Raw genomic sequence first — 57,487 nt, forward strand, 5'->3', positions numbered from 1 at the left:
ACATCACTACAATCACCACCGGCCCCACTCAGCAATCGGCGGCCTACCACCCATCACCAGGTTGACCAACGTCCCTGGACAGCACACCTAGGCCGGCGGCATGCGCTCTTTGGACGGCCGGGACGTCGATGCCGCCGTGGCCGAGATGGTGCGGGTGCTCAGCCCGTACACATCGATGGACTGGCAGTGCCGGGCCGGAACCCTCGAATGGAGCTGCTGGACGACGGCCGCCCATGTCGCCCACGACCTGCTGGCCTACGCCGGGCAGGTCGCGAGCCGGCCGGACGACTCCTACCTGCCCTTCGACCTCGTGATCCGGGACGGCACCGCACCCCGTGACGTGCTGCGGACGGTTACGGCGTGCGGGCGCCTGCTCAGCGACGCGGTGGCCGCGGCGGATCCGGCGGCCCGGGCGTGGCACTGGGGACCGACCGATCCGAGCGGCTTCGCGGCGCTGGGCGTGAACGAGACGCTTCTGCACACCCACGACATCGCCCGAGGCCTCGGAATCGACTGGCGTCCACCCGGGTCGCTCTGCGCGGCAGTGCTGGAGCGCCTCTTCCCGGACGCGACGGCGGGTGATCCGGTCCGGGTGCTGCTCTGGTCGACCGGGCGTGCCGACCTCGACGGCCGGCCTCGGGTCACCTCGTGGGTCATGAAGGCCGCGACCGGATGAGGCGCCCCGGCGGCCGTGCGCGCTAGTGGGCGACCCGGAACCGTACCGATTGGCCCAGGTAGTCGATCCGGTACAGCACCCGGTACGGCATGCCGTCCGGTACGCCGGTGGCCAGCACCGTCCGGCGGCCGGGCGAGCACGCCTCCACCGGGTCGGTGTAGGTGGTCTCGCCCTCGGCGGGCAGGAACTGCACCAGGAACGTCTGGCACCGGTCGGCGGGGTTCGCCAAGTCGCGGATGTTCAGCACACTGATCGTGGTGCACCGGCCGTTGTCCGGCACGATGAGCAGCTCGGAGGCGACGGTGCCGGCCTCGTAGTAGCCGGGCCCGGGACGGACGACGTCGCATCGGTGCGCCGTCGCGGCGTTCGCCTGCGCCGGGGCGACGGTAAATGCCGCGGCGAACGCGGCGAGGGGTAACAGGAGCTTCTGCATGGTGACACCCTTCGGGTCGGAAAGCTGAGCGCGCTGAGACCACAGTGTGGCACCAGTCCGCTACTCAGGGTGATCATGAGGGGTCAGGCCGGTGCGGGCGCGGGCCTGGTCCGGCTGCCCGGCGGCGCGCAGAGTCTCGCCGAGGCCGTTCAGTGCCGCACTCTCGCCGGCACGATTCCCGATCCTCCGGTAGAGGTCGACGGCGCGCCGGTGGTGATCGGCCGCGGCGGCGAACCGGTTCTGCTGCCGGTGGACGAGACCCAGCTCGTTCAGGACGTCGGCCTCGCCGAGGCGGTTGCCGATCTCCCGGTCCAGGCGGAGGGCCTGCTGGAGATGGTCGAGGGCCTGCTCGTGGTGACCCTGCCGCCCGTGGATCCCGCCCAGTCGCTCGATCTGCATCGCCTCGCCGAGCGGGTCACCGACCTCGCGATAGCGGCGGAGAGCCTCGCGACAGTGGTCCATGGCCTCCTCGTACCGGCCCTGTCGAAGGTGGACGATGCCGAGCGTGTCCAGGGCGTCGGCCTGGGCGAGGCGGTTGCCGGTCTCCCGGAGGATGGCGAGTCCTTGCCGCGTGTGGTCGACGGCCTGCTCGTAGTGGCCCCACCGGCAGTAGACGTAGCCGAGGTTGTTCAGGGCGCGGGCCTCGCCGGCCCGGTGCCCGATCGCGCGGCAGAGGTGGAGCGCCTGATGCAGGTGAGTGGCGGCCTCGGCGTGCCGGCTCAGTCCCTCCAGGCTGGTGCCGAGGTTGATCATCGCGTACGCCTCGGCGGGCCAGTCGCCGCAGCGGGCGGCGGCTTCACGGGCGCGGGCGTGGACGGTCAGCGCGTCGGCGAAGTGGCCACCGAAGTCCAGGTAGAGGGCGAGGGTGGCGGAGAGGCGGCGCGCGTGGCCCGGCCGGCCGTGGTCGGCGGCGTGAAGACAGGAGGCGACCAGGTTGGGGCGTTCGGCGTCCAGCCAGGCGCGGGCTGTGGGCGTACCGGAGACCGGCGGGGACGGCGAGCCCGTGGGAGGCATGCGGGGGCGCTGGAACATCCCGGCGGGGAACAGCGTGTCCATCGCGGCGGCGGCGGTGGTCAGATAGTGGTCGTACAGGCCGTTCAGGGCCCTACGGCGGGTGTCGTCGGAGTCGTGGGCGGCGGCCAGGTGGGCGGCGTAGGCCCGCATCAGGTCGTGGAACCCGTACCGGCCCGGGACGGCCTGGCTCAGCAGGTGGGCGTCGAGGAGGTGTTCGAGGACCCGGCCGGCCCGCGCCAGGGGAAGGCCGGTCAGCGCGGCCGCGGCGTACGAGTCGGTGTCGGTGCCCGGGTGCAGACCCAGCAGCCGGAACGTGCGCTGCTGCTCATCCGTGAGGTCCTGATAGGACAGCGTGAAGGCCAGGGCGACGCCCCGGTCGCCGTCGTCGAGCTCCCCGAGCCGGGTGTGCTGGTCGGTCAGCCGGTCGGCCAGGTGTGCGGCGGTCCAGGCCGGGCGGGCCCGCAGCCGCGCGGCGGCGACGCGGACGGCCAGCGGGAGCCGCCCGCAGAGTGCGACGACCTGTTCGACCGCGCCGGGGGATTCGGTGCTGCTCCGGGGCCCGGCGATGCGGGTGAACAGGGCGACCGCGTCAGCAAGGGGCAGCAGGTCGAGGGACAGGGTCAAGGCCTCGTCCAGGGTGGTCAGCCGCCGCCGGCTGGTGACTATCACCAGGGAGCCGGGGGCGGCCGGCAGGAGTGGACGGACCTGCTCGGCGGACCGGGCGTTGTCGAGCAGGATGAGGACGCGGCGCCCGGCCAGGCGGCTGCGGTAGAGCGCGGCCTGGTCCTCGGGCTCGGCCGGGATCTGCTCCCCTGGTACGCCCAGGGCACGCAGCAGCCGTGGCAGCGCCTGTCCGGGGTCGACCGGGGCGATGGCGTGGGTGTATCCGTGCAGGTCCAGGAAGAGACACCCGTCGGGATACCGGTCGGCGAGGCGATGGGCCGCGTGCACCGCGAGGGTGGTCTTGCCGATGCCGCCCATGCCGTCCACGGCACAGATCGCCACCACTCCCGGCGGTTCCGTGCCGGAGCCGGGGACGACGCGGAGCAGTTCGGCGAGTTCGTCGTGGCGGCCGGTGAAGGCGGTGGTGTCGGCGGGGAGCTGTGCGGGCCGGACCGGGTCCACCGGCGGCGCCGGCTCGGGCGGCCGGTCGTGCAGGACGCCGCGGTAGGCCTCCTCGAGGACGGCGGTGGGATCCACTCCGAGGTGGCCGGTCAGGTGCGCGCGGGTGCGCTGGTAGACGGCCACCGCGTCGTCGCGGCGGCCGGTGGCGTGCAGGACCCGGACGAGCATCGCGGCCAGCCGTTCCCGGCCCGGATGTCCCGCGGCCAGGTCGGTGAGCAGGTCGACCATCCCGGCGCCGTCGCCGCGGGCGAGCGCGCAGGCGGCGAGGTCCTCGGCGGCGACCAGTCTCAGGTCGGCCATGCGGGTGCGCAGCGGGTCCAGCGATCCGCTGACGAGATCCGCCAGGGCCGGCCCCTGCCACACCTTCAGGGCGCGGCGCAGCAGGTCGGCCCCGTCGTCCCCGGCGCCGGCCAGCCGGGCCGCCCGGGCCTGGCCCACCAGGCCGCGGAACCGGTGCCAGTCCACCGCGGCGGTGTCCACCTCGAGCAGGTACCCGGGCGGCCGGGTCAGCAGGCGCGCCTGTGCACCCACCCCTGCCTGGCGGAACGCGGTCCGCAGCCGGGAGACGTAGTCGGTGACCAGCCGGTCGATGGTCGGCGGGGGCCCGTTCGCGGCATCGCCCCAGGCCAGCCTGATCAGGTCCGGCCGGCTCACCACGCGGTTGGCGTGGAAGGCCAGCACTGCGAGGACCGCGCGCTGCTGTGCTGACAGCCCGATCGGCCGGCCGCCGTACCAGGCGCCGACGTCGCCCAGCAGCCGCAGTTCGAACACGATCACTCCCGCGGAGGGCAGCCTCCCGGTGCACAAGGCTACGGGATTGCTACGGTCCGCTTCGGACCCTGTGCCCCGACGCTCGGGCGATGACCACGTACTACGACCGCGGCACCGTACGGATCACTGATCGGTGGCTGCTCGTCGGCTCCGACCGGTACCGGATCGAGCATCTGCACAACCTCCGCCGGGCGCGGGGTCCGGCCGATCGCCTCGCCCGGAGGGCCGGTCGCACGGCCGTCCTGTCGGTGGCGGCGCTCGCCGCGACCGGCCCGCTCCTGCCGCTCGCCGCCGGGCTGATCCTCGCCGGGATCCTCGTCGTCCTGCCGGCCACCGTGGCCGGCGTACGGGCCCGGTGGCACCGGGCCGCATACCAGCTCTGGGCCGACTATCGGGGCGCTCCGGTACGGCTCTACCAGACCCGGGACGACATCGAGTTCGGCCGGGTCAGCCGTGCGCTGGTGCGCGCGTCTGCCCTATCCGAGTGCCGGTCGCGCCGCTAATCTGAGCCGAACTCATCTTTCGAGGAGGTCGTAGCGTGGCTGCCCTTCCGAGTTTTCCGCCCGGCTTTCTGTGGGGCGTCTCCACCGCGGCGTACCAGATCGAGGGTGCCGTGCGCGAGGACGGCCGCGGGCCCTCCATCTGGGACACCTTCAGCCATACCCCGGGCCGGATCCGCGACGGCGACACCGGCGACGTGGCCTGCGACCACTACCACCGCTGGGCGCAGGACGTGGAGCTCCTCGCCGAGCTGGGCGTCTCGGCGTACCGTTTCTCGATCGCCTGGCCGAGGGTGCAGCCCGCCGGCGCCGGCCCGGTCAACGGCGCCGGCCTGGATTTCTATGACCGGCTCGTAGACGCGCTGCTGGCGCGCGGCATCGCCCCGGTGCCGACGCTCTTCCACTGGGACCTGCCGCAGGCGCTCGAGGACGCCGGCGGCTGGCTGTCGCGGGACACCAGTCACCGGTTCGCCGACTACGCGGCTGTGGTGGCGGATCGGATCGGGGACCGGGTTTCGCGCTGGATCACCCTCAACGAGCCGGTCGTGCACATGGCCCAGGGGTACGCGTTCGGGACCCACGCGCCCGGCCGCATGCTGATGATGGACGCCCTGCCCGTGGCGCACCACCAGTTGCTCGGGCACGGGCTGGCGGTGCGGGCGCTGCGGGCCCGGGGCGGCGCCGAGGTGATGATCACGAACAACTGCACGCCGGTGTGGCCGGCCGGGGACGATCTCGATGCCGCCGAGGTCTACGACGCCTTCCACAACAGGCTGTTCCTGGATCCCGTCCTGCGCGGCGAGTATCCGTCGTTCGCCGCCGAGGCGGGTTTCGTGCAGGACGGCGACATGGATGTCATCGCGACGCCGATGGACGCGCTGGGCATCAACTACTACAACCCCACCCGGGTCAAGGCAGCGCCGGAGGGGGCGCCGCTGCCGTTCGAGACCGTCGACATCGAGGGCGTGCCGAAGACGGCGTTCGGCTGGCCGGTGGTCCCGGACGGCCTCCGCGAGCTGCTCGTCGGCCTGCGGGAGCGGTACGACGAGCTGCTGCCGCCGGTCTACGTCACCGAGAACGGCTGTTCCACCGACGGCTCGGTGCACGACGGCGATCGCATCGACTACCTCGACGGCCACCTGCGCGCCCTGCACGCCGCGATCGAGGCCGGTGCCGACGTACGGGGGTACTTCGTCTGGTCGCTGCTGGACAACTTCGAGTGGGCGGAGGGGTACAGCCAGCGGTTCGGGCTGGTCCACGTCGACTACGAGACCCAGCGGCGTACGCCCAGGGACTCCTTCGCCTGGATGCGCGCCGCCCTCGCCGAGCAGCGGTGACCGCGTACGCAGGCCCGGCCGACCCGCCCCGGGTAGGCAGCCGCTGGATCGGGTTGCTGGCGCTGGCGAACCTGGGGCTCTGGGTGGGCTACTACGGCCCGCTGCAGGTGTTGCTGCCGAACCAGGTCGAAGACGTGGCCGGTGCGGACAAGACCACCGTCCTCGGCATCATCACCGGCGCGGGTGCGCTCGTGGCGGTCGTCGCCGGGCCGGTCGCCGGCGCGCTCTCCGACGCCACGACGGCCCGGACCGGGCGGCGGCACACCTGGACGGCGATCGGCGCCGTGACCGGCCTCGCGGGGCTGACCCTGCTGGCCGGCCAGCGCACTGTGCTCGGGCTGGCGCTGTGCTGGTGCCTGGCGCAGGCCGGGCTCAACATGCTCCAGGCGGGGATCACGGCGATCGTCCCGGACCGTACGCCGGTGCGCCAGCGCGGGCTGGTGTCCGGCTGGGTGGGACTGGCCCAGTCGTTCGGGGTGGTGCTGGGCGTCGTCCTGGTCACCGCCGTGGTCACCGGAAGCACCGGCGGCTACCTGCTGACCGGGGTCGTCGTGGTGCTCGCCGCCGCCCCCTTCGTCCTGTTCACCCGGGACCCGGCGGTCGGGCCGGACGATGCGCCGCGGTTCTCCTTACGCTCGGTGCCGGACGCGTTCCGGCTGCGCCACCGCGAGGCGCCCGACTTCGCCTGGGCGTGGGCCACCCGGTTCCTGGTGCAGCTCGGCAACGCGATGGCGACGCTGTACCTGCTCTACTTCCTGCGCGACCGGGTCCACCATCCCGACGCCGAGCAGGGGCTGCTGGTGCTGGTCCTGGTGAACACGGCCGCGACGCTGCTCACGGTGGTGGCCGGGGGAGTAATCTCGGACCGTACCGGCCGGCGCAAGCCGTCGGTCATCGTGTCCGGCTACGTGATGGCGGCCGCAGCCGCGCTGCTGGCGCTCTGGCCGACGTGGACCGGGGCGCTCGTCGCGGCCGCCGTGCTGGGCCTGGGCTTCGGCGTCTACCTCTCGGTCGATCAGGCGCTGATCACCCAGGTCCTGCCGGCCGAGCGGGACCGGGCGCGGGACCTGGGGATCATCAACATCGCCAACTCCGCGCCGCAGGTGCTCGGCCCGGCGCTGGCCTTCCCGATCGTCTCCTGTCTCGGCGGCTATCCGGCGCTGTACCTCGCTGTTGCCGCCGTCACGGTGCTCGGCTCGGTGCTGGTGACCCGGATCCGCTCGGTGCCCTGAGATCAGTGCGCGTAGAGCTCCACCTCGTAGGCCGAGATTCCGTACGGGGTGCCCCTGGTCTCGCCGGTCAGCCGCACGAAGCGCGCCTCGGTCCGGGGGAAGGCCACGGTGTCCACGCCGCCGTTCCCGCCGGTCACGGCCGCGACCCTGGTCCAGGTCGTGCCGTCCGGTGAGGTCTCTATCCGGTACGCGGACGCGTACGCGGTCTCCCAGCGGATCACCATGCGGGCCACCGGCCGGCCGGCACCCAGATCGATGCGCAGCCACTGACCGTCCGCCCAGGAGCTCGCCCAGCGCGTGCCCAGGTCGCCGTCCACGGCGTGCGAGGCGGGATGCCCCCACTGCGTGCTCGACGCGGTCGCCGGCCGTCCCGCCGCCAGGTTGCTCAGGTCGTCGCCGCGCTTCGCCGGGAAGGAGACGACCTGCTGGTAGGTGGGCCGGTTCTGCCAGCTGATGAGGTCGTGGGTGATGCCGCCGAGCGGTGACTGCAGGATCGCGTCGGCGCACCACTGGTCGCCCGCGGCGCAGTGCGAGTCGCCGGGGTAGGTGGTGGTGGCCGGCTGTGCCAGCGCCGCGCCGAGACTGCTCAGCAACGCGGTACGGCAGGCGGCCACGTCACCGCCGCCGCAGTACGTGCGCGGCCAGTTCGCCACGGCGTCGCCGAGCACCGCGCGCAGGTCCTTGTCGACGTAGCCCCACCAGCCGGTCTGGAAGGACGAGCCCTTGTGCGCCTGCCCGGCAGACGGCGACTCGTCGATCGGCAGCGTGCTCGCCAGGGCCCGGTACAGGTCGTCGCCGAGCGGGGCCTGGAACTCCGCCGCGACCATCATCGGCCACCAGGCGTCGAAGACGCGGATGGCCTCGGCGTCCTGGTAGACCTTGCTGCCCTCGGCGGACTCGACCCGGTGCGCGCCGCGCTGCCGCCACGCGCGCAGTTCGGCCACGGCAGCGGCCTGCGCGGGGTCGGTGACCGTCGCGGTGTCGATGACGCGCAGCAGCTCGTCGAGGACCTCGGCGCCGCGCAGGTCGGTGGTCCCGGCGGACTCGACGACGCTGACGAGCCCGGCCCGGTCGAACCTGCGGCCCGCGGCCAGCGCCGCCTTGATCGGCTTGTCCAGCAGGTCGCCGCGGTGCACCGAGCCGAAGCTGAAGTTGCCGTCCGCGGCGGAGAAACCGGCCGCCTGCTTGTTGTTCCAACTGACGAAGTAGTCCTGGTTCACCGCCTGCGGATGCGCGGCGGCCGGGTACGAGCCGGTCCACTCGTACGCGGGCCGCCCCCACGTCGGCAGGTTCGGGTCGGCACCGGACGGCCGGACCGGGTTCGTGCCCGAGTTGAAGTACGCCGTGTCGGTGGAGTTGACGTAGAACCAGTTGAACGCGAACGCGATCTGCGAGGCCGAGGCGGTGAACGCGGCGGGCGTACCCATCTGATCGGGTTCGTTGAACATCTGGAAGCCGAGCGCCGAGTCGGCCTCGTGCCGATACGTCGACCGCAGGCTCGTGAACGCGACCGGCTTGCCGCCGACCAGGCCCCGCCACGACACCAGGCCGTAGTTCGTGCGCAGCATGGTGAGCCGGTACGAGCCCGCCGGCGTGGGGTCGGCGGTGGTGGGTTTCCACGCGTTGGTCTTCGTCAGCGCCTCCATCGCGAGGCACTGGCCGTGGTAGAGGTAGTGGGTCGACGCGGTGGTGGGGGTGCGGCCGTCGGGTTCACAAAGCTCGGCCGCGTACGTGTCGGTGATGTCCTGGCCCGCCGACGTGGCGCTCCACGCGTAGTCCGGCCCGCGGCCGAGAAGCGTGTAGAGGTTCAGCCCGGCGAAGGCGGCGCCCCGGCTGCTGATCCCCGGTCCCTGCAGCTCCTGGAGCATGAGCAGTTGCGGGGCGAAGTAGCCGGTCTGCGGCCCGAAGACGGCGACCGGGTGGCCGGTCGCCGAGTGCGGCGCCGAGATCACGGCGGCGTTGGACATGCCCCGGTGGTTGGTGCCGAGGGTGAGCTTGCCCAGCGACTCGGCGATGGCGCTCTTCCCCGTGGCCTTCCGGGACGCCGCCGATCCGGACTTGTCGTAGACGAGGGGCTCGGGCGCCGCCGTACCGGGGTCGGGCATGGCGACCCCCGGGGCGTTGCGGTTGTCCGCCCCGTACGGGAAGACCTGTCCGTCGTGGACCGTCAGCACCGCCTCGGGATCGTTCTGGGAGCGGAAGGTCGTCCAGACCGCGTCCCCGGCGGCGTCGCCGTACTTCGCCCGCGCGGCGATCCGCACCAGCGCCGACTGCATCTCGCCGCCGCCGCCCCCGCCGAACAGCCCGCCGATGACCCCGGCGGTGGCGATGAGGTCGGTGAGCCCGAAGTTCCCCGGGCCGCCCTTGTTGGTGATCGCGTCCAGGTGGCCGGTGAGCACGTACTCGCCGGGGCAGTCCCGGGCCGCCATGCAGTCCGCGATGTACTCGTTGATCCCGGCGACGTAGGCCTGCACGTCGGCGTAGAGCTGGGCGCCGCGCGGGCCAGAGGCCTTCAGCGTGTCGATCTGCGCCTGCAGGTCCGCCTCGGTGTACGGGGAGTTGCGCCAGACGCTCTGCTCCAGCGCCTGGTTCCCCTCGGCGCCGCCGGCGAACGGGGTCAGCTCGCCGCGCGCCACGTGCCGCATCAGGTCCATCAGGAAGAGGCGGTCCTCGGCGCCCGCGTACCCGGCCCCGAACATGGTGCCGGCCCGGGTCGTGCCGGTGACGTGCGGGATGCCCAGGGCCTTGTCTCGGACGACGGTGACGTCCGGGCGGGGCTGGTAGCTGCGCGCCACGTCGCCGGGAGCGACGCCGAACGAGCCGTCGTTGAAGAAGGTGGAGATCTGCTGGTCGGTCAGGCCGGTGTAGTGCTGCACGAGCCCGGCGTAGCGACCCAGCTGGTCGTCCGAGTGCGGGGGCATGGTGCCCAAGGTCTGGTGGGCGATGATCTGCAGCAGGTCCGCGTCGCCGTTCTCACCCGGCGGCAGGATGTCGGAGCACTCGCCGAGGCAGTAGTCGTTGCCGGCGTAGGCGGCGCTCGCCGGGACGGCGGTGAGCGGGTTGACGGAGACGGCGACGGTCAGCAGGAGGGAGATGGTCAGGGCCGCGGTGAGGCGGGGGAGGCGTCGGTGCATGGGCGGAGTCCCTTCCGGGGCGCACGAACGCGAGAAGGATTCATAATGCTAACCACCGGTGAACGCCCAGGGCCAGAGCGTGACGAGTATCGATGGGAACGACCTTCCGCCCGTAAGGTCGAATGATGACCGAGCCAGACCGGTACGCCAGCGTTCGCTACCTCGTCGACGACGTCCAGGCCGCCGTCGACTTCTACACCAGCCACCTGGGCTTCTCCCTGCTCACCAGCGCCGCTCCGGCCTTCGCCGACGTTGTCCGCGGCTCGCTGCGGCTGCTGCTGTCCGGGCCCGCGAGCTCGGGCGCCCGCGCCACCCCCGCCGACGCCGCCGGGCCGGGCCACAACCGGATCCATCTCGTCGTCGGCGACCTCGGCGCCGAGATCGAGCGGCTCCGGACCGAGGGCGTGCCGTTCCGCAGCGAACTGATCTCCGGTCCGGGCGGCCGGCAGATCCTTCTCGCCGATCCCGCCCGCAAGAACTAACGCACCGACCAGCGCTGGGCGCCCGTGCCGTTGCACTCGTAGAGCTGCACGAGGGTCCCGTTCGCCGTGCCGCCCGCGGTCACGTCGACGCACTTGCCCGAGTTCGCCCCGGCGATGGTGCCGTCGGCGCGGAAGGTGAACCGCTGGGCCGTCGTACCGTTGCAGGTCCAGATCTGGATCCTGGTGCCGTCGGCGGTCGCGTTGCCGCTGACGTCCAGGCAGCGGTCGCCGTAGACCCGCAGCTCGCCGGCGGCGGTGCGGGTCCAGGTCTGGATGGTGCTGCCCAGACAGTCGTAGATGTGCAGCTGGGTGCCGTCCGCCGTGGCCGTCCCGGGTACGTCGAGACACTTGCCCGACTGCGGGTTGGCCACCATGACGGCGGCGCCGACCGGGGGCAGGACGGTGGCCTCGAGGCTCGCCGGCGCCGACCGGAGGGCGCTGAACCACTGCGCGGCCATCTTGTCGTAGCCGGCCGCGGTGGGATGGGTGCCGTCGGCCAGGTCCGCCACGGCGACGACCGGGTGCATGTCGACGAGATGGGTGAGCGGGCCCTTGCCGGCGACGATGCCGGGGATCTGCGCGTTGAGGGCCTGGATCCTGGACTCCAGCACCGGATCCGACTCCGGGATGAGCGTGGAGACGAACAGCTCCACCGTCGGCGCGTTCGCCCGGATCTTGTCGATCAGCGCCGACAGCCGCGCGGGGGCGTGGGGGAGGTCGTAGTTCTGGTTCACGTCGTTGGTGCCGACGTGCAGCAGGATGGTGCGGGGCGCGTACGTGCGCAGCCACCCCGCGATGGAGGCGTCGATCTGGTCGATGCGCCATCCACTGTGGCCCTCGTGGTCGTGGTCGCCGAGCGAGGCGGGGCCGTTGGAGCCGGAGCCGACGAAGTCCACGCGGTAGCCGGCACCGGTGAACAGCTCCCACATCTTGATGCGGTAACCACCGGGCACGTTGTAGCCGTCGGTGATGGACGCGCCGAGCGGCATGATGCGGACGCCGCCGTTGGACTCGGCCGCCTCGGCCGGTGCGCCACCGGAAAGGGCCGAGCCGACGGCAAGCAGGACGCCCACGAGGGCGGCCACCCCTCTACGCATGTGCGGTCCCTCCGACTCGGCATGACAACGTTGTCGTCATGCCGAGTCAATAATGAGGACCGTCGATGTGTCAAACGAGCGCGAGCGGCGTCCGCCAGATGCCGCGCCCGTGAGTCGCGGCGTAGAGGAACCCGTCCTGGCTCACGTGCAGGTCGAACGCGGCCGTGAGCGGCAGCGACCAGGGCTTGGCTCCGGGTGGCGGCCCGACCCGCCGCCACTTGACGGTCGCCGCGGTGGCGCGGCGATCGGCGACCAGGACGCCGAGATCGGTGCTGACCACGAGCCGGTTGCCGACGACGACCACATCGGTGGCCGGCACGTCCGGGAAGCCGACGGACAGGTCCGTCCAGCTCACCGACACGCCGCTCGCGGTCTTGCGGAGCTTGCCGCGGTAGACGTGCTTCACGCCCGCGCCGGGGCCCTCGATGAAGCGCCGGTTGAACCCGTTGAAGACCAGGTAGATCGTCGAGTTCGTGCGGTCGTACGGGTCGAGGACGACGTTGTTGGGGAAGCGGTCGGGCAGGCCGGTGAGGTCGAGCTCGGTCCACGTACCGCCCCAGTTGGTGGCGACGCCGCGGGTGAAGCCGGCACTGTTGCAGTTGGTCTGGCCGCACCAGGAGGCGATGTAGGTGTCGCGGGCCGGGTCCGCCGGCGCGGCGGGATCGGCGACCGCGTCCATACCGACGATCAGGCGCAGGCCGGTGGCGTCCAGGGTGTACTGCGGCTTCCAGCCCCGGCTCGGGTCCGCCGCGGCCTGCGCGGGCGTGTAGCTGAACCCGTAGTCGTGCCGCCAGAACGAGTTTCCGCCGGCGACCCACCGCTCGCTCGCGCCGTCGCCGATGTTGCGCGAGCCGCGGACGACCCGGAACGGCGCGGTGAAGCGGGCGTTGACGTCGGGCACGGTGACATCGAAGATCGCGCTTGTCGTGCCGTCGCTGACGCCGCAGTTCTTGGTCAGCCACAGGATCAGGTACGTGTACTCGTTGAGGATCTGGCAGCCGTTGCGCGGGTTGACGATGATGTCCCCGCCGTCGCCGCCGAACGGGCTGACCTGCTTGCGGGCTCCCGCGCGCAGCAGCGAGCCGCCGTTGTCCTGCAGGCCGCCGGCGACCGTGTACCCCCGGCGGTCCGGGTCGCGCCCGGTGCCCACCGAGTAGTACTGGAGGGTGCGCAGGCCGGCGTTCTGGTTGGTCCAGTCGGTGGCGTGCCCGGCCGCGTCCTCCGAACTGCGGGCCGGGGCCAGCGGTCGGGTGTAGACGCCGCCGTCGTCGCCGACGAGCAGCTTGCCGCCGGAGACGGCGATCGAGTGCTGGTCGGGGTGGGTGGTGGCCGGGCAACCGCCGTCGGGCAGTGCCGGGTCGTAGCAGTCGAACCCGAAGTTCCAGTACGGCCCGATGGTCTTCCAGGTGGCGCCGCCGTCCTCGGTCTCGTAGACCTCCTCGAGGCCGACGTAGAAGTGCCGCGCATCGGACGGATCGACCTCGATGAAGTTGTTGTACCAGGCCTGCACGCCGACCGGATAGTCCTGGTCGGCGCCGATCGCCGAGCCCGAGCGCTCCAGCTCCGGCGAGTCGGCGACCAGCGTCCACGGGCCCCGGACGTCGGTGGCGGTGAAGACGCCCTTGAGCGCGCTGACCCCGGCCGCGAGCCCGGCCGGACTCTCCTGCACCAGATAGAAGTGGCCGCCGTCGCGGGAGACCGCGAACTCGGCGTTGCCGACATCGGCGTCGTCAAGCCCGGTCAGCGGCGTACGGGCGAAGGTCCCGGGTGCTCCGCCGGCGGTCGACAGGTAGTAGCCGTTGTACGCGGCGCCCGAGCGCCAGGCGGCGTTGGCGAGCACGGTACGGCCGCGATCGCGGGGCGGGATCAGGACGTCGTTGACGATGTTGTCGTACGGCTTGGTGACGTCGCTGTCCGAGGCGGGATTGGGCATGAGCACGAGCTGCCACGGCTGACGGTGCCGTGCGGGATCGGTGGAGTGGCGCCAGAGGCCGCGGGTGGTGGCCGCGTACACCATGCCGCGCCCGTCGAACTTCAGCTGGTTGATGCTGCGGGACTCGAGTTCGTCCCCGCCGACCCGGTCGGCGTCGGTGAAGCTCCCGGTACGGGGGTGGCGGAGCCGATAGACGCCGGCGCCGGTGTACGTCGTCCCGCCGGTGTTGGCCTCGCCGGTGGCGTACCAGAGGGTGTCGGCGTGTCCGTCGTAGACGAGGTCTCCGGTGGACAGGGCGAGGATCCGGTCGGAGATCGGCTTCCAGGTGGCGTGCCCCGAGGTCAGGCTCTTGCGGAAGACGCCGCCGTCCGCCCCGCCGGCCCAGACGTAGCCGCGGCCGGCGGCCAGCCCGGTGACGCGTCCGGCGACGTTGCCCCATCCGCCGCCCGAGTTCGAGTACACCGGATCGCGGTACCTGGGGTCGTCGGCGTCGTACGGCTGGTTCGTCACCTCCTGCCAGGGACTCGCGGTGCCGGGCAGCCCCCGGAGGTCGGCGAGCGCGTCCGAGTACTCACCCGGGGCGACCGAGCCGTACGGCGCCATCCGGGCCTGGCTGAGCTGGGCGGCGAAGGTCTTCACGCCGCCGGTGTCCTCGGGTTCGTCGGGTTCGTCGGCCGACGAACGGGTTTCCCCGACGAGGCGGTCGGCGGGTTTGACCGGGCGGTTGGCGTGGGCCGGCGTGCTCACCGCGGCGAGGGTCGCCAGCGCGGTCAGTCCGGCAAGGACGGCGCGCGGCCCCGCGCGCCGGGTAGAGAGGACAGAGGTCATCATCGCTCCTCCCGCAATGGGCCATCATGCGGCCCCGCCGTTGGAGCCGCTGCCCAACTCCGGAAGGTATCCATCTGATCGACGCAGGGATACCAGCCGAGTGGGCAGCGGTCATCGATGATCGTCGAGGGTCAGTCCCCGGCCTCACCCTCCTCGAGGCCGCTGACGTGCTGCTCGGTGCTGGCACCGGCGATGTCGTCGCCGGCTGGTGGCCGTTCGCTGCCGCTCATCGGGTGTCCCTCTCTCGTCGTCGGAGCAGGTGAGTACCCACTACCGCACGGCTGATACCGGGCGAGCCGGGCCGTACGTGGTGCCGGCGCGGTCGCGTTCCAGCCAGCCGGTGTCGACGAGCATCCGGCGCACGGCGGCCACGTCGTCGGTGACCTCGGCCAGCCGGTGGTTGATCTCGTCCTCGGAATAGAGCCCGTCCAGCGCCAGGAACCGGACGAGCAGCTCACCGAGCAGCTGGTAGCGCTCGCTCAGAGTCGGCGGCAGGGCGGTCAGCCGCCCGTGCGAGAAGTTGCCGCGCAGCTGCGGATACTCACCGAGAAGCCGGGAGATGGGCTGCTGCTGGTCCACCGCCACGGCGGCCTCGCGCAGCCCCTCGAGGCGGGCCCGGTAGTAGCCGTCGCCGGAGCCGGTGGCCACGCCCAGGGCGACGAGCCGGGCGCACGCATCCCCGACCTTGGCCAGCGGCAGGTCCAGGGCCCATCGGAGCTCGCCGACGCTGGCCCCTTCGCGGCCGCGGCGTACCAGCTCCGCCAGGGTGAGCAGGCGGACCTCCCCGGAGAGCTGGGTCAGGACATCGGCGGCGCGGGCTGCTTCGACGGACATCCCGCCACCGTAGGAACCTTGTCCCGTGGCCGCATCCGGTTTTCCGGAGCCGGACCGGCGTCAAGCGCATTGACGACACCCGAGTGCAATGTGGCCGATCATTCAGAGCCGGTGGTACGAAGGGGCAACGATCTCGTCGATCTCGATCCGCCGGAGCGCGTCCTCCGTGTCCCCCGATTGTGGACGGCAGGTCCCTGCCGCACAAAACGGAGGAGATCGAAATGCTCAGCACGTCGCGTTCCCGCATCCGTGCACTCGCGGCCGTCGGCATGGCCGGCGTCGTGGCGGCAGTCGGGGCGGTGTCCTTCCACGCGTCCGCCGCGGAGGTGGCCGCACCCGCCGCGAGCGGTCCCGATGCCCGGCAGGTCGCCATCCCCGGCATCCCCGACGCGATCAAGCCGCCCGCGGGCGCGCGGCCGCTGGGCGCGTACCTGGTCACGACCGGAACGCAGACCTACAAATGCACCGGCGGGATCTTCACCGGCGCGTCGACGCCGGAGGCGCAGCTGATCGGTACCGGCGGGAAGATTCACCACTTCGCGGGCCCCAGCTGGCAGTCGGAGCGGGACGGCTCGCTGGTCACGGCGACGAAGACGGCCGACAGCCCGCGGTCGGGCACGATCCCCGAGCTGCTGCTCACCGTGAACAGCCACTCCGGCAAGGGCATCCTGAGCAAGGCCGCCTACATCAACCGGCTCTACACCTCGGGCGGCGTCGCCCCGGCGGGCTCGTGCACGGACGGTTCCACGACCGCGGTGCCCTACGGCGCCGTCTACGTGTTCTGGGCGAAGTAGCGCCCGGTCATTCGGCCACCACCAGCGCTTGGGGGGCCGCCTGCTTCATTCTGGTACGCACCCACGCCAGCTGGACGGCGGTCTCCCCCTCGCACGCGCGCACCACGTCCATCAGCTCCCGGTCCCGGACGCCCTGCGCGGCCTGACCGATGACCGTCCAGCAGATGTCGCACTCGGTGGCCATCAGATACAGGTCCTGCAGGTCACGCAGGAGCCCGATGCCCCCGGTACGCGTGCCCCGGAACAGGTCGGAGTGCAGCCGGTCGGGCTCCTCGGGGGCCTCCTCGGCGTACCGCTGCGCGAACGGGTGCAGCCGCGCGGCGTGCTCGTCGCACAGTTTCGCCTGCTGCCGGCACAGGTGGAGGATGTCGGGCTCGTCCCCGTGCGCGCTTGCGACCTCCCGGAACGCCTCCGCGAGGTTGAGCTGCGCCTTGTGCAGCAGCCCGAGGTAGTGGGCGAGGTGCATGGTCAGTCCATTCGAGCGACGCGGACGGCGGCGACCTTGAACAGCGGCTGCTTCGAGACCGGATCCCAGGCGGTGAGCGTCAGCTCGTTGGCGGCGCGCGGGGTCCGGTCCCCGGGGCTGACGTCGAAGTAGCCGTAGTGGAACGGCACGAAGACGACGCCGGGGCGGATGCCGGTGATCCGGGCGCGGGCCTCGATCCCGCCGCGCCGCGAGGCGATACCGACGAGATCTCCCTCCGCGATGTCCAGCCGGGCGGCGTCCTCGGGATGAAGTTCGACCCACACGTCCGGCGCGGCGGCGTCGAGCTGCGGCGCGCGGGCGGTCTTCGTCCGGGTGTGGAAGTGGTACACGGTACGGCCCGTGGTCAGCAGCAGCGGGTAGTCCTCATCGGGCACCTCGGGGGAGGGCCGGTAGTCGGTGATGTGCAGGAACGCCCGGCCGCCCGGCTGCTTGGCGCGGTAGTCGCTCTCCGTGAACTCCGCGCCGGTGTTCAGGTCGTGGCCGTACGTCTCGCAGTAGTCCGGGTCCGTCGGAAACGTCGCGTCGGTGTAGAGGCGCTCGGTGCCTTCCGGGGCGTCCTCGGTGCACGGCCACTGGATGCCGCTGCCGCCGCGAAGCTTGCCGTACGTGATACCCGTGTAGTCGCAGGGGCGGCCGGCGGAGCACTTCTTCCACGCCTCGAAGACCTCCTCGGGGCCGGTCCACGGGATCAGCAGCGCGCCGTCACGGTCGCGGAAGTCCATCCGGCGCGCGTAGTCGAGGAAGATCTCGAGGTCGGCGCGGGCCTCCCCGGGCGGCTCGACGGCCTTCTCGCTCAGGTGCACGGTCCGGTCGGCGTTGGTGAACGTGCCCAGCTTCTCGCCCCAGGTCGCGCCCGGCAGGACCACGTCGGCCAGTTCGGCGGTCTCGGTCAGGTAGAGATCCTGCACCACGACGAACAGGTTTTCCTGGGCGAGGATCCGCCGGATGCGCGCCAGGTCGGGCAGCGACACCGCCGGGTTCGTCGCCGAGATCCACAGCAGCTTGATCGAGCCCTGTTCGGCGTACCGCCAGATCTGCATGGCGTGGGTCGGCGGCGCCCAGTGCGGGATGGTCGTCCCGTCGACGTTCCACAGCTCGGCGAGCTCGCGGATGTGCTCGGCGTTGTCCCAGTTGCGGAAGCCGGGCAGGTCCCCGTCGGCGCCGGCCTCGCGGGTGTTCTCCGCGGTCGGCTGGCCGTTCATCTGCAGGACCCCGGCGCCCGGCCGGCCGATCATGCCGCGGATCAGGTGGATGTCGTTCACCCCGCACGCCGCGGCGGTGGCCTGGTTCGACTGGTAGAAGCCCTGCAGGACGGTGGAGAACAATCGCTCGGAGGTGCCGAGCAGCTCCGCCGCGCGGGCCACGTCGGCGGCCTTGACGTCACAGATCCCGGCCACCCGGTCGAGGGGATAGGCGTCGACGGTGCGCTCCAGCTCCTCGAAGCCCAGCGTGTGGGCGCCGACGTACGCCTCGTCGTACCAGCCGCGGTGGATGAGCTCGCGCAGCAGCCCGTTGACCAGGGCCAGGTTGGTGCCCGCGCGGACGGCCAGGTGCACGTCCGCCTCCCGGGCGACCGGTGTCGTGCGCGGGTCGACGGCGAGCAGGGCGGGCGGGTTCGGCCCGCGCCGCCGGTCGAGCATCCGCATCCACAGCACGGTCTGCGTCTCGGCGACGTTGTGGCCCCACAGCGCGAGGGCGTCGCAGTGGTCGACGTCGGCGTACGACCCCGGCTGCCCGTCCGTGCCGAAGTTCGCCTTCAGCGCCGCGGCGGCGGTGGCGGTGCACAGCCGGGTGTTGCCGTCCATGTGGGGCGTGCCGATGCCGGCCTTGCCGATGACCCCGAGGGCGTAGTACTCCTCCAGGAACAGCTGGCCGCTGGTGTAGAAGCCGAAGTGACCCCAGCCGCCGGGGCCTTCCAGCAGCTCCCGCGACCGGGCCACGATCCGGCCCATCGCCGTGTCCCAGTCCGTCTCGACCAGACGGCCCTCCTGCCGGACCAGCGGCCGGGTGAGCCGGTCCGGGCTGGCGTTGGCCTGCCAGCCGTACAGGTCCTTGGGGTCGAGCCGGCCCCGGTTCACCCGGTCCGCCGCGCGGCCGCGGACGCCGACGATGCGCCCGTCCGCGACGGCGATGTCCATCGCGTCGCCGTTCGAGTGCAGCAGCGACGCCGACTGCACCCATCGGTCGGCATGCGGCGCCTCGACGTGCTCGTCGACGCGTACAGGCCACTGCTCGCCCGGCCCGTACGGCGTGCGAGCGCCCCACGGGTCGGCGATCCGGTCAGCCATGCCGAAGGTATTACCCGGCGGTGATCGCCGTACTCCGGCACTTTACTAATTGATGTTGACCGATTTTAATGATCGCGTGGAGGGACTGATGCCGGCCGAGTCGCTGGTTGAACACGTCACGGGGCAGCTGCTCCGCCTCTGCCGGGTCACCGGGACGGACGCCGCGGAGCCCGCCCGACTGGTCGCCGACCTGCTCGGCGAGGCGGGCCGTAGGGCGCTCGCGGCCGGGCCCGCCTGGTCCTCCGACGTCGCCGACGACCACAGCCCGGTCGAGTTCTCGGTCGCGTTCGACCGGGGCGGCCCACCCGCGCTGCGCCTGCTCGCCGAGGCCGCGGTCGCCGACCCGGCCGTGCCGGCGGATCTGACGCCCGCCCTGGCGTTCCTGCACCGGCAGGCCGGCCGGCACAGGCTCGACCTGGCGCGCCTCGAGCAGGTGCGTGACCTCTTCACCACCGACCGGCCGCAGGGCCTGTTCGGCATGTGGCACTCGCTGATCCTGCGCGACGTGCCCGAGTTCAAGGTGTACCTCAACCCGGAGATCCACGGCGTCGCCCGCTCCGGCCCGCTGGTCCGGGAAGCCCTCGGCCGGCTCGGCGCCGGACCGGCGTACCGCGGCGTCCGGGAACGGGCCCTGCGGCCGGCCGACCGCCTGACCTTCTTCGCCCTGGACCTGACCGACTGCGACACGGCCCGGATCAAGCTGTACGTGTCGCAGCACGACGCCGGCCTCGACGACGTGGCCCGGGCCGCCGCGGTCGTGCCGGGCGTCGACCCTGCCGAGGTGACCGCCTTCTGCGAGCTGGCCACCGGTTCCGCCGGCCCGTACGACCGCCGGCCGATCATCGCCAGCTACACCTTCGCGCCCGGGGCGGCAGCACCCATCGGCTACAGCGTGTACGTGCCGATCCGCAGCTACGTCGCCGACGACCGGGAGGCGCACGACCGGGCCGGTGCCCTGCTGGTGCGGCACGGCTTCGACCCGGGCGCGCTCGAGGCCGCCGTGTCCGCCGTGTCCCGGCGGCCGCTCGGGGACGGCGCCGGGCTGATCGCGCACGTGTCGTTGCGGGTCGGGCCGCCCCGGCCGGGCCTCAGCGTCTACCTGTCGTCCGAGGCGTATAGCGTGGGCGCCCCGCAGCCACTGCGGATCCCCGCTGCCTCCTAGGAGAGAGTCGTGCCCGTGGATTCGTATGCGTTGCTGCCCCCGTACCGGATCAAGGTCGTGGAACCGATTCCCTTCCTGGATGCCGGGCAGCGCCGCAAGGCCTACGCGGCCGCGGGATGCAACCCGTTCGAGCTGCGCGCCGACCAGATCACGGTCGACCTGCTCAGCGACTCGGGCACCGGCGCGACGTCGTCCGCACAGGAGGCCGGCGCGGCCCGCGGCGACGAGTCGTACGCCGGCGCCCGCTCCTGGTTCCGCTTCCGCGACGAGGTCCGCGACCTGACCGGATTCGACCACGTCCTGCCGGTGCACCAGGGGCGGGCCGCCGAGCGCATCGTCTTCTCCACGCTGCTGCGCCCGGGACAGATCTGCCTGAGCAACACCCACTTCGACACCACCCACGCCAACGTGGAGCTCGCCGGCGCGGAGGCCCGCGACCTGCCCTGCGCGCAGGCGCTGGACCTGGACAGCGACGAGCCGTTCAAGGGCGACATCGACCTGGGCGAGCTGGAGCGCACGCTGACCGGCCCCGAGGGGGACCGGGTCGGCATGGTGCTGATGACGATCACCAATAACGGGCTCGGCGCGCAACCGGTGTCGATGGCCAACCTCACCGCGGTGGCCGCGCTCTGCGAGCAGCACGGAGTGCCGTTCTGGCTGGACGCCGCCCGCTTCGCCGAGAACGCCTGGCTGGTCCGCGAGCGCGAGCCCGGGTACGGCGACTGGACCCCGCGACAGATCGCCAACCACGCCTTCCAGCTGGCCGACGGCTGCATGATCAGCCTCAAGAAGGACGGGCTCGCCCCGGTCGGCGGCCTCATCGCCGTGCGCGACCCCGGGGTGTACACCGCCTGCGAGGCGAACCTGATCGCGACGGAGGGCTTCTCCACGTACGGGGGCCTGGCCGGGCACGACCTCGAGCGGATCGCCCAGGGCCTGCGCGAGGTGGTCGACCCCGCCTACCTGCGCTCCCGGGCGGCCGCCACCGAGCGGCTGGCCCGGCTGATCAACGAGGCCGGGGTGGACACCGTGCAACCGGCCGGCGTCCACGCGCTCTACCTCAACGCCGGCCGCCTGCTGACCCATCTCGAGCCGGCGCTGTTCCCCGGCCACGCCCTGGCGAGCGAGCTGTACCTGCGCGGCGGGATCCGCTGCGCCGAGCTGGGCTCGCTGTACCTGGGGGAGCTCGACGACGAGCAGCGGCTGGTCCGCCCGGCGCCGTTCGAGCTGGTGCGGCTGGCGATCCCGCGCCGGGTCTACACCGACGCGCACCTCGACCACGTGGCCGCGACGCTGGCGCGGATCGCGAAGGAACCCGGCCGGGTCCCCGGCTACCGGATCCTCTCGGCGCCGAAGCTGCTCCGGCATTTCAAGGTACGGCTCGAGCCGGCGGTGTAGCGGGCAACCCGGCCAGGACGTGCCGCAGGAGACGGATCAGCACCTCCACGGCCGAGCTTCGCCGGCGCGCATCGCAGCGGACGAGCGGCACGTCCGGTCCCAGCTGCAGCGCCGAGCGGATCTCGTGGTCGGGATAGGCGCACTCGCCGAAGAACGCGTTCACCGCCACGACGAACGGGATGCCACGCCGCTCGAAGTAGTCCACCGCGGCGAAGCTGGCGGGCAGCCGGCGTGTGTCGACCAGCACGACCGCGCCGAGCGCACCCTGCGCCAGCTCGTCCCACATGAACCAGAACCGGTCCTGCCCCGGCGTGCCGAACAGGTAGAGGATCACCTCGCGGCTGATGGTGATCCGGCCGAAGTCCAGGGCGACCGTGGTGCGCGTCTTCTCGTCCAGCCCGGCGAGGTCGTCCACGCCCACGCTGGCCTCCGTCATGACCTCCTCGGTGGTCAGCGGGGGGATCTCGCTGACGGAGCCGACCAGGGTGGTCTTGCCGGCACCGAAGCCGCCTGCGATGACCACCTTGGCGGATGTGCGTTTCATGTGTCTCTCAGTTCTCGGTCAGAGCTGCTGGAGGCCGCCGAGCAGCGACTCCAGCAGCGCGCGGTCGTAGACGGTGCGCTGGGCGGCGGAGCCGAGGGTGACGTAGCGCTGCTCGAGCAGGATGTCGACCAGCACCTTGACCACGGTCAGCGGCCTGCGCAGGTACGCGGAGATCTCCGCGATGGACATCCAGTCCTCGCACTGCCGCAGGATCTCCCTGTATTCGGGCTCCAGCGCGGTCGTGTCGGCCGGCAGCGCGACCACCTGCGTGGCCAGGTCCAGCGCCGCGTTGCGCGGCGTGGTGCGCCCGTTCACCAGGACATAGAGGGGTACGAGCTGACCGGGCTCGTCGAAGTCCATCCTCAGAGCCCGGCATGCCCGTTGACCGAGGGTTTCAGGATGTGGGGGTCCGCCCCGTTCGTGGCGGTACGCCGCTGCGCGCCGAGGTACTGGCCGATGCGGGTGACGAGCCGGCCCATCTCGTACGCGACCGTGCCCATGTCCACGTCCTGGTCGCCGATGACCGCGAGCCGTGCGTTCTCGCCCGCGGAGGCGATGAAGAGGGTGCGGTCGTGGAACTCGACGACGATCTGGTCGACCGGCCCGCCGTCGAACCGGCGTCCCACGCCGGCGCCGACGCTGTACAACGAGGACGCGGCGGCGGCCAGCAACTCGGCCGCGTCCTGCGCCAGCGACCTCGACTTCTGCACGACGAGGCCGTCGATGGACAGCACGAGCGCGTGCAGCACCTGGTCCACGGCGGTCAGCTCGTCGAGCATCCAGGTGAGATCGTTGTGCGCGGTCGGTTCCATGGCTGTTCCCGTCTCTGTCGGTTGCGGTGGGGGCGTGATCATTCGCTGTGGCCGGGCAGGTCGTCGCCGGCCGCCGGGGCCGGCGGGCGGATCTCGCCGCTGCGGTGGCCCGGCGGGGTGACGTCGCCCGTGCGGTGGCCCGGCGGGGTGATGCTGCCGCTGCGGTGGCCGGGCGGGGTGATGTCGCCGGTGCGACCGGCGCGCCAGCCGTGCTGGTAGCCGGCGAGGCGGTTGCGGGCCGTCTCCGGGGTGTGCGCCGGCCCGGCGGCCTGGGCCGGCGTGCCGGACTCCTCCTTGAGCTGGTGCGCCAAGTGCTCCTGCGGGCGGCGCTGGGGCAGCGGCGGCCGGGCGGTCGCCACCGCGCTGCCGGTCGCCGGGGCCGGCGGCGACGCAGCGGGGGAGATCTCCGGCAGGGGCCAGGTCGGCTGCTGGAGGGCCGGGACCGGGGTCGCCGGGCGCCGCGCGGGCGGCCTGCCGGCCCCGGGCTGCGACCGTTCGTGGTCGTCGCCCGGCTCGGTCGCCGCCGGGCGCGGTTCCTCGCCGGGCGCCAGCGCGCTCGCCGGCAGCAGTACCACGGCCAGCACCCCTCCGTACGCCGAGGGGCGGAGCGTGACCTGCATGTTCCCGCGCTTGGCGAGCTCCGCGACGACCCAGAGGCCGATCTGGGCGCCGCCCCTGAGCCCGCTCAGATCGGGGACCGGGGCGGTGGCCAGCAGCGTGTTCGCCCGGTCCATGGCCTCCGGCGTCATCCCGACGCCCGCGTCCTCGATCTCGATCACGACGCCGTTGTGCGCCTGCGTGCAGCTCAGCCACACCTCGGACTCCGGCGGGGAGAAGACCAGGGCGTTGTCCAGCAGCTCGGCCAGCAGGTGCGTGATGCCGGCGATGGCGGGGCCGCTGATCGCGACCTCCGGGGCCCGGCGCAGGGTGACGCGCTGGTACTGCCTCGTCTCGGCGACCGCACCCAGCAGCACCCGGCGGATCGGGACCGGGCGCGGGAACCGGCGTCCGGCCTGGCCGCCGGCGAGGATGATGAGGTTCTCCAGGAACCGGCGGGTCTGGGTGAGCTGGTGGTTGATGTCGAACAGCTCGCCGAGGATCTTCTCGTCGCCGATCCGGTTCTGCAGCTCCTCGATGACCTTGAGCCCGTGCTGCAGCGGGCGCTGGGGGCGCCGCGCCACGCCCATCAGCATCGCCATGCCGGCGGCCCGCGTGGTGGCCTCCTCGACGGCCGCGTCCACGGCGGCGCGCAGCGAGCGGTTCAGCACGGTGGCGAGGTGACCGATCTCGTCCCGGCCGTAGTCGCGATGGGGCAGCTCGAGCGCCACGTCCACTTTCTCCCGGCGGCGCAGCTTCTCGATGATGGACGGCAGGCGCTCGTCGACGACGGTCACCGCGTCCTGGCCCAGCTGCGCGAGGCGTACGGACAGCGCCCGGTTGACCAGGATCTGCGACTGCCGGACCGCCGAGACGATCGCGCCGACCGCGATGAGCAGGGCGACGGCGCTGCCGAGGGCCGCCGCGAGGAGCTGGTTGTTGCCGGTGTCCAGGGCGTCCTGGGAGACCCGGTCAGCCTGGGTGACGGTGAGTGCCACGAGCTGGTCGGCGATGGCGTTCGTGACGGTGTCCCACTGCTGCGCGTCCAGGGCGAGTTCGCCGGGCGGGCGGCTCTTCCACGGCCCCGCGGCGATCAGCGTGTTCTCCGCCGCGCTCAGCGAGCTCCACTCGGGCATGGCCATGATCCGGTCGTACTGCACCCGGGCGTCCGGGTGCAGGTGCGGCACCGCGGCGTCCAGTGTGGCGTGATAGGCGCCGACCATCTTCACGAACTGGAGGTGGTCCTGCCGGTTCAGCCCGTTGGAGCCGAAGGCGCTGGAGATCACCGATCCGGCCCGGGACATCAGGTCGCCGGCGCGGAACGTGTCGGTAGCGGTGATGGCGCCCTGGGTCGCGGTGGCGTCCGGCACGACCCGCGCCTGCGTGTCGAACAGGTCGATCGCCGCGTCCACCAGATCGTCGTAGAACACTGTGGTCTCCAGCCGCCCGGCGCGCCCGGAGTCGATGGTGCTCCGGATCCCGGGCAGCCGGTCCAGGCGGTCGGAGAACGCCTGCCACCGTACGTCGATGCGCCGGGGCGCGCGGCTCAGGACCGAACCCGCGGCCGTACGCAGCTTCTCCACCAGCGTGTCCGTCTCCTGGCGCTGGGCGATGAGCTGCGGCAGGTCCTTGGCCGCGTGCGAGAGGTAGTTGATGCTCTCGCGCCGCTCGCGCTGGATGGCGGCGAGGGTGCTGACCGCGGGGATCGACACCTTCCGGACGCCGTTGGCGACCTCGCGATCGTAGTAGCCGTTGAAGACCAGATAGGCGGAGGTGGCCAGCCACAGCACGAGCGCGGCCACGCCGGGCACGAGGATGAGGCGGGCGATGCGGCGCTTGATGGACTTCTCCGGGCCGCGGGCGGTCGCGTCGGATTCGCTGGTGTCGGTCACTGTGCTCGCGATCTGCGTCGGGGAGGGGTTCGATCCGAGTGCATAGGCCTGCGTCGATAGCAGAGGTCATCTTAGCGTTCCGTCGCGCGGGTGTGCCGCACCGTAGGCATCGACGAAGATCGGTCGTCGTGACGCCGGGCCGAGCCTGACGTCAGGCGCCGGACCGCGGGTCGGTGTGGCACGGGAGGGCGACGGTGAACCGGGTGCCGCCCCCCGGGGCGGGTTCGGCCGTGACGGTGCCACCGTGGGCCTCGACGACCGCCTTGGCCACGGCCAGGCCGAGACCGGTGCCCTTGATGCCGCGCTGGGTGGCGGTGCTGGCGCGGAAGAAGCGCGTGAACAGCCGGGGGTACTGGTCGGCGGGGATGCCGATGCCGGAGTCCGCGACGACGATCTCGACCCGGTCGCCGCCGGCCGCCTCGGCGGTGACGGTCACCGTGCCGCCGGGCGGCGTGTACTTGATCGCGTTGGACAGCAGGTTGTCCAGCACCTGCCGCAGCCGCGACGCGTCGGCGTGGATCACCGGGAGCCGGCCGACGGCGGCTTCGAGGTGCACCTGGGCGGCCTCCGCGGCGTGCCCGTGGGCCTGCACCACGTCGCGGATCAGCCGGGCGGCCGGCAGCGGCTTGACGTCGATGCCGGCGTGCCCGGTGTCCAGCCGGGCCAGGTCGAGCAGGTCCTCGACCAGGTGCAGCAGGTGGGCGCTGGTGCGGTCGATGACGGCGATCTCGCGGCGGTAGCCGGCGTTCAGGTCGGGGTCGTCGAGCAGCAGCTCGGTGTAGCCGCGGATGACGCCGATCGGGTTGCGCAGCTCGTGGCTGACCACGGCGACGAGCTCGTCCTTCGTCCGGTCGACCTCCCGCAGCCGGCTCACCTGCTGCTGCTGGGCGGCGAGCAGCTGTTCGCGCTGTTCGGCGAGCTCCCGGCGTTCGGTGATGTTGGTCGAGATGCCGTCGACGAACAGCCGGCCGTCGTCCTGGCGGCTCACCGCGCGGGTCCACACCCAGCGGGTGACCCCGTCGTATCCCAGTACGCGCACCTCGACCTCCGCCGGCAGTCCGGCCGAGACGGTGGCGTGGAAGCCCGCGAACAGGTGCCGGTCGTCGGGATGCACCCGGGCGGCCAGGGTGGTGGCCATGTCCGCGCCGGTGGGCAGCTCGGCGCCGAACACGCCGGTGCCGCTCGGGCTGGAGTACACCGAGCGAACCGTGCCGTCGGGTCGCATCTCGACGGTCCACAGGTAGTCGTTGACCTGGGCGATGATCCGGTTGAAGTCGCGGCGCGCCGCGGCCAGGGCGAGGGTGAGGTCCTCCGCGCGACGGCGTTCCACGAAGCGGCCAAGCTGCGCGCAGATCGTGTCCAGCACCGCGGCGATGTCGGCATCGCGGGGGACGTCGGTGGCGATGAAGAACGCGAGCACGCCCAGCACGCCGCGACCGGTGCCCACCGGCACGCCGACGCCCGTGCGCAGGCCCGCGGCGTGTCCGACGGCCGCCCGCCCGCCGGCGAGGACACCGTCCTGCCGGGTGGCGGTCCACACCTCGGCGTTGCGCGACCACACCAGTCCGGGCAGTCCCTCGCCGGCGGAGAAGGCCATCGGCTCGCCGCCGGTGAAGCCGCCGAGGTCGACGCCCGGGGCGGTCCACGAGCTCAGCCGGACGATCCGCTGCTCGTCGGCGTCGACCTGCCAGTACTCGCCGCAGGTCCAGCCGAGGCCGGCGGCGACGGTGGCGACTGCGCGGGCGGCGGCCTGCTCGGCGCTGGTCGCCTCGGACAACACCTGGGTGACGGCGTGGCGGCAGCGACGCAGCTGCTCGGTTCGGCGGCTCTCGGTGATGTCGTGCATGGCCACCACCGCGCCGAGGTGGCGGCCGTCGGCGGCGATGGGGTGGGCGTTGGTCACGAACCGGCGGGGTTCCGTCCCGGGTCGCCGTACGACGATCTCCTCGCCGCGCACCTGCTCACCGGCGTGCGCGCGGGCGAGCGGCACCTGCTCGGTCGTCATGAGGGTCTGCCCGTCCGCGGCGTACAGCCCGTAGGTCTGCGCCCACCGGTCGGGTGGCAGCGGTTGCTCGTCGGCGCCGAGCAGATCGCGCAGGGCCTGGTTGAACAGGGCCAGGGTGCCGGTGGCATCGCAGGCGGCCACGCCGGAGTCCAGGCTGTCGAGCAGCGCCTGCAGGAAGGCGCGCTCGTCGGCGAGCCGCTGGCGCTCCTGTTCCAGCTGGGCGCGGGCCTCGACGCGGGCGGTGATGTCGTGCAGGAACGCGTGGAACACCATGCCGTCGCGGCCGGTGCCGACCTGCAACGTCATCTCGATCGGGAACTCCCGGCCGGTGCGGTCGACCGCCGCCACCTCCAGCCGCTGTCCCGCGAGCGTCGACGTGCCGCCGGCCCGTACCCGTGCCATGCCCTGGTCGTGCGCGGCCCGGAGCCGGACCGGAACGATCAGGTCGGTGACCGGCCGGCCCAGGGCCTCGGCGATGGAGTAGCCGAACAGCCGCTCGGCGGCGGAGTTCCACGCGGTCACGCGCCCGTCGGCGTCCATCGACACGAAGGCGTCCGCGGCGCTGTCGAGGACGGCCTGCCACCGGGCCGAGGAGAGCAGCAGCTCACCGTGGGCCAGCCGCAGGGCGACCTCCGACTCCGCCGCCGCGGCGAGGTCCCGCAGGATCGCCACCTGCGCGTCGGTCCACTCGCGCGGCTCGGTGTCGACAACGCACAGCGAGCCGAGCACGTGGCCGTCGGGCGCGTGCAGCGGGATGCCGGCGTACGCGATCGCGGCGTGCTCGCTGATCGCCGGGTTGTCCCGCAGCCGCTCGTCGGCCCGCGCGTCCGGCACGATCAGCGGGGCATCGTCGGCCACCACGTACCGGCAGTAGGAGTGGGACAGCGGGGTCTGCCGGGAACCGTTCGGCCCGGAGCCGCTCGCGAACACCTGCCGGTCGGCGTCGACCAGCGAGACGAGTGCCGTCGGCACGTCCAGCAGCCGGGCGGCCAGGGCGGTGAGGCGGTCCAGGGCCGGCAGCTCACCGGCGTCGAGCAGGCCGGTGTCCCCGAGGACGCGCAGCCGGCGGGGATCACTCACCCGGTCCCCGACCCGTCCCCGTCCACCGTTCCCGGCCATCGTTGAACCCATCGGCGTCCCTGCCGCAGAGCTGAGCTGGCCCCGGCGTCCCGGCCGCGGAGCTGAGCCGGCCCCCCGGCCCCGTCCGAGCGGCCACTCCGGGCAGCCGGAAGAGCCGATGCGCTCCGCGTGCCGCGGCGATATGTTCGGCTTTTGGAAGTTTGTCCCATTGGAGTGACGCATGACACGTTCGTTCCGGCTCGCTGCGCTGACCGCGGTCACCTCGATGGCCGCGGGTCTCTTGTGCCTGCCCGGCACCGCGTACGCGGCGGACACCGAGGCCACCCTGACCGCGGCCGAGATGGTCTCGGCCCTGAAGGCGGTGGCGGGCTCCTCGACGGCGGCGGCCTCGGACGGCTGGAGGATCACGGAGAGCCTGAGCAGCCCGTCGGCGTCGGCGTCCGGCGAGTACGCGGTCGACCCGGCGGCCGGTGTCGCGTACGAGCACGACAACTACGGCGGCGCGCTCAGGACGAAGTACGCCGTCCACCACCGGGGCACCTACGAGACGCTGAGCACCGCGGCGGCCAGGGCGGCGGTCACGATGATGAACCGCCCGGCGGTCCGGTACGTCGTCAAGCCGGACGCGGCCCTGGACCTGGACCGTTACGTCGACACGCGCGGCTTCCGACCGTCCGAGCTGCTCACCAAGGACGTCAGCTACGCCGGCACCCGCACCGCCCACGACGACGGCACGGCCGACTACACCTTCTCGCCGGAGACGGACACCACGATCACGTTCGTGGTCACCGCGGAGGGCGTCCTCTCCGGCGCCAGGGTCGCGGCCGGCGACGTGACGGGCGCGCTGGCCTTCACGTACGGCGCGCAGAACCTGACGGCGCCCGCGCCCTCCGCGACCATCACCTCGGTCGTCCTGGCCCGCGGTGAGGCGTACCTGAGCATGGCCGCCACGGTGAAGAAAGTCGTCGGCGACGGTGCCACCACGATCCGCCGGGCGGCGGCCGGCCACACCGTCAAGGCGACCTCGCTGCGCAAGGTCGTCCGGTCCCTCGCCGGCGCCGCGAACAAGCGGGCAGGCTCGGCGATGGTCCGGGTCGAGGACATCGGCAACGGCGCGCGGGTGTACGCCACCAACCCGTGGACGCACCAGACAGTCGCCTACACCGTCACGGCCTCCGGCTCGGAGGTCGTCGTCCAGAAGCGCTGAAGCAACAGGCCCGAGCCTAGAAGGTCAGGGTGACGGTGGTGCCGCCGGTGAGGTTGTCGGCGATCTCCACCGTGCCGCCGTGGGCGTCGGCGATGGCCGCCACGATGCTCAGCCCGAGCCCGCTGCCCTGCGCCTCGGCCCGCTCGGCGGCGCTCGCGCGGCGGAACGGGGCCAGTACGCGGTCCCGTTCGGCGGGGTCGATGCCGACGCCGGTGTCGCGTACCTCCAGCACCGGCCGCCCGGCCCGGGTCGTGGCGGCGACGGTCACGCTCCCGTGGTCGGTGAACTTGATCGCGTTGCGGACGAGCCGGTCGAGGGCCTGGCCGATGCGCCGCACGTCGACGTGGGCGGGTACCGCCTGCACGGCGTCGGTGACGACGGTCAGGCCCTTGCCGGCGGCCAGCGCCGTGTGCTGCGCGCCGGCCTCGCGGGCGAGGGCGGCGAGGTCGGCGCCGGCGCGCTCGAGGTCCACATGGCCGCCCGCCAGCCGGCTCGCCAGCAGCATGTCGTCGACCAGGGTGACCAGCCGCTCGGAATTGCGCCGGATGCGCGTCACGAACGCCGCGCCGGCGCCGGCCACCATGTCGGCGTCCTCGAGGATCTCCAGGTATCCGGTGATCGACGTGAGCGGGGTCCGCAGCTCGTGGGTGATGCGCGCCAGGAACTGGTCCTTGAGCTGGTCGGCCTCGGACAGCTGCCGGCGCACGTCCGCCATGCCGTGGGCGTACCGGCGCAGCTCCAGCTGGGTGACCACCTGGCGGGCCAGCGTCCGCAGGCCCCGGCGCTGGTCCGGGGTGAGCAGCCGGGGCTCGCGGTCGATCACGCTGAGGCTGCCCATCCGGTGCCCCGACGTGGCGATCAAGGGGGCGCCGGCGTAGAAGCGCACGAACGGCTCGCCGGTGACGAGCGCGTCGTCCCGGAACCGGGGATCGGCCCGGGCGTCGGCGACCTGCATGATCTCGTCGCTCCGCATCGCCTGGGCGCAGAGGGCACTGTCCCGGCCGGCCTCGCGGTCGACCAGGCTGACGAGCGCGATCGGCGTGCCGCACAGCTGCGCTGCGAGCGCGGCTACGTCGTCGTAATCGCTCTCGCGCGTCGGGTCCAAGACCGGAACGGACATGCTGGGCGGTCCTTCGCTCGTCTGAAGGGCGCATCCGTGTGCCCCGGTGAGGTCTGCGGTCTCCTCATCGGCGGCGCGGTCCTCGGCCCGCCGATTCCGCGAGGTGCAGGAGAAGTGCGAAGCGGGTCGCCCCGCCCGGGATCCCTCAGGGCAGGAACTTGAGGCCGATCACGCCGGCGACGACCAGCAGCAGGCAGAGCAGGCGGGGGAGGCTCGTCGACTCGCCCAGGGCGATCATGCCGACCAGCGCCGTGCCTACGGCGCCGATGCCGACCCAGACCGCGTAGCCGGTGCCCACCGGGATGCTGCGCAGCGCGTACCCGAGACCGGTCATGCTCAGCGCCAGCGCCGCGACGAACACGATCGACGGCAGCGGCCGCTGGAAGCCCCCGCTGCGGTCCAGGGCGACGGCCCAGACCGTCTCGAGCAGACCGGAGACGACAAGAACGAACCAGGCCATGACAGCTCACCTTCGCAGGCGGTCGTCTTTGCAGGCCGGGTACGACACGCGCTCGTCCGGGACGTCCGCAGCGCGGCATCACCGGCAAGGGTAGCAACCAGCCCCGGGACCATCCCTAGGTTCCTAGGACGGCGAACGCGGGGTGCGGCGCGTCACTAATTCTTGGCCGACTGCCTTCAAGACGGCGGTCGAAGTGACGATATTCGGGGGTATGAGCGGCTGTCGTGGCCGCCGTCCCGCCCGGAAGGCTCCCGATGACGAAAGCAGCCGCGCACGCCGCGACTCCCGTTCGTAAGCGACCGTTCCTCCGGTTCGGGGACCTGGCGACCGGTGTCAAGATCCTCGCTGCGGTCGGGGTAGCGGCGCTCGTGGCCCTCACCGTCGGGGTGGTCGGCATGGTGTCGCTGGCCCGGGCGAGCGGCGCGGCCCAGGGCATCTACGACCGCAACGTGCAGGCCGTGCTCGCGATCGGCCAGGTCCGCGCGGCGGTGCTCAAGGCCCGCCTCGACGTGTCCGACCAGGCCCTGGCGCTGTCCCCGGACAAGGCGGCGGCGTTCGGCGACGCCTTCAACGCGGACGTGCGGGCCCTCAACACGGCGCTCGCCACGTATCGGAACGGCCAGTCCGCCGGGGACACCCAGACCCTCACCGCCGTGCAGAACTGGTGGCAGGGCTACACCCGCCTGGTGCAGCAGTATCTGCTGCCCGCCGGGGCCCGCCACGACATCGAGACCTGGACGCAGATCCGCGACACCGACGTACTGCCGATCATGGACAAGATCTCGGCGAACGTCGACCAGCTCGTCGCCGAGGAGACCGCTGACGCGGCCGCGGCGGCCGCGTCGGCGCAGAACGAGTACCGCTCCAGCCGTACGCTCTCCCTGGTGCTGCTCGTCGGCGGCCTGGTGGCCGCCGTCCTGGCCGGAGTGCTCGTGTCGCGGGGCATCGTGCGGTCGCTGGCCCGCGTCGAGGAGGTCTGCAATGCGCTCGCGGAGGGCGACCTGACCCGCACCAGCGGCCTGACCCGCCGCGACGAGCCGGGCCGCATGGGCCGCGCCCTGGACACGGCCGTCGCCCATCTGCGGCAGGCCGTGTCGACCATCGACGGCTCGGCGGTGTCGCTCGCCGGTGCCTCCGAGGAGATGTCGGCCACCGCCCGGCAGATCGCCGGCTCCGCCGAAGAGGCCTCCCACCAGGCGCAGACGGTCTCGTCCGCCGCCGAGTACGTGTCCCTCAGCGTCAGCACCGTGTCCGCCGGCGGCCAGGAGATGGCCTCCTCCATCCGAGAGATCGCCGAGAACGCCGCGCAGGCGGCCCAGGTCGCGCAGGACGCGGTCACCACGGCGACGGCGACCTCGGCGATGATGAACCAGCTCGGCGCCTCCTCCGCGGAGATCGGCGACGTGGTCAAGGTGATCACCTCGATCGCGCAGCAGACCAACCTGCTGGCCCTGAACGCCACCATCGAGGCCGCCCGCGCCGGCGAGGCCGGCAAGGGTTTCGCGGTCGTCGCCAACGAGGTCAAGGATCTCGCCCAGGAGACCGCCCAGGCCACCGAGGAGATCTCGCGGCGGGTGCAGGCGATCCAGGCCGACGCCCGGGGTGCGGTCAAGGCCATCGAGGCGATCTCCGAGGTCATCGGCCGGATCAGCGACTTCCAGACCACCATCGCCTCGGCCGTCGAGGAGCAGACCGCGACCACCGCGGAGATGAACCGCAGCGTCGGCGAGGCAGCCTCCGGGACCGGGAACATCTCGCAGACGATTCACGGGGTCGCCGCTGCCGCGCGCCACACCAGCGAGGGCATCGCCGAGACGCAGCAGGCGACCGCCGAGCTGGCCCGGATGTCGGCGGAGCTGACCGGCCTGGTGGCGACCTTCCGCTACTGACGTCGTCCGGCCGGCCCGTCGTCCGCTCCACTTCTCCTTCGATGCCCGATCGGGCACACTCCCGTCGCCGGAGAACCGGAAGCCGCCACCGGCCGTCGTCGCGGGCATGAACGACGAGGTGCACCGGCCGAAGGTGGTGGAGGCGGCCCGTCTGCGCGAGCCCGGCCCGCCGCCGGCGTGGTTGCGGGCCCGCGCCGGGCAGGCCGACCAGCTGGCGGCCAAGGAGACCCTCGACGTCCTCCGCCCGGCCGTCGACGCCGGGCGGCGGATGGGCCAGGAGTACGACGAACGCAACTGGTCCCAGGCGGAACGCGGCCGGTACGCCGGCCTGCTGGCCACCGCGCGAGCCGACCGCAGCCGCACCGCCGCGGCGGCCGTCGAACACGGGCGGACGACCGGACCGGCACCACGCGGCCGCGGGTACGTGGCCGCGCCGCGACCGGTCAGAACCCTGCGCCGGTGACCGCTACGACGCGTGCCGGTGCTCCTCGGCCGCCGGCAGCCGCTGCCGGACCCGCGCCGCCTCAGCTCCGGTCCGGCGGCGGCCAGACGTGCAGCAGCGTGTCCGGCGACGTCCAGTCCGGCACCACGACCCGGTCGGCGATCACGGGTACGCGGAAGAGCAGGCTGACCGGTCCGTCGTGGGACAGCGCCGCGAGGAAATCCGCATTGCGGTCACGCAGCCGGGCGTCGGTGAGCGCCCGGACGGCGCCGTACGTGCCCGCGCCGTAGATGCCCTGGAAGATGATGACGGTGCGGCTCGTGTTCAAGGGATTCGGGCTCTGGAGGAAGTGGGCGACGTCCTCCCGGAGCTGGTCGTCCGTCAGCACCGGCGTGAAGGTCTCACTGCCGACGCGGAACCCGCCGGGGCTTTCCGGATCCCGTTGGATCGGCGTGACCGGCACCTCGATGTGGCGCATCAGCTGCCGGGTCATGGCGTTCCAGTCGACGCCACCGAGCAGCACCAGGTGGTTGGTCATGTCGTCCGGGGACATCTGGTCGGGCGTGGCGATCCTGACCTCGTTGTCGGGGTTGACGGCCCGCAGATGACCGTGGAGCTCGATCAGCGAGTCGAGATCGGCGTACCGGTAGCTCTCGACGTAGTCGGGGCTGCTCGGATCCGCCAGCGGCATGGTGCCTCTCAGGTCGGACGGCACCTGGCTGACCACCACCGTGATGGCCTCCCCGGCCGGATACCGCAGGGGCGCCGCCGGTTGTTCCGCGCCGCCGACGCGATGCCCCAACGCCTCCTCCCGCAGGCGCACGAGCTCTTGCAGCAAGGCCCGCCTTCGGGCTTGTTCGGAGCGGGTCAGCTGCTCCTCGCTCGGGGGCGACCGATACGGCCGCGGGGGTTGATCCAGGGCGAAGATCGTCGCGTACAGCGCCAAGCGGGGGAGCGGGGGAACGACGAACCCGTTCTCCCAGCTCGAGATCGAGGGAGCTGACACATCCATGAGGCTCGCCAGATGGCGCTGGGTGAGAGCGGCGCTCGCGCGCAGGTCGCGCAGGCGCCAGGCGAGGCTGAGCCCGCTTTGCGGAGGGCTCACGAGGACGGGCTGGACAGCCGGCAGCGTGTAGACCGTGCCGCGGGCCGTGGTGATGCGGACCGGACCGGTGCCGGGCCAGGCGACCGCGGTCTCGCCTCCCGTCACCGCCACCGTCCGTCCCGGGTCCGCGGACGCGGGATCGGTCAGCTCGATCAGGCGCGGGTCGGTGTCCGGCAGGGTCACGCGCATGGAGCCCCGCCGGGGCGGTTCGGTGATGACCAGCCCGCCGTCGTCGCGCTGCACGCCGATGACGGTGTCCGGCAGCTTCGCGGCGATGGCGGCGACGTCGGCCAGGGTGATCATCGCGAGGTGCCGCGGCGCGAAGGCCGTCAGCGCCTCCGCGCCGGTGCGGCGGGCCATCTGGCCGAGCTGCCAGGCCGTTGTCGTCGTTTGCGCAAGTGCCGGCAGTCGGTCCCACGCGCCGGCGAACCAGTCGGCGACACCGGTCCGGCCCTCGTGCACCAGGGCCCGCAGCGCCGGCCTCAGGAGCTCGTCGATCCGCTCCGGGTCGTCCGCTGCGGTGCTCACGGTCAGCCAGGCGATGCGCTCCTCCAGCAGGAGCGTCGGCGGCAGGTTCGTGTGTGCCGCGGCCACGGTCGGGCCCACGCGGCGCACCGGGTCGTCCGCGTCACTGGCCGCTATGCGTGCGGCCAGCGCCTGCCGCAGGGCCGGGAGCCGGGCCGGCTGGAAGCTCACCATGCGCGGGTTGCGCACGCCGATCACGTCGCTGAACCAGAGATCCCCCTCGGCGCCGGCATCGAGATGCGGGGCGGCCGTCAGCCGGACGGTACGCAGGAGGTGCGGCTCGATCCGCGTCGCCGTGCTCAGCAGCTCCGCCAGCTCGAGATAGCCGGGCGCGGTCACCGGCGTCTCCGCATCGCGGCGTCCACGCCGGCTGCCGTCGTACGCCGGTCCCAGTGCACGACCGGCATCGCGGCGACCGCCCAGGCCGGCCAGCGCCCCGGCGGGTAGGGCACGAAGGCGACCGGTTCCACACCGGACTGCCGTGCCTGCGTACCGAACCGCCGCCACTCGGCGGCACGGGCGCGGGTGGGGTCGAACGGGAACCCGCCGATGCCCAGGTCGGTCAGGAGCAGGACCCGGGTGCCCCGGGCCGGGGGAGTCCAGGGTCGCCAGCTCGCGTTTCCCGCCGGGCCGGCGCCCCGGACCGGGCAGTCCGCGAAGTACGACACCCGGATCCGGCTCGCCCCGAGGAGGCGGTCCAGCACGGCCAGGACGTCCTCGTGATCCTCCGCGAACGGCTGCATCCCGGTGCCGAGATCGACCAGGACCTGGACGCCGAACGCGGAGGTGGCCCGTTTCCTCCTCGGCATCGTGACCAGCGGCTGCGCCGTGGCGAGAATGCGGACGGCGGCGTCGACGTCGAACGCTCCGCCGGCGACGTGCCGCCGGACGGCCATCTGCAGGATCGACGGCGCGAACCGCGGATCGAGCAGGGGTTGCCGTGCGAGCGCGGGCGCCGGCTCCGGGCTGAACACCGGCAGCTCCTTCGCCTCGGCGAGAGCCTCGACGATGGTGTCGCGGACCGGCTGGGCGGGCCCGGCATGTACTGCCGGAGCCGGAGCGGGATGCTGGGGTGCCGGCGCGGGCACCGGGACCGGGGCGGCGGGCGGTGGGGGAGCGCTCTGCCGGACGGCGGCGAGACCGAGCATCGCGGCGATCCGTTTCCGCTGCGCCGCGGTACGGGCCCCGGCCGCCGCACAGGCACGGACCAGGTCACTCAGCCAGACGGTGGGTCGCATGTCTACTCCGGGTGGTCCGGCTTCACCATCAGCAGCTTGCGCAGCTGCGGCCAGGCCCTGCTCCGCACCGTGATGCCCAGGCCGCGGCAGGCGCGCAGGGCGTCAAGGAACTCCGCAGTGCTCGGCGCCCGCAGCGCGGCACGGTCCGCGTCCGCCTGGACCTCCATCAGCTGGTCGGCGATCGCGCGGGCCAGCTGGAGATCCTGCACGGTGTGGCCGCCGTCGTACGCGTCCAGATGCATCCGCGCGATCGTGACCAGCCGGTCGGCGTCGGGGCGCTTCAGCCAGGCGACCACGCAGCGGCGCAGGAACGCCCGGGGCAGCTCGCGCTCCTCGTTGGTGGTCAGCACGACGAGGTGCCGGGCCAGCGGGGTCGGATCGGGGCGCTCGGGTGGCTCGCGGCGTACCCGGGTTCCCGTGTGGGTGACGACGAACTCCTGGGACCCCAGGGGCACGAGCAGGTTGTTCGGCAGATCCGGCTCGGACTTGTCGATCTCGTCGATGAGGACCACCGCGTGGTCGGCGGACGGCGCTTCGTCACCGTGGATCCGGTGCGCCGGGTCCGCCGCAGGGGAGCCGTCCCCGTCGCCGGCCGGGCGCCCGCGGCGGGCGGCGGAGCGCGGGGCGAAGGCCCACCACAGCACCCTCGGCTCCACGTACGCGTATTCCTCCAGGACCCGGGAGGCCTGCGCGTCGGCCAGCTTGCGGACGGCGTCGAAGGTCCAGAGCAGATCGTGGGCCTCGGTCCGGGAGGTCACGACGTGTTCGTAGTACCGCCAGCCCCGTTCGCGGGCGACGTATGCCGCCAGGGAGGACTTGCCGGAGCCGGGGTCGCCGCGGAGCAGCAGGGGCCGGCCGGTCGCCAGGGCGACGTCCACCGCGAGGGACAGCTCATCGGTCATGGCGTACGCCCGGCCGTCGCGGTTGTCGACGCCGTCCGAACCGGTCACCGCTCCCGTCATCGCACGTCGCCCCGCATCCGCTCGGGTACCAGCTGCACGAGATCCTCCACGAGTTGATAGGCCACGAGTTCATCGTCCTTGGCCAGAGCGGGGAGCAACAGGTACGGCGCCTCGGGCAGCCACCGCCGTACCGTCGGCTCGTCGGGGTGCGCCCGGCCGACCAGCACGATGAGGTTCACCCAGGGGAAGTCCCGGCGGAGTGCTTCGATCGCCGGCCCGACCGCCGGCAGCGGAACGCCGCCCGGATCGACGACGAGAAAGGACAGACCCGGCGGCGGGACGATCTCCTCGATCGGTATCCGGGGCGGTAGCCGGGCCAGTTCCCGGACTGCCGCTTGCAGCGCCGCGGAGACGTCGGCGACGGACTGCTCGCCGACCAGCTCACCGGCCACCGCACAGCGGTATCCGGAGAAGGAGCGGCAGGTCGCCCGCTCGAAGTACTGGCGGGCCGTGCGATCGAGGCGGGCGTTGAGCAGGACGACCGGCCGGCGGTCGGCCGCGCCGTGGAGCAGCAGCCGGGCCGCGTCCCCGTCCACCCACGTCGGAATGATCTCCTCGATGAGATTGCGGCGCTGCTCGTCGCTGAACCCCCGCTTGATCCGCGCCAGGGTGTCGCACGCGCGCCGGTCGATTCCCTGGTGGAGGAGCTGGTGGGCGACGTAGTTCAGCTGAGCCGTCCGCCCCGGCAGCTCGGCGAGACCGTCCGCCGCGCCGAAGGCGTCCGCCGAGACGGCCAGGTGACCGTCGTCCAGGGTGGCCAGCGCCTCCACGACCCGCGACGTCCACTCCTGCATGGGATCGCTGCTCCGGCGTCCGCCGACCCGCAGGCGGCTCACGGCGCGAACCACCTCGGGCACCACCCCGCCACCGCCGGCCGGGCCGCGCCTCGCCGGCCGGGTGTGCTGGACCTCCAGCAGCTCAGCCAGTCCGGCCGCCTCGATGTCCGGCGCTGTGACCCCGTCCAGCAGCACCGGGATGATCATGACGGACGCACCCAGCGCGCGGCGCCAGAGGACGATGTTCGCCTCCTTGCGGACCCAGGGCGACTTCAGCGCGCCGGAGTCCAGGAGGAACACGACCGCGTGGCATTCCGCCAGCGCGTGGTAGATGCGGGCCCGCCAATCGTCGGCGAGCCGGACGCTCAGTTCGTCGATGAAAACCTTGTGCCCGGACAGGGCCGCGGCGATCTCGTTACGGAGCTGCCGGGTGGCGTCGCTTCCGTTGCAGTAGCTGATGAAGATACGCGCCGCCATGGTCGCCGCCCAGCATCCATCATGGTGGGCGGCGAGGCAACCGGGCACGGTGGCCGGCCCTTGACACCCACCCGAACGCGTCATTGGATGTTACCGGGAGGTAGCTGATGGTGACGTACCGAAAACCCGTCATTGCGGCGCTCGCTGTGGCCGTGGCCTGCGCGACGGCGCTCGTCGCCCCGCCGGCCGCCGCGGCGCCGGCCACCTGCGCCGCGCCCGTCCCCAGCACCACCCAACCCGGCTACCTCGTCGCCGACCCCGCCTGCGAACTCGACGGCAGGCCGTTCCTGCCGCTCACCGACTCCTCGGGAGCCACGCTCACGCGGATCCACACGGGCATCACGGCCGGGGCGGCCTACCGCATCGAAGTGCCGCTGCACTGGAACGGCGAGCTGGTCGTCTACGCCCACGGGTACCGCGGCACGGACACCACCGTCTATGTGGACAACCCCGGCCTGCGGTCCCACTACGTGGCCCGGGGCTTCGCCTGGGCGGCCTCCAGCTACAGCACCAACGGTTACGACGTGGGGCAGGGCGTACGGGACTCGTACGCGCTCATCGACGTCTTCCGCCAGGTCACCGGCACGGGCGCGAGAGCCGTCTACATGAGCGGTGCCTCGATGGGCGGCCACGTGACCGCCGTCGCCATCGAGAAGCACCCGCGGGCGTTCGTGGGCGCGATGCCGTACTGCGGTGTGCTGGGCGACACCGAGCTCTTCGACTACTTCCTCGACGCGAACGTGACCGCCGCGGCGCTGGCCGGCGTGGACATCGACTTCCCGCTGTCGCCGCCGGCCGACTACGAGCAGACGTGGCGTACCCGGGTCGCCGCCGTGCTGCCCGAGCTGGGCGTCACCGCCGGCGCCCCACCGGTCCTGACCGCCGCCGGGCACACCTGGTCCGACGTCGTGGAACGGCGCAGCGGCGGCGAGCGGCCCGGCTTCGACGGCGCGTTCTCGTACTGGAACGCGGCCCGTTCCCTCTCGCCCCTCGACGACCTGCCGTTCCTGTTCGGCGTCTGGCCCGGCCTGACCGGGGGCACCGGCGGGATCGCCGACGGCAACGTCACGGGCAACCGGTTCACCCTCTACCGCAGCACCGACCGCCGGTGGCCCACCGCCGCGGAGTGGCGCCTCAACGCCGACGTACTGCGCGTACGCCGTACCGCAGGGCCGGACCGCGGCCTCGACGGCATCCCCCGCGTCGACGGCCGGCCGCCGGTGCCGGTGCTGTCCCTGCACGACATAGGCGACCTGTTCGTACCGTTCTCGATGGAGCAGGTGTACGCCGGCCGCGCCGCCCTGCACGGCCGGTCCGGCCTGTTCGTGTCGCGCGCGATCCGCGGGGTGGGGCACTGCGACTTCACCCCCGCCGAGCTGCAGCAGGCCTTCGACGACCTGGTCGGCTGGGTGCGCCACGGCACCCGCCCGGGCGGCGACGCGATCCTCGACCGCCGTACGGTCGCGGCACCGGCGTTCGGCTGCCGGTGGACCGTCGGCGTGCACCCCACCTTCACCGCCCCGCCCTGTCCCGCCTGAGTCCGGCATGGCCGAGCCGCACCGTCACCGCGAGGTGGCGTCGTCCTTCGGGGTGGACGGACCCTGGTGGCGACCGCCTCACTGAGCGGGCGGCGTCCCCGCGGCGTGCAGGTCCTGCGGCCCCGGTGATGGACTTCCGCGGCGGCGGATGACAACCTGATCTCGATGGCACCGTCACCGGAAAGGGCTGCTCGATGCGGGTCTTGATGGTCGCGCCGCCCGGAGCGGGCAAGGGCACCCAGGGTGCGGTGATCGCAGCCCACTTCGACATCCCGCACATCGCCACCGGCGACCTGCTGCGCGACCACGTCGCCCGGCAGACCCCGCTCGGCCGGGCGGTGCGCGAGCACCTCGACCGCGGCGACCTGGTGCCGGACCACATCGTGCTGGACATGGTGCGCGACGCGCTGGTCGCGGCCAAGGAGGCCGGGACCGGCTACGTGCTGGACGGCATGCCCCGCAACATCACCCAGGCCCGCACGCTGTACCAGGTCGGGAAGTCCCTGGCCATGACGGCGGACGTGGCATTGCACCTCCAGGCGGACGACGGCGAGCTCATCCGCCGGCTGCTCGCCCGCGCCGCCCTGGAGCACCGCAGCGACGACACCGAAGACGTGATCCGGCGGCGCCTCGCGCTGTACCACGAGGTGACCCACCCGATCGTCACCTGGTACGCCGAACGCGGCATCCTGGTGTCCGTCGACGCCATGCAGCCGGTCGAACGGGTCGGGCGCCAGATTCTGACCGCGCTCGAGGCGATTCGTCCGCTGCTGGACCACGTACCCGAACACGCCCGCACGCCGATCGACCTGACCGGCCTCGGCGCGGCGTTCGGTGACGCCTGAGCGAACGGCTCAGAGGTGGACGAGGCCGGTGCCGGTCGTGTTGAGGCGCCGTCCGCCGTCCGCGGTGCAGACGACGATGTCCTCGATGCGGGCCCCGTGGCGCCCGGCCAGATAGATCCCCGGTTCGATGGAGAACGCCATCCCCTCGCGCAGGGGTTCGCTGTTGCCGGTGACGATGTACGGATCCTCGTGGGTGTCCAGCCCGATGCCGTGCCCGGTGCGGTGCAGGAACGCCTCGCCGTACCCGGCGGCGGTGATCGGTTCCCGTGCCGCCGCGTCGACCGCCTCGGCCGGCACGCCGGGCGCCACGGCCGCCACCGACGCCCGCTGGGCGGCCTGCAGAACCGCGTAGTAGTCGGCGAATTCCGGGGGAGCGGCCGGCCCGAGCACATACGTACGCGTGCAGTCGGAGCAGTATCCGCTCGGCATCGTGCCGCCGATGTCGACCACCACCGGATCGCCGGCCTCGAGCACCCGCGCGCCGCTGCTGTGGTGCGGGCTGGCGGCGTTCGGGCCGCCCGCCACGATGACGAAGTCCGTACGGGCGTGCCCGGCGTCGCGGATCGCCGTGGCGATGTCGCCGGCCACCTCCGCCTCGGTGCGTCCCGGCCGCAGCCAGCGGTGCATCTGCCGGTGCACCGCATCGATCGCGGCGCCGGCCTCGGCGAGGGCGGCGACCTCGGCCGGCGACTTGACCGCGCGCAGCCGTCCCAGCACCGGCGCGGCACGTTCCCAGCGCACCCCGGGCAGCCGTTCCTGCAGGGGCAGCAGGTGCGCGGCCGGCATCACGTCGACCACGCCGACGCGCCCCGCCGGCGGCAGGAGATCGGCGAGCAGCCCGTACGGGTCGGCGCCGTCCGGATAGTCGGCCAGCTGTACGCCGGGAGCACCGGCCGAAGCCGCCGCACGCTCCAGCCGGGGCACGATCAGCGTGGCCTCCCCGCCGGCCGGCAGGACCAGGCAGGTCAGCCGTTCCAGCGGCATCGCGTCGTAGCCGGTGAGGTGGCGCAGGTCGGAGCCGGGCGTGACGAGCAGGGCGGTCCAGCCCTGCCCGGCGGCCGCCCGGCGGGCGTCTTCCTGCCTGCGCTGCGATTCCTGCATGAGGCCACGGTATCCGGGGTAGTCGGCTGCTGTTCTCACCCGCCTCAGGAGGTTTCATGACCAGCAGAGACGTGATCGACGTCCTCACCAGCGACCACCGCGACGTCACCGCCCTGATCGGCGAGATCTGGACGATCAAGGACCCGATGATCCGGCGCGACCTCACCGACACGGCCATCAGCGAGCTGGTGCGCCATGCGGTCGCGGAGGAGATGTACGTCTACCCGGCGATGCGCAAGCACCTGCCCGACGGCGACAAGGCGGTCGAGCACGACGTCGAGGAGCACAAGGAGCTCGAGCAGGCGATGAAGAAGCTGGAGGCGCTCGACGTCACCGGCACGGAGTTCGACGAGGCGCTGCGCTCGCTCGAGGCCATCCTGGCCGACCACATCCAGGACGAGGAGTCGGAGCAGTTCCCCGAGCTGCGCCGCCGGATCCCCGAGGACGAGCTGGTCGAGCTCGCCGGCAAGGTGGAGACGGCGAAGAAGGTCGCCCCCACCCGCCCGCACCCCGGCGCCCCCAACAGCGAGCTGTTCCACAAGCTGGTCGGTCCCGGCGTCGGGCTCGTCGACCGCCTGCGCGACAAGCTCACCGGCCGCGCCACCCGCTGACGTCCGCCTACCTGGACTCGACCCGCCCGAGCGGGTCGGGTCCGGCCGTCAGCGCGTCGGCCTCCGCCTTCCACGCGGGGTCCCCGGGGTGCAGCTCGCTCCACAGGTACGCCCGGGTGAGGCGCTGCACCGCGGCCACCCGCCGCGGATTCTCGGCGACGTCGTATCCGGAGATCCCGCCGAGCCCGTGCTCCGCGCCGAACAGAGTGAGCAGCGTCTTCGGCCCGGGGGAGAGGTAGTACGGATCGGTGTGCCACTCCGCGCCGCGCACCGTCAGGTGGGCGGACGTGTCCTTGTCCCCGGCGACGACCAGCGTGGGTGTCGTCATCGCGGAGAAGTCGGTGGTCGAGAAGAAGGGATAGTTCTCGGCCACGACCTCGGTGAGGGCGTCGCCGCCGCGGCCGGGCGCGGCGAGCAGCACGCCGGCCTTGATCCGGGGCTCGACCAGGTTCACCTCGGTGCCGTCGTGCGGATCGGTGAGCCGGGCGCCCAGCAGCAGGCTCGCGGTGTGCCCGCCCATCGAGTGCCCGGCCACGGCGACGCCGGCGGGATCCAGGCGCCCGCGCAGGGTCGGGACGGCGGCTTCGATCGCGCCGAGCTGGTCGAGGATGCGGCTCATGTCCTCGGCGCGGGATCGCCAGTACAGCGGCGCCTCGGGGTCGTCGGAGCTCAGGGTCAGCGTGCTCGAGCTCAGGTGGGTCGGCTGGATGACGGCGAAGCCGTGCGCCGCCCAGTAGTTCGCGAGCGGGGCGTAGCCGTTGAGGGACGAGAGGTTGTTCGAGGGGCCGTGGCCGTGCGACAGCAGGATGATCGGCAATTCACCGCCGGTCACGGGGGCGGAGACCCGGACCTGCAATTCGACGGTACGGCCGGGAGCCGGCAGCACTACGGGACTGACGGACAGTACGGGGGTGGCCATGGGAGTGCCTCCATCGCGGGACAGGCAAACGGAACGTCGTTCCGGAACTATACGGAGCAACGTTCCGCTTCGTCAACCGCGGCGTCTCATCGACTGTCCGAGCGGTCCTCCTGGTAGCTCGCGCCGGTGTCGGACTCGCTGCTCAGCGGGCGGGCGCCGCCCTCCGGCGGTCCCGCCTCCGACTGCTCGCCGGCGGCCAGCTCCGGGAACTTGGTGTCGAAGGCCGGGCGCTCCGAGCGGATCCGCGGCATGCGGTCGAAGTTGCGCAGCGGCGGCGGCGAGGACGTGGCCCATTCCAGCGAGTTGCCGTGGCCCCACGGGTCGTCCACCGTGACGAGCGTGCCGGCCCGGTACGACTTCCAGACGTTGTAGATGAACGGCAGGGTCGCGGCGCCCAGCACGAAGGAACCGATCGTGGAGAACGTGTTGAGGAAGGTGAAGCCGTCGGTCTCCAGGTAGTCGGCGTAACGGCGGGGCATGCCCTCCGCGCCCAGCCAGTGCTGCACCAGGAAGGTGGCGTGGAAGCCGATGAACGTCAGCCAGAAGTGGACCTTGCCGAGGCGGTCGTCGAGCATCCGGCCGAACATCTTCGGGAACCAGAAGTAGATGCCGGAGAACACCGCGAACACGATCGTGCCGAACAGTACGTAGTGGAAGTGCGCGACCACGAAGTAGCTGTCGTGGACGTGGAAGTCGATGGGCGGCGAGGCGAGCAGCACCCCGGTCAGGCCGCCGAGCAGGAACGTGACCATGAACCCGAGGGCGAACATCATCGGTGTCTCGAAGCTGATCTGGCCGCGCCACATCGTGCCGATCCAGACGAAGAACTTCATGCCGGTCGGCACCGCGATGAGGAAGCTCAGGAAGCTGAAGAAGGGCAGCAGCACCTGGCCGGTGGCGAACATGTGGTGCGCCCAGACGCTGAACGACAGCATCCCGATGAGCAGCGTCGCGCCGACCAGTCCCTTGTAGCCGAACAGCGGCTTGCGGCTGAAGACGGGGATGACCTCGGTGATGATGCCGAAGAACGGCAGGGCCACCACGTACACCTCAGGGTGGCCGAAGAACCAGAAGAGGTGCTGCCACAGCATCGGCCCTGCGGTGTTCGCGTTGAAGACCTGCGCGTCGAGGATGCGGTCGGCGGCGAGCGCGAACAATGCCGCGGCCAGGAACGGGAAGATGGCGATCACCAGCAGGCTCGTGACCAGGATGTTCCAGGTGAAGATCGGCATCCGGAACATGGTCATGCCGGGCGCGCGCAGCGTCAGGATCGTGGTGATCATGTTGACGCCGCCGAGGATCGTCCCCAGGCCGGAGAGGGCCAGGCCGACCACCCACATGTTGCCGCCGATGCCGGGCGAGTTCACGGAGTCGCTCAGCGGGACGTAGGCGGTCCAGCCGAAGTCGGCGGCACCCCCGGGCATCGCGAAGCCGCCGAGCGCGATGAGCCCGCCGAAGAGATAGAGCCAGTACGCGAACGCGTTGAGCCGCGGGAACGACACGTCCGGCGCGCCGATCTGGAGCGGGACGACGAAGTTGGCGAAGGCGAACACGATCGGCGTCGCGAAGAACAGCAGCATGATCGTGCCGTGCATCGTGAACAGCTGGTTGTACTGCTCCGCCGACAGGAACTGCATGCCCGGCCGGGCCAGCTCGGCCCGCATGAGCAACGCCAGGAAGCCGCCCACCACGAAGAAGCCGAACGACGTGATCATGTACATGATCCCGATCTGCTTCGCATCCGTGGTGCGCAGGGTCCGGCCCAGCGCGGAGCCGCGCACCTGGCGTCTCACCGGCCAGGGGCGGCTGACGACCGGCTGCGGTGTGGCAGGCCGCGGAACGATCGTGGTCATGGCGCCCTCCCGGGAGGAGCGGGTAGCAGTCGACCAATGCCCCGACGCTACGCCGACGCGCCGATGATCGACAGCACCCGCCTCACACGACCGCCGACCGCCGTTCGATCAGGAGCACGTCGCGCCAGACACCGTGATGGCGGCCGATGCGTTCGCGGACGCCGATGTCGCGGAAGCCGCACCGCCGGTGCAGGGCCAGGCTGGCGGTGTTCTCGGGGAAGACGCCCGACTGGATCGTCCAGATCCCGGCCCGCTCGGTGGAGTCGATCAGCGTCTCGAGCAGCATGCGGCCGATGCCCCGGCCGCCGGACCGTGGATCGACGTAGACGGAATGCTCGACCACACCGGCGTAGGCGGCGCGCGCGGACACCCGGGAACAGGCGACCCAGCCGGCCACCTCGCCCCCGTCGAGGGCGGCGAACCGGTGCCCCGGCAGCCGGGCCGCGTCGAACTCCTCCCAGGACGGCGGCTCGGTCTCGAACGTGGCGTTACCGGTCGCGATGCCCGAGGCATAGACGGTCAGGACCCCGTACGCGTGTGCCGCTGTCATCGGCACCACCTCGAGGCCGTCGGCGCGAAGAGTCATCGTGAAACCTTTTCGGGTGAAAGGTGCCGTCCGTCAGCTAGTCGACACCAGCATGGTGATCATCATGGCGGTACCGGTGCAATCCCCGGATGCTCCGTCACGCCGCCAAGAACTCTCCCGCGTCCGGTCGTTACGACGCCTTCATCTCCTACAGCCGCGCGGCCGACGGACAGCTGGCCCCGAATCTCCAGCGTGAACTGCAGATCTTCGCCAAACCGTGGAACCGGCGCCGGATCCTCGCCGTGTTCCGCGACGCGGACAGCCTGTCGGCCAACCCCGGACTGTGGACGGCGATCGAGACGGCGCTGAGCGAGGCCCGGTACTTCGTCCTGCTGGCATCGCCCGGGTCCGCCGCGTCGCCGTGGGTACGCCGGGAGGTCACCTGGTGGCTGGAGAACCGTACGCCGCAACGGATCCTCATCGTCCTCACCGAGGGTGAGCTGGTCTGGCGGGGGAGCGGCTTCCACCCGTCGTCGTCCGCGCTGCCGCCCGAGCTCCGGCTCGCGTTCGACGAGGAACCCCGGTGGATCGACGCCCGCTGGGCCCGGCACGAGAGCCAGGTGACGCCCCGGGACCCGCGCTTCCGGGAGCTGACGGCCGACGTGGCGGCGCCGCTGCACGGCCGCTCCAAGGACGACCTGATCGGCGAGGACGTCCGCCAGCACCGGCGCACCAAGCGCCTCACGAGAGCGGCAGTGGCGTCGCTGGCGACCCTGCTCTGCGCCTCGGGCACGGCGGCCGTCGTCGCGTACCGGCAGAGCGTCGTCGCCACGGAGCAGGAGCGGCTCGCGGTGTCCCGGCAGATCGCCGCCACCAGCGTCCAGGACATTCCCCGGCGGCTCGACAAGGCGCTGCTCCTCGCCGTCGCGGCGCACCGGGAACAGCCCACGCCGCAGAGCCGGGCCGCGCTGCTCGAGGCGTCGTCCGCCAGCCCCGCCCTGGTCCGGTTCCTGCACCACGACGCCGAGGTGACGGCCGCCGCGGTGGCACCGGACGGCGCCTCCGTCGTCACCGGTACGCAGGCCGGAGCGGTCACCGTGTGGCCCACCCAGCCGGGTCCGCCCCGGGTCCTGCTGCGAGGCCGCGCGGCCGTGACGGCGGTGGCCTGGTCGTCCGACGGCAAGAAGATCGCGGTCGGCGACGGCGCCGGCGCCGTGGCCCTCTACGAGACGGCCGGGGGCCGGCGCCGGCAGGCGGCGAGCGTACGGGGTGCGGTGGCCGACGTCGCGGTCTCGCCGGACGGCCGGTGGGCAGCCGCGGCCGGCACCGAGGCGGTCGCGGTGCTGGACCTGAAGAAAGGCGGCGTCCGTTCGCTGCCGGTGAATGGTTCGCGGCCCGTCGTGGGCTTCACCGCGGACAGCGAACGGATCCGCGTCGGCAGCGCGTTCGAGGAGACCCTGTCCGTAGTGACACGATCCTGGCGGCTGCCCGCGTTGGCGCCGGCCGGGCAGCCGGTGACCATGCCGGTCCCTGCCAAGGACTATTCCTCGGCGTACTCGCCCGATCGCGGGTACTTCGGCTTCTTCAGGCTGGGCGACAGCACCGTCTACGGGAACGGCTCCGACAAGGAGCTCAGGTTCCCGGGCGTCGACTCCACCCAGGCCGAGAACTTCGCCGTGTCCGCGGACGGTCACCGGGTGGCGGTCGCGCAGTCCGGTGTGGTCACCGTGGCGCAGCGGGGTGACGACGCGCCGGCTCCCCGCCGGTTGACCGGCGCGCCGACCGGGCCGGCCCTGCTGCGCTTCGGCCCGGACGGGAACGTGCTGCTCAGCGGCGCGGGCACCGACGTGGCCGTCTTCGATCTCGGTCAGCAGTCCCGCCTGGGGCAGATCGTCGGCCCGGACGTGCCCGATCCCAACGAGGCCGGCATCCCGCCGGCGATGGCGGTGCGGCCGGACGGCCGTCAGGTCGCCTGGGTGGAGGGCGGCGCGGGAGAGCCCACCGCGCGGCTGCGGATCTGGGACAGCGGCGAGCGCCGGCTGATCGCCGACGCGCCGATCGCCGCGGACGTGACCGCGCTGGCCTACAGCCGGGACAGCCGGACCCTCGCCGCCGCCGGCAGCCCGGGGGTCGCGCTGTTCGACACCTCCGGCCCGCACCTGCCGAACCCGCGCGTGCTGACGCTCGACCCGCCCGCGGGCAACGTCACCGGCGTCGCGCTGAGCCCGGACGGCGCTTCGGCCGTCGTGGCGGCCACCTCGGACGACTACCAGCAGCTGGAGATTCACCGGCTGCGCACCGCCGACGGCACCGCCGAGGCGACCAGCCGGCAGAAGATCGGCAACGGCCTGAGCTTCCTGCTCTCGCCGGCCGGCGACGCCCTGATCATTCAGGGCAACGACCGCAGCCTCGTCCGGGTGGACACGAGAACCGGGGCCCGGCACCCGATCACGGGTCCGCTGCCGGCCGACGGACCCACGCCGGTCTCTCCGCGGACGGCGACGTGCTGACCTACGCCGCCGGGCTCGGGGCGGCCACGGTGCGGAGCATGCGCGACGACCACGAGGTAGGCCGGCTCGACGGTGTGGGACTGCTGGTTACCGCCGACGCGCGGGCCGGCCTGGCGGCGAGCCTCGACATGAACGGCACGCTGGGGCTGGTGGACCTGGCCACCGGCCGGCGGCTGGGCGAGGCCCCGTTGCAGGATCCCGCGCAGGCGGAACGGGGTGACACGGCGTACCAGACGGCCATGGCCTTCAGCCCCGGCAAAGCCGTGCTCTACTCGGTGACGATCGGCGGCGACGCGATCCGCTGGGACTTCGGCGAGGAGACGCTGCTGTCCCAGGCCTGCGCGGTGGCGGGCCGGGACCTGACCGAGGCCGAGTGGCGCGCCGACCTCGGCAGCGAGCCGCCCGCGGACCTGTCCTGCGAGCCCGGCGCGTCGTAAGCCGCCGGGCCGTGGCAGCCGGCCGATACGGTGCTGCGCATGCCGACCGGAACCCGGCCCATCGTGCGGCTCGCGGCCCTGGTCGCCGGCCTGCTGCTGCTCGCAGTGGGCGCGGTGCTCGGCGCGTACGCCGGCCACGGCCTGCGCTCGGCGTCGGCGACCGTGGACGGCGTACCGGTGGAGACGGTGCGTCCGGCCGGCGGCGGATCCGGGCGCCCCGCGGTCGTGGTCGCGCACGGGTTCGCGGGCTCGGGACGGCTGATGCGGCCGTTCGCCGACACGCTCGCCCGCCGCGGCTACGTGGTCGCCCTGCCTGACCTGGCGGGCCACGCCGCGAACACCCGGCCGCTGACCGGGCAGGACGAGGTCGACCGTGATCTCGCCGCGGTCATCCGATACGTGCGGGCGCTCCCCGACGTCGACTCCGAGCGGGTGGTGCTGGTCGGCCACTCGATGGGCGCGGCCGCGGTGGCCCGTGCCGGTTCCCGCGACCAGCGGATCGCCGCCACCGTCGCGATCTCGCTGGGGGACAGCGCCGCCGTCTCGTCGCCGGCCCCGCGCCGCCTGCTGCTGCTGGTCGGCGGGCTCGAACCCGCGGGCATCCGATCCGCCACGGAAGCGGCGGCCACCGGCGGAAGCAGGCTCGTCCGCGTACCGCTGGCCGAGCACGTCGGGGTGCTGTACGCCGACCGTACCCATCATGAGACGGCCCGGTGGCTCGACGACGCCGTGGGTCACCGGCCGGAGCGGCGGGTCATCGCCGCGAAGCAGCGGGTGGCCGCCGGCGGCCTGATCCTCGCCGGGTTGCTGCTGCTGGCGGCGGCGTTGCTGAGCCGCAGATCCCGCGCCACTGCGGTGGTGCTGCCCGCGCGCGAGGCGATGCGATGGATCGCCGTGGCGGTCGCGCTGGCGCCGCTCGCGGGCCTGGCCGGGGGAGCGCTGCTCTCTGCGACGCTGCGAGCCACGGTCTGCGGATATCTCATCGGCTACCTCGGCGGCGCCGGCGTCCTGCTCGCGGTCGCGGCGGCGGTGGCGCATCGCCGCGCTCGAATTCGCCTTCCGTCGTGGCGGGGCCTTGCCGCAGCGGCCGCGTTCGCCGTGGCGGGTGTCGCGATGGTCGTGCTGCCGATCCACGCCGGCCTCACGTCGGCGGTGCCCTACGGGCCGCACCGGTGGCTGGTCGCATTGCTCGCGCTGGCCACAGCCGTCCTGCTGGCCTCGGCGCACGCCCTCGCGGGCCCGCCGTGGAGCGTGGGCGTCCTGGCGGCGGTGCTCGTGCCGGTGCCGGTGGCGGCCGCGGTGGGCCTGGCGCCGGGCTTCCTCGCCCTCGTGGCGCCGCTGATCACGGGGCTGCTCGCGGTGCATCTCGTGGTGGCCGGTCTCGCCTGGCGGTCCGGTACGCCGTGGTGGCGGACGGTCCCGGCCGGCGCGCTGATGATCGCCCTGCCGGTCGCGACCGCCCTGCCGATCGCCTGAGCGGGCAGGCGCCTACTCGCGGACCCCGGCCCGCACGGTCAGCGTCCCCGCGGCGGTGTCGATCGTCGCCGGGGTGCCCAGCGGCACGGTCAGCTGCCCGGTGCCGTGCCCGACCCGCAGCCCGCCCAGCACCGGCACGCCCAGGTCGCCGACCCGGTCCTGCACCGCCTGCGCCGCCGTCCACTGTCCCGTCCCGCCGGACGCGTTGGTGAACTGGCCGATCGCGATGCCCGCGACCCGCTCGAGGATCCCCGCGCGGCGCAGCTGGGTGAGCATCCGGTCGTAGCTGTACGGCCCCTCGTCGGTGTCCTCGAACAGCAGGATCGCGTCGCGCAGATCCGGCAGGTCGCCGGTGCCCAGGCTGGTCTGGAGCATGGTGAGGTTGCCGCCCAGCAGGGTGCCGGTCGCCGTGCCCGGCACCTCGACGGCCGCGCTGGGCTCGGCCGGATCGCGGGTCAGCACGATCGGCGCCGTGGTCATGATCGCCGCGCGCAGCGACTCGATCTCCACCGGGCCGGTGCGCGAGTCCGTCCAGTTGACCATCGGGCCGTAGAAGCCGACCAGCCGGGCGTCGCGCCAGAGCCGGCCGATCAGCGCTGTGAGGTCGCTGAAGCCGACGAACACCCGCGGGTCCCGGCGTACGGCGGCCAGGTCGAGGCCGTCGAGGATGCGCTGGGTGCCGTAGCCGCCGCGGGCCGCGAAGACGCCCCGGACACCCGGGTCGGTGAAGGCGGCGTTGAGGTCGGCCAGGCGGGCCTCGTCGGTGCCCGCCAGGTAGCCGTACCGGTCGTACAGGTGCTCGCCGGGTTCGACGACGAGCCCGAAGCTCTCCAGGATCTCGATGCCGCGGGCCAGGCGGGTGTCGGGGACGCCGGCCGGGGCGATGACCCGTACCCGATCCCCGGGTCGCAGGGCCGGCGGCCGGACGGCGGCCCGGGGGCGGAAGGCTTGCGCGGGCGTCCCGGCGGCGAGCGAACCGGCACCGGCCACCGCGGCGCCGATGACGGTACGGCGAGTGAGCGTCATCCCGGGAGCCTTGCGGCGCGCCGGGCCGGGCGTCAACTTTTTCGGCGAATCGGCTGGCACTCTCCACGGAGGAGTGCTAAAAAATGACTTGTCGCTGCTGCACGCAGCGCCCTCGGCAGAACTGATCCTTAGCCGAGCGCCACGCGTCCGCCGGACCGGCCGGCGGACGGTCCGAAGGAGGTGTCCGTGGTGCTGACTTTCGATCCTTTCCGCGAACTCGACCGCCTCGCCGGTCAGATGTTCGGCACCGGTTCCGCTGTCGGCGGCGCCGCCACCCTGGCGATGCCGATGGACCTGTACCGCTCCGGTGAGCACTTCATCCTGCATTGCGACCTGGCCGGCATCGATCCGGGCTCCGTGCAGGTGGACGTCGACGGCCGGGTGCTGACGATCCGCGCGGAACGCTCGGCCCGCACCGACGACGAGGTGCAGTGGCTGCGCCGCGAGCGCGTAACCGGCACCTTCGAGCGGCGCCTGACACTGGGCGACGGCCTCGACCTCGACAAGATCGCGGCGACCTGGCAGGACGGCGTCCTGACCCTGACCATCCCGGTCGCCGAGGCCGCGAAGCCGCGCCGCATCGAGATCGCCACCGGCGGCGAACGACCCGTGATCGAGGCGGCGGCCGAGCAACAGCCGTCGGCGGTCACTCGATCCTGATCCCCGCGCACCGCAGCGGCCGGGCGGGAACGCTCCCGCCCGGCCCCCGTCGCCGGCGAAGGATCAGGCCAGAGCCCGCTTGAGGGCGTCGACCCGCAAAGCCCACGTCCGCCGCGCCAGGGCAGCCTCCATCGCGAACGTCTCCGCCGCGTGGTAGCTCCCCGGATGCACGTGCAGCTCGGTCGGCACCCCGGCCGCCATCAGCCGCTGGGCGAACGCGATGTCCTCGTCCCGGAACAGGTCCACCGTGCCCACGTCGATGAACGCGGGCGGCAACCCGGCCAGATCCTCGGCCCGGCTGGGCGCGGCGTACCGGTCGGCCGGTTTGCCGCCCAGGTACCAGGCCCACGCCTCGACGTTGCCGTCGCGATCCCAGATCCCGACGTCGGTGATCTCCCGGCTCGACGCGGTCTCGTTGCGATCATCGATCATCGGATAGATCGGCATCATGAACCGCACCGCCGGCCCACCTCGGTCCCGGGCCATCATCGCGGCCGCGATCGTCAGCCCCCCGCCGGCACTCCCGCCGTAGATCGCCAGCCGGTCCGGGTCGATGCCCAGCTCGGCAGCGTGCGCGGCGGTCCACTGCAGCCCGGCGTAACAGTCCTCGGCCGGCGCCGGATGCGGATTCTCCGGGGCGAGCCGATACTCGACCGACACCACGACCGCGCCGACCTGGTCGCACAGCAGAGTCGCGGTCGGATCCTCCCCGGCGACATTGCCGAGAATCATGCCGCCCCCATGGATGAAGAAGATGCCGGGCAGCGCGGTTGCGGCATGACGCGGCCGATAGATCCGTACCGAGATATCGGGCTCACCCTGCGGCCCGGGAACCGTGCGATCCTCCTTGACCACATCCGGATTCTCGGGCACCTCGATGGCACCCAGCATCGCCTCCACAGCGGCCCGGCGCTCGACGATATCGGCGATCGCATTGAAACCACCGGGCAGGGCTTGCACCAACAGATCCAGGGGTACGCGGACCTCAGGGTCGATCAGTTCACGGCGGGACATGGCAACTCCTCAGACAGTCAGCTCGAAACCCTCGTAGCCCTTGGCGGCCACCTCGTCGCACTTCTTGCGGTACTCGCCGACGCCACCCGCGTACGGCATGAAGACCCGCGGCTTGCCCGGCACGTTCGCGCCCATGTACCAGGAATTCGCCTTGGGATAGAGCGTGTGGCCGGCGATCTGATTGACGTGCTCGACCCAGGCGTCCTGAGCCGCCAACGCCGGCTCGATGACCCGCAACCCCTGCTCATCCAGGTGCGCTATGGCATCCACGACGAAGTCCACATGCTGCTCGATGGAAACGACCATGTTCGACAGTACGGACGGACTCCCCGGCCCAGTGATCATGAACAGATTGGGAAACCCCGCCGTCCCGATCCCCAAGTACGTCCGAGGCCCCGCGCTCCACGTCTCCTTGAGCGACAACCCGTCCCGCCCCCGGATGTCGACGTTGGTGAGAGCCCCGGTCATCGCGTCGAAACCGGTGGCATAGACGATCGCGTCCACCTCGTACTCGTGATCGGAGGTCCTGATGCCCTTCTCGGTGATCTCGACGAGAGGTGTGCGCTGCAGATTCACCAGGTGCACGTGGGGGAGGTTGTAGGTCTCGTAATACCCGGTGTCCAGGCAGGGCCGCTTGGTGCCGACGGGATACCCCGGGCAGAGGTCGGCGGCCACCCCCGGATCGGCGACGATCCCCTGAATCCTGCGATGGATCCACTCCCGGGCGGTGTCATTGGCGGCCCGGTCGGTGGCCAGATCCTTGTACGCCGTAAGCAGATTGACCAGGCTCCCGCTCTCCCAAGCGGTCTCGAAAGTCGCATCCCGCTCGTCATCGGACACCTCGAGCGCAGACCGGGTGGCCATCGGCACGGGAACCCCGAATCCCGACTCCCGCTGAGCCTGCCGGAACTTCGGATAATTCGCCTTCATCTCCCGGACCTCATCCGCCCGCAAAGCCCGATTCCGCGCTGGCAACGAGTACGCGGGCGTGCGCTGGAAAACGGTCAGATCGGCGGCCTGCCCGGCGATGACCGGAATGGACTGAACGCCGGAGGAACCGGTCCCGACGAGTCCGACCCGCATCCCACTGAAGTCGACGCCCTCATGCGGCCAATGCGCGGTGTGATAGGTCGCGCCCTTGAACGAGTCCAGGCCGGGGATCTCGGGAAGCTTCGAGGCGGAGAGGCAGCCGGTGGCCATGACGAGGAACCGGGCCGTGACGGCGTCCTGGTGCTCTGTGCGTACCAGCCAGGTCTTGGCCTCGTCATCCCAGGCCGCGCCGCTGACGCGGGTCCGGAAGACGATGTCCCTGCGAAGATCGAACCGGTCAGCGACGTGCTGCGCATAGCGCAGAATCTCCGGCTGAGTCGGGTAGCGCTCCTGCCATTCGTAATCCTGCTGGAGCTCGTCATCGAAGGAGTAGGAGTAGGCGAGGCTCTCGACATCGACATCGACATCGACATCGACATCGACATCGACGCGGGCGCCGGGGTAGCGATTCCAGTACCAGGTACCGCCGACATCCGTGCCGGCCTCGAAAACGACGGCCGTGAGGTGGTGCCGCCGGAGCTGATGAAGCAGATACATACCGGAGAACCCGGCACCGACGATGACGACGTCGACGGAACGGTTTTCGGTCATAGGGGTGCCTCCAAGAGTGACTGGTGGCGCTGGGGTTCTTCGTGCGGAGGTGGGGCCGCCGCTTGATCGCCGGTTGCGGCTTGCGTGAGGGCGGCGGGTTCGCTCAGGGGACGGCTTTGTTCCTGGGCGTCGGCTTGTTCGTTCCTGGGCGTCGGCTTGCGGTGAGGGCGGCCTTCGACCTTTGCTCTGGACGTCGGCTCTACTCGGGGCTTCGGCTTGCTGACGGCCCTTTTGCTTGGGACGTCGGCTTGCTCGCGGCGTCGGCCCTGTTCAGGGCTTCGGCTCGGCTCAGGGCTGCGGATTGCCGGTGGCCGTCTCTGGTGGGGGATGTCGGCTTGCTCGCGACACGGCTTTGTTGTGGGCTTCGGCTTGCTGCCGGCACGGCTTTGTTGTGGGCTTTGGCTTGCTCGCGGCACGGCTTTGGTGTGGGCTTCGGCTTGCTCGCGGCACGGCTTTGGTGTGGGCTTCGGCTTTGCGTCGGCGTCGGCGCCGAGCAGGTGCGTCGGTGGGCACCGCCATGGTTCGGTGCATCCGATCTCTCGGCCGTCGCCCTGGTCAGGAGCCGCGCGGCCGATGTGGTGACCAGAGCCACAATATAGGATGCATTCTGTACGCCGGTCAATGTCTCGCCTTATAAAAGCGCAGGTCAAGATCGGTTAAGCCGCGCCGGCCCGCAACCATGCCCCCGCACGCGACGCGCGGGGGTGGGGTCGATGCAAGGTCAGCGCCGGGCCGTGTAAAGTTCTCTCCTGTGCAGCCCACCGGGGCACACCGCACGCGGATGCCAGCCGCGTGCCGGCCCGGGCCAGGCTGGACAAGCAGGTCCGGGTGGCGGAATGGCAGACGCGCTAGCTTGAGGTGCTAGTGCCCTTTATCGGGCGTGGGGGTTCAAGTCCCCCCTCGGACACCACTTATCTCCACGATCGATGTTCTTCGATCGAACCTCCGCGAGCACCGTGCTGGTGCCTGGACGGTATGTCATCTCCAAGCCAAGCCGTGCGTAGATCTCTGTGCGGTCACGCGGATCCGCCTGCCTGAGCAGGCCGAGAAGTCCGCCGAAGGCGTCCACGATCGCGGCGATCTGCTCTTCGTTCATCCGTTCGGGCGGTGCCTCGGTCAGGCCGAGCCGCGCTTGGGCCGCCTTCTTGATCGCGGTCGTCTCGCTGATCCATTCCGCGACCAGTGAGGGGTCACCTCCGGCGTCTAGCGCCGCGCGGTATCGCGTGATCTTGGCGTCGCAGTCGCCGATCGTCTCGCGCAGGTTGGGGCGTCGTCTTGCTGGTGGTGTTTGGCGAGGGCGGCGCGGTGGCTGGCGTCGGCGATGCGCTGCAGCGTTTCGGTGAGCCTCGGTCCGCCGAGTTCCTCGGTGAGGAAGCGATCTACCGGTTCGGTGATTGCCTCCTGCCGGTGTACCGGGGAGCGGGCCGCGACGACGATTCTCGGGAGGTGTTGCTGGCTGGTGAGCGGCACCGACGCGAGACGCTTGTGTTGTCCGGGCGGGCCTGGGGGCGCCTTCAGGACTTCACCGTCGGGTACGGCTACCGCCCGGGGCGGGCAGTGGCCTGGCTCGCCGCTTTCCAGCTGATCGGTACCATCGTTTTCGGCCAGCTTCCGCCCCGCGCCGCCGAGCCGGCGAAGGCGCCGGACTTCGTCGCTTTCGCCTACACAGCCGACCTCATCCTGCCGGTTCTGGACCTCGGGCAGCAGTCGGCCTATCACGCCAGGGATTCCACGGTGTGGCTGGCGTACGTCCTCATCCTGGCCGGCTTGTTGTTTGCGACCACGATCGCCGCGGCGGCCGCGCGACGCTTGCGACGGAACTGATCGACGGCCACCGCGGCCACGACCACCAGGTCGAAGAACAGTTCCAGCCATTGAATCCGGTCCGGCGCGTCGCGACGGTCGGTCGGCTCGGACATGATGCGTCCATCCTGCACCGGCGCCCCGGGGCCCGTGCGGAGATTGGCGATGTGCCGGTCGGGCTTCCTGCTCTGGTGGCCGGCTGACCCTTTCGGGATGTCCTGCCCATGACGTGGCCCGGTGCCCATGGTTGGGCTCCGGTCACTGGAGGTTCGTGGATGTCTACCGGTGGGTGGCGGTGATTGCGGCGTCGGCCAGGCGGGTGCCGCGGCGCCAGACAGCGCGGGTGTTGAGGCTGTCGCTGATCGTGGTGGTGGGGTCGCCGTCGACCAGCAGCAGGTCGGCGCGTAGTCCTACGGCGATGCGGCCGCGGTCGGTGAGGTTGAATCGGCGGGCCGGGGTGCTGGTGGCAGCGCGGAGCGCTTCGACCGGGGTCAGGCCGGCCCGGATGAGGTATTGCAGTTCGTGATGGACACTGGCGCCGTGGGCGAGGCCGCCGAGGAATGGGAACGGGACCGAGGTGTCGGTGCCGACGAGGATGTCGACGCCAGCGTCGTGCAGGGCTTTGACGGAGGCGAGCACGTCGTTGAGGTTGCCTTGCGGGTAGTGGTTGAAGCTGGAGTGCAGGGTTTCCAGCCAGGCGTCGTCGAGGCGGGACGAGACGCGTGGGTCGGTGGCGAGTTCGGCGCCGGTGATGCCCATCATCGAGGCGTTGAGGACGACGCAGGGTACGACGAAGGCGCCGGAGGTGGCGACGCGTTGGATGATGTCGCTGGTGTGGGGGCGGTCCATGAATAGGTGGGCGAGGCCATCG

The 57,487-nt window shown here is 72.2% G+C and carries 46 protein-coding genes and 1 tRNA gene (1 of these 47 cut by a window edge); 20 read left to right on the top strand and 27 right to left on the bottom strand.

The annotated features are described in order from the left end of the window. Positions 1-109: 109 nt before the first annotated feature. Positions 110-676 (top strand): hypothetical protein, encoded by a 567-nt coding sequence (locus AB0368_RS36190; RefSeq protein ID WP_366158614.1) that lies wholly within the window; start codon positions 110-112, stop codon positions 674-676. Positions 677-698: 22 nt separating this feature from the next. Here AB0368_RS36190 and AB0368_RS36195 read toward each other — a convergent pair whose 3' ends face one another. Together AB0368_RS36195 and AB0368_RS36200 are read right to left on the bottom strand one after the other, a co-directional pair. Then, entirely contained in the window at positions 699-1,109 is a 411-nt protein-coding gene (locus tag AB0368_RS36195) for a hypothetical protein (protein WP_366158560.1), read from the bottom strand. 60 nt (positions 1,110-1,169) lie between these two features. Beyond that, positions 1,170-4,019, bottom strand: coding sequence for a tetratricopeptide repeat protein (locus tag AB0368_RS36200; protein WP_366158561.1), 2,850 nt, complete (start codon positions 4,017-4,019; stop codon positions 1,170-1,172). Positions 4,020-4,108: 89 nt separating this feature from the next. On the opposite strand from AB0368_RS36200, the gene AB0368_RS36205 reads away from it, so the two are divergent. The 3 genes from AB0368_RS36205 to AB0368_RS36215 are packed head-to-tail and all read left to right on the top strand — an operon-like array spanning position 4,109 to position 7,088. Continuing rightward, positions 4,109-4,522, top strand: coding sequence for a DUF6232 family protein (locus tag AB0368_RS36205; RefSeq protein WP_366158562.1), 414 nt, complete (start codon positions 4,109-4,111; stop codon positions 4,520-4,522). 35 nt (positions 4,523-4,557) lie between these two features. Beyond that, a complete protein-coding gene (locus AB0368_RS36210; RefSeq protein ID WP_366158563.1) occupies positions 4,558-5,856 on the top strand; it encodes a GH1 family beta-glucosidase in 1,299 nt (432 codons plus the stop codon). Next, the gene (locus AB0368_RS36215) at positions 5,853-7,088 is read left to right on the top strand and encodes an MFS transporter (RefSeq protein ID WP_366158564.1); all 1,236 of its coding nucleotides are present in this window, start codon (positions 5,853-5,855) and stop codon (positions 7,086-7,088) included. Before AB0368_RS36210 ends, AB0368_RS36215 begins: the two co-directional genes overlap by 4 nt. 2 nt (positions 7,089-7,090) lie before the next feature. Here the strand turns inward: AB0368_RS36215 and AB0368_RS36220 are convergent, their stop codons facing one another. Further along, complete coding sequence (locus AB0368_RS36220; protein WP_366158565.1) at positions 7,091-10,222, bottom strand: penicillin acylase family protein; 3,132 nt, start codon at positions 10,220-10,222, stop codon at positions 7,091-7,093. A gap of 125 nt (positions 10,223-10,347) precedes the next feature. Here AB0368_RS36220 and AB0368_RS36225 point away from each other — a divergent pair, with 125 nt between their 5' ends. Further along, positions 10,348-10,704, top strand: a complete 357-nt coding sequence (locus AB0368_RS36225; RefSeq protein WP_366158566.1) for a VOC family protein — start codon at positions 10,348-10,350, stop codon at positions 10,702-10,704. On the opposite strand, the gene AB0368_RS36230 is transcribed toward AB0368_RS36225, so the two are convergent. The 3 genes from AB0368_RS36230 to AB0368_RS36240 form a co-directional block, all read right to left on the bottom strand. Beyond that, positions 10,701-11,801, bottom strand: coding sequence for an RICIN domain-containing protein (locus tag AB0368_RS36230; RefSeq protein ID WP_366158567.1), 1,101 nt, complete (start codon positions 11,799-11,801; stop codon positions 10,701-10,703). The two genes, AB0368_RS36225 and AB0368_RS36230, sit on opposite strands and share 4 nt — an antisense overlap. Before the next feature lie 70 nt (positions 11,802-11,871). Then, entirely contained in the window at positions 11,872-14,562 is a 2,691-nt protein-coding gene (locus AB0368_RS36235) for a glycosyl hydrolase (RefSeq protein WP_366158568.1), read from the bottom strand. Between the two features lie 270 nt (positions 14,563-14,832). After that, positions 14,833-15,396, bottom strand: coding sequence for a DUF2087 domain-containing protein (locus AB0368_RS36240; protein ID WP_366158569.1), 564 nt, complete (start codon positions 15,394-15,396; stop codon positions 14,833-14,835). Positions 15,397-15,617: 221 nt separating this feature from the next. Here AB0368_RS36240 and AB0368_RS36245 point away from each other — a divergent pair, with 221 nt between their 5' ends. Beyond that, positions 15,618-16,190: a DUF3455 domain-containing protein gene (locus AB0368_RS36245; RefSeq protein WP_366158570.1), complete on the top strand. Its 573-nt coding sequence runs from the start codon at positions 15,618-15,620 to the stop codon at positions 16,188-16,190. Positions 16,191-16,197: 7 nt separating this feature from the next. Here AB0368_RS36245 and AB0368_RS36250 read toward each other — a convergent pair whose 3' ends face one another. After that, a complete protein-coding gene (locus AB0368_RS36250) occupies positions 16,198-16,656 on the bottom strand; it encodes a hypothetical protein (RefSeq protein WP_366158571.1) in 459 nt (152 codons plus the stop codon). A gap of 2 nt (positions 16,657-16,658) precedes the next feature. Beyond that, positions 16,659-18,965: a molybdopterin oxidoreductase family protein gene (locus AB0368_RS36255; RefSeq protein ID WP_366158572.1), complete on the bottom strand. Its 2,307-nt coding sequence runs from the start codon at positions 18,963-18,965 to the stop codon at positions 16,659-16,661. 76 nt (positions 18,966-19,041) lie between these two features. Here AB0368_RS36255 and AB0368_RS36260 point away from each other — a divergent pair, with 76 nt between their 5' ends. Together AB0368_RS36260 and AB0368_RS36265 are read left to right on the top strand one after the other, a co-directional pair. Then, positions 19,042-20,127 (top strand): tryptophan dimethylallyltransferase family protein, encoded by a 1,086-nt coding sequence (locus AB0368_RS36260; protein ID WP_366158573.1) that lies wholly within the window; start codon positions 19,042-19,044, stop codon positions 20,125-20,127. 9 nt (positions 20,128-20,136) lie between these two features. Then, positions 20,137-21,525, top strand: coding sequence for a tryptophanase (locus AB0368_RS36265; protein WP_366158574.1), 1,389 nt, complete (start codon positions 20,137-20,139; stop codon positions 21,523-21,525). Here AB0368_RS36265 and AB0368_RS36270 read toward each other — a convergent pair. The 5 genes from AB0368_RS36270 to AB0368_RS36290 form a co-directional block, all read right to left on the bottom strand. Continuing rightward, positions 21,497-22,069, bottom strand: a complete 573-nt coding sequence (locus AB0368_RS36270) for an ATP/GTP-binding protein (protein WP_366158575.1) — start codon at positions 22,067-22,069, stop codon at positions 21,497-21,499. The genes AB0368_RS36265 and AB0368_RS36270 overlap by 29 nt on opposite strands. Positions 22,070-22,087: 18 nt before the next feature. Next, the gene (locus tag AB0368_RS36275) at positions 22,088-22,429 is read right to left on the bottom strand and encodes a DUF742 domain-containing protein (protein ID WP_366158576.1); all 342 of its coding nucleotides are present in this window, start codon (positions 22,427-22,429) and stop codon (positions 22,088-22,090) included. Positions 22,430-22,431: 2 nt separating this feature from the next. Continuing rightward, positions 22,432-22,881, bottom strand: coding sequence for a roadblock/LC7 domain-containing protein (locus AB0368_RS36280; protein WP_366158577.1), 450 nt, complete (start codon positions 22,879-22,881; stop codon positions 22,432-22,434). A 38-nt stretch (positions 22,882-22,919) separates the two neighbouring features. Next, positions 22,920-25,370 (bottom strand): nitrate- and nitrite sensing domain-containing protein, encoded by a 2,451-nt coding sequence (locus tag AB0368_RS36285; protein ID WP_366158578.1) that lies wholly within the window; start codon positions 25,368-25,370, stop codon positions 22,920-22,922. Between the two features lie 151 nt (positions 25,371-25,521). Beyond that, entirely contained in the window at positions 25,522-28,455 is a 2,934-nt protein-coding gene (locus tag AB0368_RS36290) for an ATP-binding protein (protein ID WP_366158579.1), read from the bottom strand. A 220-nt stretch (positions 28,456-28,675) separates the two neighbouring features. Between AB0368_RS36290 and AB0368_RS36295 the strand changes: the two genes are divergently transcribed. Next, positions 28,676-29,662, top strand: coding sequence for a hypothetical protein (locus AB0368_RS36295; RefSeq protein WP_366158580.1), 987 nt, complete (start codon positions 28,676-28,678; stop codon positions 29,660-29,662). 16 nt (positions 29,663-29,678) lie between these two features. Here AB0368_RS36295 and AB0368_RS36300 read toward each other — a convergent pair whose 3' ends face one another. After that, positions 29,679-30,782: a GAF domain-containing sensor histidine kinase gene (locus tag AB0368_RS36300; RefSeq protein ID WP_366158581.1), complete on the bottom strand. Its 1,104-nt coding sequence runs from the start codon at positions 30,780-30,782 to the stop codon at positions 29,679-29,681. 145 nt (positions 30,783-30,927) lie between these two features. Then, positions 30,928-31,242: an SMR family transporter gene (locus AB0368_RS36305; RefSeq protein ID WP_366158582.1), complete on the bottom strand. Its 315-nt coding sequence runs from the start codon at positions 31,240-31,242 to the stop codon at positions 30,928-30,930. A 254-nt stretch (positions 31,243-31,496) separates the two neighbouring features. On the opposite strand from AB0368_RS36305, the gene AB0368_RS36310 reads away from it, so the two are divergent. Both AB0368_RS36310 and AB0368_RS36315 read left to right on the top strand, forming a co-directional pair. After that, the gene (locus AB0368_RS36310; RefSeq protein WP_366158583.1) at positions 31,497-33,131 is read left to right on the top strand and encodes a methyl-accepting chemotaxis protein; all 1,635 of its coding nucleotides are present in this window, start codon (positions 31,497-31,499) and stop codon (positions 33,129-33,131) included. 106 nt (positions 33,132-33,237) lie between these two features. Beyond that, positions 33,238-33,594 (top strand): hypothetical protein, encoded by a 357-nt coding sequence (locus AB0368_RS36315; protein WP_366158584.1) that lies wholly within the window; start codon positions 33,238-33,240, stop codon positions 33,592-33,594. A 61-nt stretch (positions 33,595-33,655) separates the two neighbouring features. Here the strand turns inward: AB0368_RS36315 and AB0368_RS36320 are convergent, their stop codons facing one another. The 4 genes from AB0368_RS36320 to AB0368_RS36335 are packed head-to-tail and all read right to left on the bottom strand — an operon-like array spanning position 33,656 to position 38,656. After that, positions 33,656-35,542 (bottom strand): helix-turn-helix transcriptional regulator, encoded by a 1,887-nt coding sequence (locus AB0368_RS36320; protein WP_366158585.1) that lies wholly within the window; start codon positions 35,540-35,542, stop codon positions 33,656-33,658. Further along, entirely contained in the window at positions 35,539-36,441 is a 903-nt protein-coding gene (locus AB0368_RS36325; protein ID WP_366158586.1) for a hypothetical protein, read from the bottom strand. The genes AB0368_RS36320 and AB0368_RS36325 overlap by 4 nt, the downstream gene beginning before the upstream one ends. A gap of 2 nt (positions 36,442-36,443) precedes the next feature. Next, positions 36,444-37,403: a MoxR family ATPase gene (locus AB0368_RS36330; RefSeq protein WP_366158587.1), complete on the bottom strand. Its 960-nt coding sequence runs from the start codon at positions 37,401-37,403 to the stop codon at positions 36,444-36,446. Continuing rightward, complete coding sequence (locus AB0368_RS36335) at positions 37,400-38,656, bottom strand: toll/interleukin-1 receptor domain-containing protein (protein WP_366158588.1); 1,257 nt, start codon at positions 38,654-38,656, stop codon at positions 37,400-37,402. The genes AB0368_RS36330 and AB0368_RS36335 overlap by 4 nt, the downstream gene beginning before the upstream one ends. 107 nt (positions 38,657-38,763) lie before the next feature. On the opposite strand from AB0368_RS36335, the gene AB0368_RS36340 reads away from it, so the two are divergent. Together AB0368_RS36340 and AB0368_RS36345 are read left to right on the top strand one after the other, a co-directional pair. After that, positions 38,764-40,194, top strand: a complete 1,431-nt coding sequence (locus tag AB0368_RS36340; RefSeq protein WP_366158589.1) for a phthalyl amidase — start codon at positions 38,764-38,766, stop codon at positions 40,192-40,194. Between the two features lie 194 nt (positions 40,195-40,388). Further along, a complete protein-coding gene (locus AB0368_RS36345; RefSeq protein WP_366158590.1) occupies positions 40,389-41,039 on the top strand; it encodes an adenylate kinase in 651 nt (216 codons plus the stop codon). Between the two features lie 9 nt (positions 41,040-41,048). Here AB0368_RS36345 and AB0368_RS36350 read toward each other — a convergent pair whose 3' ends face one another. After that, positions 41,049-42,140 carry a Xaa-Pro peptidase family protein gene (locus tag AB0368_RS36350; protein WP_366158591.1) on the bottom strand — a complete coding sequence of 364 codons (1,092 nt, stop codon included), beginning with the start codon at positions 42,138-42,140 and terminating at the stop codon, positions 41,049-41,051. A gap of 56 nt (positions 42,141-42,196) precedes the next feature. Between AB0368_RS36350 and AB0368_RS36355 the strand changes: the two genes are divergently transcribed. Then, positions 42,197-42,751 carry a hemerythrin domain-containing protein gene (locus AB0368_RS36355; RefSeq protein ID WP_366158592.1) on the top strand — a complete coding sequence of 185 codons (555 nt, stop codon included), beginning with the start codon at positions 42,197-42,199 and terminating at the stop codon, positions 42,749-42,751. Positions 42,752-42,758: 7 nt separating this feature from the next. Here AB0368_RS36355 and AB0368_RS36360 read toward each other — a convergent pair whose 3' ends face one another. The 3 genes from AB0368_RS36360 to AB0368_RS36370 form a co-directional block, all read right to left on the bottom strand. Further along, entirely contained in the window at positions 42,759-43,670 is a 912-nt protein-coding gene (locus AB0368_RS36360; protein ID WP_366158593.1) for an alpha/beta fold hydrolase, read from the bottom strand. Between the two features lie 86 nt (positions 43,671-43,756). Continuing rightward, a complete protein-coding gene (gene ctaD / locus AB0368_RS36365) occupies positions 43,757-45,523 on the bottom strand; it encodes a cytochrome c oxidase subunit I (protein ID WP_366158594.1) in 1,767 nt (588 codons plus the stop codon). An 82-nt stretch (positions 45,524-45,605) separates the two neighbouring features. Continuing rightward, positions 45,606-46,109 carry an N-acetyltransferase family protein gene (locus AB0368_RS36370; RefSeq protein WP_366158595.1) on the bottom strand — a complete coding sequence of 168 codons (504 nt, stop codon included), beginning with the start codon at positions 46,107-46,109 and terminating at the stop codon, positions 45,606-45,608. A gap of 89 nt (positions 46,110-46,198) precedes the next feature. Between AB0368_RS36370 and AB0368_RS36375 the strand changes: the two genes are divergently transcribed. The 3 genes from AB0368_RS36375 to AB0368_RS36385 are packed head-to-tail and all read left to right on the top strand — an operon-like array spanning position 46,199 to position 50,472. Next, entirely contained in the window at positions 46,199-48,559 is a 2,361-nt protein-coding gene (locus AB0368_RS36375; protein ID WP_366158596.1) for a TIR domain-containing protein, read from the top strand. Continuing rightward, positions 48,553-48,996, top strand: a complete 444-nt coding sequence (locus AB0368_RS36380) for a hypothetical protein (RefSeq protein WP_366158597.1) — start codon at positions 48,553-48,555, stop codon at positions 48,994-48,996. Before AB0368_RS36375 ends, AB0368_RS36380 begins: the two co-directional genes overlap by 7 nt. Before the next feature lie 39 nt (positions 48,997-49,035). Next, a complete protein-coding gene (locus AB0368_RS36385) occupies positions 49,036-50,472 on the top strand; it encodes an alpha/beta fold hydrolase (protein WP_366158598.1) in 1,437 nt (478 codons plus the stop codon). A gap of 12 nt (positions 50,473-50,484) precedes the next feature. On the opposite strand, the gene AB0368_RS36390 is transcribed toward AB0368_RS36385, so the two are convergent. Further along, a complete protein-coding gene (locus AB0368_RS36390; protein WP_366158599.1) occupies positions 50,485-51,498 on the bottom strand; it encodes an LD-carboxypeptidase in 1,014 nt (337 codons plus the stop codon). 186 nt (positions 51,499-51,684) lie between these two features. On the opposite strand from AB0368_RS36390, the gene AB0368_RS36395 reads away from it, so the two are divergent. After that, on the top strand, positions 51,685-52,158 hold the full coding sequence (locus tag AB0368_RS36395; RefSeq protein ID WP_366158600.1) for an Hsp20/alpha crystallin family protein: 474 nt from the start codon (positions 51,685-51,687) through the stop codon (positions 52,156-52,158). A 63-nt stretch (positions 52,159-52,221) separates the two neighbouring features. On the opposite strand, the gene AB0368_RS36400 is transcribed toward AB0368_RS36395, so the two are convergent. Beyond that, positions 52,222-53,172, bottom strand: coding sequence for an alpha/beta hydrolase (locus AB0368_RS36400; RefSeq protein WP_366158601.1), 951 nt, complete (start codon positions 53,170-53,172; stop codon positions 52,222-52,224). A gap of 9 nt (positions 53,173-53,181) precedes the next feature. After that, the gene (locus AB0368_RS36405; protein ID WP_366158602.1) at positions 53,182-54,813 is read right to left on the bottom strand and encodes an NAD(P)/FAD-dependent oxidoreductase; all 1,632 of its coding nucleotides are present in this window, start codon (positions 54,811-54,813) and stop codon (positions 53,182-53,184) included. A gap of 822 nt (positions 54,814-55,635) precedes the next feature. Here AB0368_RS36405 and AB0368_RS36410 point away from each other — a divergent pair. After that, positions 55,636-55,723 (top strand) — tRNA-Leu (locus tag AB0368_RS36410). A 365-nt stretch (positions 55,724-56,088) separates the two neighbouring features. Continuing rightward, positions 56,089-56,637: a hypothetical protein gene (locus tag AB0368_RS36415; protein WP_366158603.1), complete on the top strand. Its 549-nt coding sequence runs from the start codon at positions 56,089-56,091 to the stop codon at positions 56,635-56,637. Between the two features lie 258 nt (positions 56,638-56,895). Here the strand turns inward: AB0368_RS36415 and AB0368_RS36420 are convergent, their stop codons facing one another. After that, positions 56,896-57,487 carry the 3' end of an amidohydrolase family protein gene (locus AB0368_RS36420; protein ID WP_366158604.1) on the bottom strand. Its footprint extends 668 nt past the window's final position, so the window shows 592 of its 1,260 coding nt (coding positions 669-1,260); its start codon lies beyond the right edge, outside the window; it ends in the stop codon at positions 56,896-56,898.

The organism is Actinoplanes sp. NPDC051475 (assembly GCF_040689425.1).
In the GTDB taxonomy this organism is placed as follows: domain Bacteria; phylum Actinomycetota; class Actinomycetes; order Mycobacteriales; family Micromonosporaceae; genus Actinoplanes.

Bases quoted from the DNA above. Each gene is read 5' to 3' on its own strand.
- AB0368_RS36305 (WP_366158582.1), bottom strand. From the start codon at position 31,242: ATGGCCTGGTTCGTTCTTGTCGTCTCCGGTCTGCTCGAGACGGTCTGG.
- AB0368_RS36300 (WP_366158581.1), bottom strand. From the start codon at position 30,782: ATGTCCGTTCCGGTCTTGGACCCGACGCGCGAGAGCGATTACGACGAC.
- AB0368_RS36240 (WP_366158569.1), bottom strand. From the start codon at position 15,396: ATGTCCGTCGAAGCAGCCCGCGCCGCCGATGTCCTGACCCAGCTCTCC.
- AB0368_RS36195 (WP_366158560.1), bottom strand. From the start codon at position 1,109: ATGCAGAAGCTCCTGTTACCCCTCGCCGCGTTCGCCGCGGCATTTACC.
- AB0368_RS36225 (WP_366158566.1), top strand. From the start codon at position 10,348: ATGACCGAGCCAGACCGGTACGCCAGCGTTCGCTACCTCGTCGACGAC.
- AB0368_RS36220 (WP_366158565.1), bottom strand. From the start codon at position 10,222: ATGCACCGACGCCTCCCCCGCCTCACCGCGGCCCTGACCATCTCCCTC.
- AB0368_RS36205 (WP_366158562.1), top strand. From the start codon at position 4,109: ATGACCACGTACTACGACCGCGGCACCGTACGGATCACTGATCGGTGG.
- AB0368_RS36245 (WP_366158570.1), top strand. From the start codon at position 15,618: ATGCTCAGCACGTCGCGTTCCCGCATCCGTGCACTCGCGGCCGTCGGC.
- AB0368_RS36325 (WP_366158586.1), bottom strand. From the start codon at position 36,441: ATGCGACCCACCGTCTGGCTGAGTGACCTGGTCCGTGCCTGTGCGGCG.
- AB0368_RS36235 (WP_366158568.1), bottom strand. From the start codon at position 14,562: ATGACCTCTGTCCTCTCTACCCGGCGCGCGGGGCCGCGCGCCGTCCTT.
- AB0368_RS36405 (WP_366158602.1), bottom strand. From the start codon at position 54,813: ATGACCGAAAACCGTTCCGTCGACGTCGTCATCGTCGGTGCCGGGTTC.
- AB0368_RS36275 (WP_366158576.1), bottom strand. From the start codon at position 22,429: ATGGACTTCGACGAGCCCGGTCAGCTCGTACCCCTCTATGTCCTGGTG.
- AB0368_RS36340 (WP_366158589.1), top strand. From the start codon at position 38,764: ATGGTGACGTACCGAAAACCCGTCATTGCGGCGCTCGCTGTGGCCGTG.
- AB0368_RS36230 (WP_366158567.1), bottom strand. From the start codon at position 11,801: ATGCGTAGAGGGGTGGCCGCCCTCGTGGGCGTCCTGCTTGCCGTCGGC.
- AB0368_RS36315 (WP_366158584.1), top strand. From the start codon at position 33,238: ATGAACGACGAGGTGCACCGGCCGAAGGTGGTGGAGGCGGCCCGTCTG.
- AB0368_RS36360 (WP_366158593.1), bottom strand. From the start codon at position 43,670: ATGGCCACCCCCGTACTGTCCGTCAGTCCCGTAGTGCTGCCGGCTCCC.
- AB0368_RS36375 (WP_366158596.1), top strand. From the start codon at position 46,199: ATGCTCCGTCACGCCGCCAAGAACTCTCCCGCGTCCGGTCGTTACGAC.
- AB0368_RS36335 (WP_366158588.1), bottom strand. From the start codon at position 38,656: ATGGCGGCGCGTATCTTCATCAGCTACTGCAACGGAAGCGACGCCACC.
- AB0368_RS36270 (WP_366158575.1), bottom strand. From the start codon at position 22,069: ATGAAACGCACATCCGCCAAGGTGGTCATCGCAGGCGGCTTCGGTGCC.
- AB0368_RS36255 (WP_366158572.1), bottom strand. From the start codon at position 18,965: ATGGCTGACCGGATCGCCGACCCGTGGGGCGCTCGCACGCCGTACGGG.
- ctaD (WP_366158594.1), bottom strand. From the start codon at position 45,523: ATGACCACGATCGTTCCGCGGCCTGCCACACCGCAGCCGGTCGTCAGC.
- AB0368_RS36330 (WP_366158587.1), bottom strand. From the start codon at position 37,403: ATGACGGGAGCGGTGACCGGTTCGGACGGCGTCGACAACCGCGACGGC.
- AB0368_RS36295 (WP_366158580.1), top strand. From the start codon at position 28,676: ATGACACGTTCGTTCCGGCTCGCTGCGCTGACCGCGGTCACCTCGATG.
- AB0368_RS36385 (WP_366158598.1), top strand. From the start codon at position 49,036: ATGCCGACCGGAACCCGGCCCATCGTGCGGCTCGCGGCCCTGGTCGCC.
- AB0368_RS36250 (WP_366158571.1), bottom strand. From the start codon at position 16,656: ATGCACCTCGCCCACTACCTCGGGCTGCTGCACAAGGCGCAGCTCAAC.
- AB0368_RS36350 (WP_366158591.1), bottom strand. From the start codon at position 42,140: ATGCAGGAATCGCAGCGCAGGCAGGAAGACGCCCGCCGGGCGGCCGCC.
- AB0368_RS36370 (WP_366158595.1), bottom strand. From the start codon at position 46,109: ATGACTCTTCGCGCCGACGGCCTCGAGGTGGTGCCGATGACAGCGGCA.
- AB0368_RS36345 (WP_366158590.1), top strand. From the start codon at position 40,389: ATGCGGGTCTTGATGGTCGCGCCGCCCGGAGCGGGCAAGGGCACCCAG.
- AB0368_RS36390 (WP_366158599.1), bottom strand. From the start codon at position 51,498: ATGACGCTCACTCGCCGTACCGTCATCGGCGCCGCGGTGGCCGGTGCC.
- AB0368_RS36310 (WP_366158583.1), top strand. From the start codon at position 31,497: ATGACGAAAGCAGCCGCGCACGCCGCGACTCCCGTTCGTAAGCGACCG.
- AB0368_RS36355 (WP_366158592.1), top strand. From the start codon at position 42,197: ATGACCAGCAGAGACGTGATCGACGTCCTCACCAGCGACCACCGCGAC.
- AB0368_RS36280 (WP_366158577.1), bottom strand. From the start codon at position 22,881: ATGGAACCGACCGCGCACAACGATCTCACCTGGATGCTCGACGAGCTG.
- AB0368_RS36400 (WP_366158601.1), bottom strand. From the start codon at position 53,172: ATGTCCCGCCGTGAACTGATCGACCCTGAGGTCCGCGTACCCCTGGAT.